The sequence below is a fragment of the Bacillus sp. DNRA2 genome (genome assembly GCF_012843265.1).
Classification (GTDB): Bacteria; Bacillota; Bacilli; order Bacillales; family Cytobacillaceae; genus Bacillus_BU.
In genome coordinates, this window is record NZ_JABAIT010000004.1 from 1 (window position 1) to 57,671 (window position 57,671).

The 57,671-nt window shown below is 40.1% G+C and carries 53 protein-coding genes, 2 rRNA genes and 1 riboswitch (1 of these 56 running past the window's edge); of the genes, 47 read left to right on the forward strand and 8 right to left on the reverse strand.

From position 1 onward, the window contains the following. Positions 1 to 100 (forward strand): 23S ribosomal RNA (locus HHO41_RS04900); the annotation flags it as partial. Positions 101 to 174: 74 nt separating this feature from the next. Further along, a 5S ribosomal RNA gene (gene rrf / locus HHO41_RS04905) occupies positions 175 to 291 on the forward strand. A gap of 430 nt (positions 292 to 721) precedes the next feature. On the opposite strand, the gene HHO41_RS04910 is transcribed toward rrf, so the two are convergent. Then, positions 722 to 1,732: a DUF1646 family protein gene (locus HHO41_RS04910; protein ID WP_169096077.1), complete on the reverse strand. Its 1,011-nt coding sequence runs from the start codon at positions 1,730 to 1,732 to the stop codon at positions 722 to 724. Positions 1,733 to 1,941: 209 nt separating this feature from the next. Between HHO41_RS04910 and HHO41_RS04915 the strand changes: the two genes are divergently transcribed. The 13 genes from HHO41_RS04915 (at position 1,942) to purD (ending at position 15,529) form a co-directional block, all read left to right on the forward strand. Then, positions 1,942 to 2,136: an NETI motif-containing protein gene (locus HHO41_RS04915; RefSeq protein ID WP_169096079.1), complete on the forward strand. Its 195-nt coding sequence runs from the start codon at positions 1,942 to 1,944 to the stop codon at positions 2,134 to 2,136. 86 nt (positions 2,137 to 2,222) lie between these two features. Beyond that, a riboswitch (purine riboswitch) is annotated at positions 2,223 to 2,324 on the forward strand. A gap of 270 nt (positions 2,325 to 2,594) precedes the next feature. Then, positions 2,595 to 3,083 carry a 5-(carboxyamino)imidazole ribonucleotide mutase gene (purE, locus tag HHO41_RS04920; RefSeq protein WP_169096080.1) on the forward strand — a complete coding sequence of 163 codons (489 nt, stop codon included), beginning with the start codon at positions 2,595 to 2,597 and terminating at the stop codon, positions 3,081 to 3,083. 1 nt (position 3,084) lies between these two features. Beyond that, entirely contained in the window at positions 3,085 to 4,221 is a 1,137-nt protein-coding gene (gene purK, locus HHO41_RS04925) for a 5-(carboxyamino)imidazole ribonucleotide synthase (RefSeq protein WP_211171044.1), read from the forward strand. Between the two features lie 3 nt (positions 4,222 to 4,224). Next, positions 4,225 to 5,523, forward strand: coding sequence for an adenylosuccinate lyase (gene purB / locus HHO41_RS04930; protein ID WP_169096084.1), 1,299 nt, complete (start codon positions 4,225 to 4,227; stop codon positions 5,521 to 5,523). A 208-nt stretch (positions 5,524 to 5,731) separates the two neighbouring features. Continuing rightward, complete coding sequence (gene purC / locus HHO41_RS04935) at positions 5,732 to 6,445, forward strand: phosphoribosylaminoimidazolesuccinocarboxamide synthase (protein ID WP_169096086.1); 714 nt, start codon at positions 5,732 to 5,734, stop codon at positions 6,443 to 6,445. Further along, positions 6,438 to 6,692: a phosphoribosylformylglycinamidine synthase subunit PurS gene (gene purS / locus HHO41_RS04940; protein ID WP_169096088.1), complete on the forward strand. Its 255-nt coding sequence runs from the start codon at positions 6,438 to 6,440 to the stop codon at positions 6,690 to 6,692. The genes purC and purS overlap by 8 nt, the downstream gene beginning before the upstream one ends. Beyond that, positions 6,689 to 7,372 carry a phosphoribosylformylglycinamidine synthase subunit PurQ gene (gene purQ / locus HHO41_RS04945; protein WP_169096090.1) on the forward strand — a complete coding sequence of 228 codons (684 nt, stop codon included), beginning with the start codon at positions 6,689 to 6,691 and terminating at the stop codon, positions 7,370 to 7,372. The genes purS and purQ overlap by 4 nt, the downstream gene beginning before the upstream one ends. Then, positions 7,356 to 9,575 carry a phosphoribosylformylglycinamidine synthase subunit PurL gene (gene purL / locus HHO41_RS04950; protein ID WP_169096092.1) on the forward strand — a complete coding sequence of 740 codons (2,220 nt, stop codon included), beginning with the start codon at positions 7,356 to 7,358 and terminating at the stop codon, positions 9,573 to 9,575. Before purQ ends, purL begins: the two co-directional genes overlap by 17 nt. Next, a complete protein-coding gene (gene purF, locus HHO41_RS04955) occupies positions 9,560 to 10,972 on the forward strand; it encodes an amidophosphoribosyltransferase (RefSeq protein WP_169096093.1) in 1,413 nt (470 codons plus the stop codon). Before purL ends, purF begins: the two co-directional genes overlap by 16 nt. Before the next feature lie 112 nt (positions 10,973 to 11,084). Continuing rightward, positions 11,085 to 12,110 (forward strand): phosphoribosylformylglycinamidine cyclo-ligase, encoded by a 1,026-nt coding sequence (gene purM / locus HHO41_RS04960; protein WP_169096095.1) that lies wholly within the window; start codon positions 11,085 to 11,087, stop codon positions 12,108 to 12,110. Positions 12,111 to 12,120: 10 nt separating this feature from the next. Further along, positions 12,121 to 12,711: a phosphoribosylglycinamide formyltransferase gene (gene purN / locus HHO41_RS04965; RefSeq protein WP_169096097.1), complete on the forward strand. Its 591-nt coding sequence runs from the start codon at positions 12,121 to 12,123 to the stop codon at positions 12,709 to 12,711. Beyond that, positions 12,704 to 14,242, forward strand: coding sequence for a bifunctional phosphoribosylaminoimidazolecarboxamide formyltransferase/IMP cyclohydrolase (gene purH / locus HHO41_RS04970; protein ID WP_169096099.1), 1,539 nt, complete (start codon positions 12,704 to 12,706; stop codon positions 14,240 to 14,242). Before purN ends, purH begins: the two co-directional genes overlap by 8 nt. Positions 14,243 to 14,257: 15 nt before the next feature. Further along, the gene (gene purD, locus HHO41_RS04975; protein WP_169096101.1) at positions 14,258 to 15,529 is read left to right on the forward strand and encodes a phosphoribosylamine--glycine ligase; all 1,272 of its coding nucleotides are present in this window, start codon (positions 14,258 to 14,260) and stop codon (positions 15,527 to 15,529) included. Here the strand turns inward: purD and HHO41_RS22700 are convergent. Together HHO41_RS22700 and HHO41_RS04980 are read right to left on the reverse strand one after the other, a co-directional pair. After that, entirely contained in the window at positions 15,513 to 15,638 is a 126-nt protein-coding gene (locus HHO41_RS22700; protein WP_348981219.1) for an EYxxD motif small membrane protein, read from the reverse strand. The two genes, purD and HHO41_RS22700, sit on opposite strands and share 17 nt — an antisense overlap. A gap of 62 nt (positions 15,639 to 15,700) precedes the next feature. Continuing rightward, on the reverse strand, positions 15,701 to 15,982 hold the full coding sequence (locus HHO41_RS04980) for a YgaP family membrane protein (protein ID WP_169096103.1): 282 nt from the start codon (positions 15,980 to 15,982) through the stop codon (positions 15,701 to 15,703). Between the two features lie 208 nt (positions 15,983 to 16,190). Between HHO41_RS04980 and HHO41_RS04985 the strand changes: the two genes are divergently transcribed. From HHO41_RS04985 to HHO41_RS05075, 19 genes are all read left to right on the forward strand, one after another. Further along, positions 16,191 to 17,930 carry an adenine deaminase C-terminal domain-containing protein gene (locus HHO41_RS04985; RefSeq protein ID WP_169096105.1) on the forward strand — a complete coding sequence of 580 codons (1,740 nt, stop codon included), beginning with the start codon at positions 16,191 to 16,193 and terminating at the stop codon, positions 17,928 to 17,930. 60 nt (positions 17,931 to 17,990) lie between these two features. Next, positions 17,991 to 19,022 carry a DUF3048 domain-containing protein gene (locus HHO41_RS04990; RefSeq protein WP_169096107.1) on the forward strand — a complete coding sequence of 344 codons (1,032 nt, stop codon included), beginning with the start codon at positions 17,991 to 17,993 and terminating at the stop codon, positions 19,020 to 19,022. Positions 19,023 to 19,058: 36 nt separating this feature from the next. Continuing rightward, positions 19,059 to 19,373: a YerC/YecD family TrpR-related protein gene (locus HHO41_RS04995; RefSeq protein ID WP_169096109.1), complete on the forward strand. Its 315-nt coding sequence runs from the start codon at positions 19,059 to 19,061 to the stop codon at positions 19,371 to 19,373. Positions 19,374 to 19,525: 152 nt separating this feature from the next. After that, positions 19,526 to 20,212, forward strand: a complete 687-nt coding sequence (pcrB, locus tag HHO41_RS05000) for a heptaprenylglyceryl phosphate synthase (protein WP_169096111.1) — start codon at positions 19,526 to 19,528, stop codon at positions 20,210 to 20,212. 126 nt (positions 20,213 to 20,338) lie between these two features. Further along, positions 20,339 to 22,561 (forward strand): DNA helicase PcrA, encoded by a 2,223-nt coding sequence (gene pcrA / locus HHO41_RS05005; protein ID WP_169096113.1) that lies wholly within the window; start codon positions 20,339 to 20,341, stop codon positions 22,559 to 22,561. 17 nt (positions 22,562 to 22,578) lie between these two features. Then, positions 22,579 to 24,585: an NAD-dependent DNA ligase LigA gene (gene ligA, locus HHO41_RS05010; protein ID WP_169096115.1), complete on the forward strand. Its 2,007-nt coding sequence runs from the start codon at positions 22,579 to 22,581 to the stop codon at positions 24,583 to 24,585. A gap of 13 nt (positions 24,586 to 24,598) precedes the next feature. Beyond that, entirely contained in the window at positions 24,599 to 25,771 is a 1,173-nt protein-coding gene (locus tag HHO41_RS05015) for a CamS family sex pheromone protein (RefSeq protein ID WP_169096117.1), read from the forward strand. 114 nt (positions 25,772 to 25,885) lie between these two features. Then, the gene (pruA, locus tag HHO41_RS05020; protein ID WP_169096119.1) at positions 25,886 to 27,433 is read left to right on the forward strand and encodes an L-glutamate gamma-semialdehyde dehydrogenase; all 1,548 of its coding nucleotides are present in this window, start codon (positions 25,886 to 25,888) and stop codon (positions 27,431 to 27,433) included. A 494-nt stretch (positions 27,434 to 27,927) separates the two neighbouring features. Further along, on the forward strand, positions 27,928 to 29,211 hold the full coding sequence (gene aceA, locus HHO41_RS05025) for an isocitrate lyase (protein ID WP_169096121.1): 1,284 nt from the start codon (positions 27,928 to 27,930) through the stop codon (positions 29,209 to 29,211). A 266-nt stretch (positions 29,212 to 29,477) separates the two neighbouring features. Then, positions 29,478 to 29,921, forward strand: coding sequence for a YueI family protein (locus HHO41_RS05030; protein WP_169096123.1), 444 nt, complete (start codon positions 29,478 to 29,480; stop codon positions 29,919 to 29,921). A gap of 185 nt (positions 29,922 to 30,106) precedes the next feature. Then, the gene (gene gatC, locus HHO41_RS05035) at positions 30,107 to 30,397 is read left to right on the forward strand and encodes an Asp-tRNA(Asn)/Glu-tRNA(Gln) amidotransferase subunit GatC (protein ID WP_169096125.1); all 291 of its coding nucleotides are present in this window, start codon (positions 30,107 to 30,109) and stop codon (positions 30,395 to 30,397) included. A 14-nt stretch (positions 30,398 to 30,411) separates the two neighbouring features. Then, positions 30,412 to 31,869 carry an Asp-tRNA(Asn)/Glu-tRNA(Gln) amidotransferase subunit GatA gene (gene gatA / locus HHO41_RS05040; RefSeq protein WP_169096127.1) on the forward strand — a complete coding sequence of 486 codons (1,458 nt, stop codon included), beginning with the start codon at positions 30,412 to 30,414 and terminating at the stop codon, positions 31,867 to 31,869. Positions 31,870 to 31,882: 13 nt separating this feature from the next. Then, the gene (gene gatB, locus HHO41_RS05045) at positions 31,883 to 33,310 is read left to right on the forward strand and encodes an Asp-tRNA(Asn)/Glu-tRNA(Gln) amidotransferase subunit GatB (RefSeq protein ID WP_169096128.1); all 1,428 of its coding nucleotides are present in this window, start codon (positions 31,883 to 31,885) and stop codon (positions 33,308 to 33,310) included. Between the two features lie 208 nt (positions 33,311 to 33,518). Further along, positions 33,519 to 34,460, forward strand: a complete 942-nt coding sequence (locus HHO41_RS05050) for a diacylglycerol kinase (RefSeq protein ID WP_169096130.1) — start codon at positions 33,519 to 33,521, stop codon at positions 34,458 to 34,460. 166 nt (positions 34,461 to 34,626) lie between these two features. Continuing rightward, positions 34,627 to 36,108, forward strand: coding sequence for a nicotinate phosphoribosyltransferase (locus HHO41_RS05055; protein ID WP_169096132.1), 1,482 nt, complete (start codon positions 34,627 to 34,629; stop codon positions 36,106 to 36,108). A gap of 18 nt (positions 36,109 to 36,126) precedes the next feature. After that, the gene (rlmD, locus tag HHO41_RS05060; protein ID WP_169096134.1) at positions 36,127 to 37,497 is read left to right on the forward strand and encodes a 23S rRNA (uracil(1939)-C(5))-methyltransferase RlmD; all 1,371 of its coding nucleotides are present in this window, start codon (positions 36,127 to 36,129) and stop codon (positions 37,495 to 37,497) included. A 209-nt stretch (positions 37,498 to 37,706) separates the two neighbouring features. Further along, positions 37,707 to 38,054: a PadR family transcriptional regulator gene (locus HHO41_RS05065; protein WP_169096136.1), complete on the forward strand. Its 348-nt coding sequence runs from the start codon at positions 37,707 to 37,709 to the stop codon at positions 38,052 to 38,054. After that, entirely contained in the window at positions 38,041 to 39,039 is a 999-nt protein-coding gene (locus tag HHO41_RS05070; RefSeq protein ID WP_169096454.1) for an HAAS signaling domain-containing protein, read from the forward strand. The genes HHO41_RS05065 and HHO41_RS05070 overlap by 14 nt, the downstream gene beginning before the upstream one ends. Positions 39,040 to 39,070: 31 nt before the next feature. Beyond that, positions 39,071 to 39,301 (forward strand): excisionase family DNA-binding protein, encoded by a 231-nt coding sequence (locus HHO41_RS05075; RefSeq protein WP_169096137.1) that lies wholly within the window; start codon positions 39,071 to 39,073, stop codon positions 39,299 to 39,301. A gap of 58 nt (positions 39,302 to 39,359) precedes the next feature. Here HHO41_RS05075 and trhA read toward each other — a convergent pair whose 3' ends face one another. Then, positions 39,360 to 40,007, reverse strand: a complete 648-nt coding sequence (trhA, locus tag HHO41_RS05080) for a PAQR family membrane homeostasis protein TrhA (protein WP_169096139.1) — start codon at positions 40,005 to 40,007, stop codon at positions 39,360 to 39,362. Positions 40,008 to 40,182: 175 nt separating this feature from the next. On the opposite strand from trhA, the gene HHO41_RS05085 reads away from it, so the two are divergent. Beyond that, on the forward strand, positions 40,183 to 40,731 hold the full coding sequence (locus tag HHO41_RS05085; protein ID WP_169096141.1) for a DUF1836 domain-containing protein: 549 nt from the start codon (positions 40,183 to 40,185) through the stop codon (positions 40,729 to 40,731). A 118-nt stretch (positions 40,732 to 40,849) separates the two neighbouring features. Here the strand turns inward: HHO41_RS05085 and HHO41_RS05090 are convergent, their stop codons facing one another. Then, positions 40,850 to 41,230, reverse strand: coding sequence for a YuzC family spore coat inner layer protein (locus HHO41_RS05090; protein ID WP_169096143.1), 381 nt, complete (start codon positions 41,228 to 41,230; stop codon positions 40,850 to 40,852). Positions 41,231 to 41,375: 145 nt separating this feature from the next. Here HHO41_RS05090 and HHO41_RS05095 point away from each other — a divergent pair, with 145 nt between their 5' ends. The 7 genes from HHO41_RS05095 to HHO41_RS05125 all read left to right on the forward strand — a co-directional run bounded on the left by HHO41_RS05095 (position 41,376) and on the right by HHO41_RS05125 (position 47,849). Beyond that, positions 41,376 to 41,906 (forward strand): acyl-CoA thioesterase, encoded by a 531-nt coding sequence (locus HHO41_RS05095; RefSeq protein WP_169096146.1) that lies wholly within the window; start codon positions 41,376 to 41,378, stop codon positions 41,904 to 41,906. 156 nt (positions 41,907 to 42,062) lie between these two features. After that, complete coding sequence (locus HHO41_RS05100; RefSeq protein WP_169096147.1) at positions 42,063 to 42,686, forward strand: YhbD family protein; 624 nt, start codon at positions 42,063 to 42,065, stop codon at positions 42,684 to 42,686. Between the two features lie 14 nt (positions 42,687 to 42,700). Next, positions 42,701 to 43,426, forward strand: coding sequence for a polymer-forming cytoskeletal protein (locus tag HHO41_RS05105; protein ID WP_169096149.1), 726 nt, complete (start codon positions 42,701 to 42,703; stop codon positions 43,424 to 43,426). 19 nt (positions 43,427 to 43,445) lie between these two features. Then, positions 43,446 to 44,156: a cytoplasmic protein gene (locus tag HHO41_RS05110; RefSeq protein WP_169096151.1), complete on the forward strand. Its 711-nt coding sequence runs from the start codon at positions 43,446 to 43,448 to the stop codon at positions 44,154 to 44,156. Positions 44,157 to 44,256: 100 nt separating this feature from the next. Beyond that, positions 44,257 to 45,819 (forward strand): MDR family MFS transporter, encoded by a 1,563-nt coding sequence (locus tag HHO41_RS05115; RefSeq protein ID WP_481747084.1) that lies wholly within the window; start codon positions 44,257 to 44,259, stop codon positions 45,817 to 45,819. Positions 45,820 to 45,994: 175 nt separating this feature from the next. Further along, positions 45,995 to 47,371 (forward strand): sulfurtransferase, encoded by a 1,377-nt coding sequence (locus HHO41_RS05120; RefSeq protein WP_169096155.1) that lies wholly within the window; start codon positions 45,995 to 45,997, stop codon positions 47,369 to 47,371. Positions 47,372 to 47,441: 70 nt separating this feature from the next. Continuing rightward, positions 47,442 to 47,849 (forward strand): hypothetical protein, encoded by a 408-nt coding sequence (locus HHO41_RS05125; protein WP_169096157.1) that lies wholly within the window; start codon positions 47,442 to 47,444, stop codon positions 47,847 to 47,849. Positions 47,850 to 47,892: 43 nt separating this feature from the next. On the opposite strand, the gene HHO41_RS05130 is transcribed toward HHO41_RS05125, so the two are convergent. Beyond that, complete coding sequence (locus HHO41_RS05130; RefSeq protein ID WP_169096160.1) at positions 47,893 to 50,058, reverse strand: MMPL family transporter; 2,166 nt, start codon at positions 50,056 to 50,058, stop codon at positions 47,893 to 47,895. A 293-nt stretch (positions 50,059 to 50,351) separates the two neighbouring features. Between HHO41_RS05130 and HHO41_RS05135 the strand changes: the two genes are divergently transcribed. Together HHO41_RS05135 and HHO41_RS05140 are read left to right on the forward strand one after the other, a co-directional pair. Then, positions 50,352 to 50,996, forward strand: coding sequence for a LytTR family DNA-binding domain-containing protein (locus HHO41_RS05135; RefSeq protein WP_169096162.1), 645 nt, complete (start codon positions 50,352 to 50,354; stop codon positions 50,994 to 50,996). A gap of 132 nt (positions 50,997 to 51,128) precedes the next feature. After that, positions 51,129 to 52,640, forward strand: a complete 1,512-nt coding sequence (locus HHO41_RS05140; RefSeq protein ID WP_169096164.1) for a succinate CoA transferase — start codon at positions 51,129 to 51,131, stop codon at positions 52,638 to 52,640. A gap of 57 nt (positions 52,641 to 52,697) precedes the next feature. Here the strand turns inward: HHO41_RS05140 and HHO41_RS05145 are convergent, their stop codons facing one another. After that, the gene (locus HHO41_RS05145; RefSeq protein ID WP_169096166.1) at positions 52,698 to 54,458 is read right to left on the reverse strand and encodes a PhoX family protein; all 1,761 of its coding nucleotides are present in this window, start codon (positions 54,456 to 54,458) and stop codon (positions 52,698 to 52,700) included. 296 nt (positions 54,459 to 54,754) lie between these two features. Between HHO41_RS05145 and HHO41_RS05150 the strand changes: the two genes are divergently transcribed. Continuing rightward, positions 54,755 to 55,030 carry a hypothetical protein gene (locus HHO41_RS05150; RefSeq protein ID WP_169096168.1) on the forward strand — a complete coding sequence of 92 codons (276 nt, stop codon included), beginning with the start codon at positions 54,755 to 54,757 and terminating at the stop codon, positions 55,028 to 55,030. Between the two features lie 232 nt (positions 55,031 to 55,262). Next, positions 55,263 to 56,201: a magnesium transporter CorA family protein gene (locus tag HHO41_RS05155; protein WP_169096170.1), complete on the forward strand. Its 939-nt coding sequence runs from the start codon at positions 55,263 to 55,265 to the stop codon at positions 56,199 to 56,201. Positions 56,202 to 56,281: 80 nt separating this feature from the next. On the opposite strand, the gene liaG is transcribed toward HHO41_RS05155, so the two are convergent. After that, positions 56,282 to 57,136 (reverse strand): LiaG family protein, encoded by an 855-nt coding sequence (liaG, locus tag HHO41_RS05160; protein ID WP_169096172.1) that lies wholly within the window; start codon positions 57,134 to 57,136, stop codon positions 56,282 to 56,284. Between the two features lie 390 nt (positions 57,137 to 57,526). Here liaG and HHO41_RS05165 point away from each other — a divergent pair, with 390 nt between their 5' ends. After that, positions 57,527 to 57,671 carry the 5' end (the start) of a hypothetical protein gene (locus HHO41_RS05165; protein WP_169096173.1) on the forward strand. It continues 482 nt past the right edge of the window, so the window shows 145 of its 627 coding nt (coding positions 1–145); its start codon is at positions 57,527 to 57,529; its stop codon lies off the right edge, out of view.

Genomic DNA, 57,671 nt, shown 5'->3' on the forward strand with positions numbered 1-57,671 from the left:
CTAGTAAGATCCCTGAAAGATGATCAGGTTGATAGGTCAGAGATGGAAGCGTGGCGACATGTGGAGTTGACTGATACTAATAGATCGAGGACTTAACCAATTAAGGTGATTAACGTTTTACCATTTCTTCTTCATTATCTAGTTTTGAGAGAACGAAGTTCTCTAACAAAATAGTCTGGTGGCGATAGCGAGAAGGTCACACCCGTTCCCATACCGAACACGGAAGTTAAGCTTCTCAGCGCCGATGGTAGTTGGGGGCTCTCCCCCTGTGAGAGTAGGACGCTGCCGGGCAAACGAAAAAAACAGCTGATGAGGCTGTTTTTTTGTTTTGTTTGTAATTGTATCGGACATATAGTTTGTTATTTTTATAAAAATGAGGCATTTACAATATTTGCGGACATTGAGTACGTTATTTTATAGAAAATCATGTATTTGATAGTCATTAGGCTGAAATAAGGCATCACATGTCCGAAAAAAAGAGAAATCACGATTTTTGATTCAAATAAGGGATTATATGTCCGCTCGAGTTCATAGAATAACAACTCAACAAAATAGGTAACTTAAAACGGCTGATAAATGGCCGTTTTTTTTTTAGCATGTGCAAAAAAGTAATCTGCAGTGAAAATAGAAAAAATCACCCTTTGGATTATTGCTCCAAAATAAATAAAAGAACCAAGGATACGACACCTTGGTTCTTCATGCGTACATTTCAGGAAATCGATTAAAAAACAAACAACACAACAAAATATACTAACATTGTAATTAATCCAACTGGTACTCCGAACTGGGCCCATTCTTTACTAGTGATGTTTAATTTGCTTGCTGAGATAATATTGGGGATATTACCAGGAATGAGCATACCACCGCTGATTAGAAGCCCTAGTAAAATGGCTTGAATCGTTTCTGAATCCATAGCTGGGCTAATTTCTGCAGCTGCAAGCGTAGCATTATCCAAAACAGCAGATATCATATTCATCCAATATAGTAGCATCGGATGAAGGCCTAAAACATATTCATTAATGAGTGGTTCGAATCCATGTCCTAAGAAGGTTAGTCCCATGACAAACAAATAGATTTTCACAGATCGAATCAGAATTTCTTGGTAGCTTTCTGTCTTTGAAGCAGATTCCAAGCCATGAGTACTCTTGTGCGGTTTGACAAAGATAATCGTCAGTAAACCGAATAGTAAAACAGCAGGAATTACTTCCCATCCTATTAAATCAATTAAATAGAAGAAACCTTCGTCAAGTTTGCTAACGGTGATTGTCGAGAGCGGTTCGCCAATTGGTGTAAGGGCAGCTCCGAGACCGATAGAAAAACAGGCTAGTATCGTAAAGCGAATTTCAGATTGCCGATCGAGCGGAAGAACATTAATAATAATGACTAGCACGATGGCTGCAATAATTGCGGTAATGATACTTGAAGCAAGTCCCAAAACGATTACCGTTAAGGCAAGGAAAATTTTTGGGGATAGAAGATTGCTTAATGTTAAGATTGATTTTTCTAATGGAGCCTGGGCCCATTTTGTTACCAGTCCGGCAATTAATACAGCAAGTGTAATATTTATAGGATCAATAAGAGCTTTTTGAATTAAATGTCCATTCATCATCCCACTAACTAATGCTGCAGCAATACCCATAATGAATAAAAAAATCTCTAAATTTTCCTCTACCTTTTTGACAGAGAAAGGTAATAATAAAACTAAAATTAAAATAATCACTAATCCAATCATTGTTCAATTCCTTTTTCTATAAGTTATTTAACATAAATAATATTATATATTACTTTAGATAATCGAAAAATCATTATTTTGAAAAAATATTGTCGATTTGGTCATTTTTCGTTTAGAATGAGTTCAATTGTGTTTTTAGTATGTGTACATGCTTTAAGTGTTATGTAAGTTATTGGAAATCGTAGTAATAAGAGAGGTAAATATTTCAAATGAGTACAAAGAAGCAGTTTGAGGTTCAAGAAAATGAAACGATTGCCGAGTGCTTAAAGCGGATTGCAGACGAGGGCTATACACCAACAAGAAGAATCGAGAAACCAATCTTTATAGAGGTAAAACAAGGAGATTTAGTCTCTTATGAGCCGGTCGGACGATATATTGTCTTTGAAGCGAAAAAGTCGAAGTAAAACACGAACATTAACAACTTGCCAACAGTAAATGTTCGATATATTTATTGACGAAAAACATCATTGTTGGTATGATAATTGTAACATTATATGTGTAGACATCCCCTCGTATAATAATGGGAATATGGCCCATGAGTTTCTACCCAATTACCGTAAACAATTGGACTATGAGGGAAAGTGGTGCCGTTTAAGAAGTGGAAGATGATCACTTCTTTTTGGGGTGGTATTAACTATATGCATCTTAAGCCCGGACAGACTGCTTTCTCTTATTTTTATCAAGGGAAACATTTCTGTTCAGGGCTTTTTTTGTGTGATGTGTAAATCCTAACGGCGTAGGGATTCGCCTTTGGGGATTCGCTGTTGAGTGATCCATGAGTAGACTTCATGATTGTGATATCTGTTTTATTTTTACAAAAGCAAAAGGGGAATTTTTTTAAAGAGTTTGGAGGAGGGATTTGGTGGAAGCGAAGGTTGGCGTGATTATGGGGAGTAAGTCGGACTGGGAGACGATGAAGCATGCCTGTCAGAGTTTGGAGCGCCTTGGGGTTCCTTATGAGAAGAAGGTTGTGTCGGCTCACCGTACACCTGATTTGATGTTCGAATATGCAGAGTCTGCGAGACAAAGAGGGATTCAGGTGATTATTGCTGGTGCTGGGGGTGCGGCGCATTTGCCTGGAATGGTAGCAGCAAAGACAACTTTACCGGTGATTGGGGTTCCGGTTCAATCCCGTGCGTTAAATGGACTTGATTCGTTGTTGTCAATTGTGCAGATGCCAGGGGGCGTCCCGGTTGCAACGGTGGCGATTGGCACGAGTGGGGCAACGAATGCAGGCTTGATGGCAGCGCAAATTTTAGCCATAAATGATACTGATTTGGCAGATAGACTTGAAACGGTAAGGCAGGAAGCAAAGCTTGCGGCGATTGAAAGCAGTGAGGAGCTTGTGTAATATGGTGATTTTACCGGGACAAACGATTGGTATTATTGGTGGCGGTCAGCTTGGTAGAATGATGGCAATCGCGGCAAAGGCACAAGGATTTCGGATTGCTGTGCTAGATCCAGATGAAGATTCGCCTTGCGGCCAGGTTGCTGACTTTAAAGTAGTTGGTAATTATGAGGATGTATCAGCGATTAAGCAGTTAGCTGAAATTAGTGACGTGATAACGTATGAGTTTGAAAACATTGATGCCGAGGCATTAAAAGCGATTAGTGACCGGGCATATGTCCCTCAGGGAACTGAGCTGTTGGAGATAACGAAGGATCGGATTGCGGAAAAGACGGCAATTCAGGCGGCTGGTATTGATGTTGCACCGTTTGCGGTGATTCAGACGAAAGCTGATATTTATGATAACATAGAGGTGCTTGGATACCCTGCTGTACTGAAAACGTCACGGGGCGGTTATGATGGCAAGGGGCAGTTAGTAATCAAGAGTGAAGAGGATATTAACGAAGCTGATTCATTGCTTGCCCACGGTCCATGTGTCCTTGAGAAATGGATGCCATTTATGAAGGAAGTTTCGGTGATTGTATCGCGAAATGTTCGCGGTGAGACAGCGGTTTTTCCAGTGGCGGAAAATATCCATGTTCGTAATATTTTACATCAAACCATTGTACCTGCAAGGATAGGTGAGCTTGCACGGGACAATGCTTTAAAAGCAGCGCTTCAACTTGTCGAATCGTTGGGAATGGTAGGAACTCTTGCTGTCGAAATGTTTGTGATGGCCGATGAGTCAATTTTTATTAATGAATTGGCCCCTAGACCACATAACTCTGGGCATTATTCAATTGATGCTTGTGAGACGTCACAGTTTGAGCAGCATATTCGGGCGATTTGTAATTGGCGCTTAGGTAGTACGGAGCTGTTGAAGCCTGCAGTAATGATTAATGTATTAGGGGAGCACCAAGCAGTATTATTAGAAAATATTTCAACATTGTCCAATTGGAAGATTCATCTTTATGGTAAGAAGTTGGCTAAAGTAGGACGGAAGATGGGGCACGTGACATTACTGCGTGATACCGTTGAAGAGGCCATTTTGGAAGCGGATGATAGTCAAATCTGGGACAGTGTCATATTGATCGGAGGATAAAACATGATTGATCGTTATACAAGACCTGAAATGGGTGCAATTTGGACAGAGGAAAATAAGTTTAAAGCATGGTTGGAAGTTGAAATTTTAGCTTGTGAAGCATGGGCTGAGCTTGGCGATATTCCAAAGGAAGATGTCAAAAAGCTTCGCGAAAATGCATCGTTTGATATTAACCGTATTAACGAAATCGAATTAGATACTCGCCACGATGTAGTTGCGTTTACACGTGCCGTTTCTGAAACATTAGGTGAAGAACGGAAATGGGTTCATTATGGTTTAACTTCAACTGATGTAGTTGATACAGCTCTTTCTTATTTAATCAGACAAGCAAATGAAATCCTATTAAAGGATATTGAAAACTTTATCGAGATTATTAAAAATAAAGCAATTGAACATAAATATACAGTTATGATGGGCCGTACTCACGGAGTTCATGCTGAGCCAACTACTTTTGGCTTAAAGCTTGCCCTTTGGTATGAGGAAATGAAGCGTAATTTAGAGCGTTTTAAAGCGGCAGCTGCAGGAATTCAATTTGGGAAGATTTCCGGAGCAGTAGGTACATATGCCAATATCGATCCATTTGTTGAGAAGTTTGTTTGTGAAAAATTAGGCTTGCAAGCAGCGCCAAATTCAACACAAACGTTGCAACGTGATCGTCATGCACACTATATGTCCACTTTAGCGTTGATCGCTACTTCTGTTGAAAAGTTTGCGACTGAGGTTCGTGGCTTACAAAAGAGTGAAACTCGCGAAGTTGAGGAATTTTTTGCAAAAGGTCAAAAGGGTTCTTCGGCTATGCCGCATAAGCGTAACCCAATTGGCTCTGAAAATATGACTGGTATGGCTCGTGTTATTCGCGGTTATATGATGACTGCTTTTGAAAATGTGGCATTATGGCATGAACGCGATATTTCCCACTCATCAGCAGAACGGGTCATTATCCCAGATGCGACAATCGCTTTAAATTATATGTTGAATCGCTTTGGAAATATTGTGAAGAATTTAACGGTATTCCCTGAAAATATGAAGCGCAACATGGATCGTACTCTTGGCCTCATTTATTCACAACGCGTATTACTAGCGTTAATTGATAAAGGCCTCGTCCGCGAAGAAGCTTATGATACTGTACAGCCTAATGCAATGAAGGCTTGGGAATTACAAGTTCCATTCCGCAGCTTAATTGAAGCTGATGAGAAAATTACAGCATATTTATCTCCTGAAGAAATTGCAGCTTGCTTTGATTACAGCTATCATCTGCAGCATGTAGACACAATTTTTGAACGAGTAGGTTTAGCAGAATAAGAGTTGTTTATCTAGCCACTTGGTTAGATTTTATAAAGATTAATAAAGGTAAAGGCACAACCTTTACCTTTTTAAAACCAGTCAAGACTGAACATTCAAAAAATCCCAATATTCGTAATTGAAACCAATTTGATGGTGAGCCGAAAGGAGAGAAGGGCTTGTTCCAATTGTCTAAGTAAAGCGGCAAAGGGAAGTCAGCCCGAAAAGGATGAAAGAGCTTCTATATGAAGGTAAAGCAAAGAGAATTTATTCAACGGAAGATGAAAATGTGGTGCTAGTTGAGTACAAGGACTCTGCAACAGCCTTTAATGGCGAAAAGAAGGCGGAAATTAGCGGTAAAGGCCGTTTGAATAATGCAATTACCAGCTTGCTTTTTGAAAAGCTTCATGAAAAAGGAATCGAAACTCATTTTATTAAACAGCTTTCGGAAACGGAGCAGCTTGTCAAAAAGGTAAGCATTGTGCCACTAGAGGTTGTAACTCGTAACGTGGCTGCAGGCAGCCTTGCGAAAAGATTGGGATTAGAAGAAGGTCAAGCATTATCCAAGCCATTAGTGGAATTCTACTATAAGGATGATAGCTTAGGTGATCCGCTTGTAACAGTTGATCATGTTCTAGAATTGAACATTGCGACAGTGGAAGAGCTGGAGATATTAAAGGAAAAAGCGCTAAACATTAATGCTGTTTTAGTAGGCTTTTTTGAGGGATTGGGCATTCGCCTAATTGATTTCAAACTTGAGTTTGGAAAAGATGCCTCAGGAAAGATAATGTTAGCGGATGAAATTTCACCTGATACTTGTCGTTTATGGGATGCTAAAACAAATGAAAAGCTCGATAAAGATGTATTCCGCCGCGATTTAGGAAATCTCACTGATGCTTATGAAAATATTTTGGCTAGATTAGGAGGCCCTCAGCATGGTTAAGGTAAAGGTTTATGTAACATTAAGAGAAAGCGTATTAGATCCTCAAGGTAAAGCTGTGAATCACGCATTACATTCATTAGGTTATAGCGAAATTAAGGATGTTCGTATCGGAAAGTTCATGGAACTATATGTTGATCCATCTGGTCGTGATGTTGAAGAGGTAGTTAAAGAAGCATGTGAAAAGCTTTTAGCTAATCCGGTAATTGAGGATTTCCGCTATGAAATAGAGGAGAGTGTCACTCAATGAAATTTGCGGTAATCGTTTTTCCTGGTTCGAACTGTGACGTTGACATGTATGCTGCGATTAAGGATGAACTGGGTTCCGATGTAGAGTATGTTTGGCATGCTGAGAAGGATTTAGATCGATTCGATGCGATTTTACTTCCAGGTGGCTTCTCGTATGGTGACTATTTACGATGCGGGGCAATTGCCCGATTCAGTAATATCATGGCTGAAATTAAAAAGGCTGCTGAAGCTGGAAAGCCAGTTTTAGGGGTTTGTAATGGATTCCAAATCTTATTGGAAGCAGGTCTTCTTCCAGGTGCGTTGCGCAGGAACGAGAGCTTAAAGTTTATTTGTCGCCCAGTAGATTTGAAGGTTGAAAATAATAACACATTATTCACAAATGAGTATGAAGCTGGCGAAGTGATTTCGATTCCGATTGCCCATGGTGAAGGAAATTACTACGTGGATGAGGCAACGCTTCAGCAATTGAAGGATAATAAGCAAATTGTATTTACTTATGTAGACAATCCAAATGGTAGTCTTGAAAATATCGCTGGTGTCATCAATGAGCGCGGAAATGTATTAGGAATGATGCCACATCCTGAAAGAGCGGTCGATGAGCTTCTTGGAGGCGCGGACGGTCTTAAACTTTTCAAATCGATCGTAAAACAATGGAGGGAATCATATGTCGTTAAAGCTTGAACCAACTCCCGAGCAAATTAAGTCTGAACGAATTTATGCAGAAATGGGCATGTCTGATGCTGAATTTGCTAATGTAGAAAAAATCCTCGGCCGTACGCCTAACTATACCGAAACCGGACTATTTTCGGTAATGTGGTCAGAGCATTGTAGCTATAAAACTTCAAAGCCAATTTTAAAGAGATTTCCAATAACCGGGGAGAAAGTACTGCAAGGCCCTGGTGAGGGAGCTGGAATTGTTGATATTGGCGACAACCAAGCAGTTGTTTTCAAAATCGAAAGTCATAACCACCCATCTGCAATTGAACCATATCAAGGTGCTGCTACTGGTGTAGGTGGTATTATCCGCGATGTATTCTCGATGGGTGCAAGACCGATTGCAATGCTTAACTCTTTGCGTTTCGGTGAGCTTTCTGATTCTGCACGCGTACGTTATTTGTTTAAAGAAGTTGTCGCAGGTATTGCTGGCTACGGGAACTGTATGGGAATTCCAACAGTTGGTGGAGAGGTACAATTTGACCCTTCTTATGATGGGAATCCATTAGTAAACGCAATGTGTGTCGGTTTAATTGACCATAAAGATATTAAGAAAGGTCAAGCACATGGAGTTGGAAACACCGTTATGTATGTTGGTGCGAAAACAGGCCGTGACGGAATCCATGGTGCAACGTTTGCGTCTGAGGAGTTACATGATGCTTCTAGTGAGGATCGTCCAGCAGTTCAAGTCGGTGACCCATTCATGGAAAAACTTCTTTTGGAAGCATGTTTAGAATTGATTCAATGTGATGCCCTTGTTGGGATTCAAGATATGGGTGCAGCTGGATTGACAAGCTCAAGTTCTGAGATGGCAAGTAAGGCTGGGTCAGGTATGGAATTAAATCTTGATTTTGTGCCGCAACGTGAAACAGGTATGACGCCATATGAAATGATGCTTTCTGAATCACAGGAAAGAATGCTGATTGTTGTCCAAAAAGGTCGCGAGCAGGAAATCGTTGATATCTTCTCAAAATATGATCTTGAAGCTGTTTCCGTCGGTGTGGTAACAGATGATAAAATGTACCGTTTGATTCATAAAGGTGAAGTTGTTGCAAATGTTCCTGTTGACGCTTTAGCTGAGGATGCTCCTGTTTATCAAATGCCATCAGCTGAACCGCAATACTTCCGTGATTTCCAAGCGATGGAAAATGAAGTTCCTGCGCTTGATAACTATGGTGAAACGTTATTGCAATTATTGCAACAACCTACGATTGCTTCTAAAGAGTGGATTTATGATCAATATGACTATATGGTGCGCACAAATACAGTTGTGGCTCCTGGTTCTGATGCAGCCGTTCTTCGCATTCGCGGGACAGAAAAGGCATTAGCGATGACAACTGACTGTAATTCACGTTATCTATATTTGGACCCTGAAACTGGTGGGAAAATTGCCGTTGCTGAGGCTGCTCGCAATATCGTTTGTTCTGGTGCAGAACCACTAGCAGTAACAGATAACTTAAACTTTGGTAATCCAGAAAAGCCTGAGATTTTCTGGCAAATCGAGAAATCGGCTGACGGTATTTCTGAAGCTTGTCGTGAGTTAAATACTCCGGTAATCGGTGGAAATGTCTCAATGTATAATGAAACGAACGGAAACGCCATTTATCCAACGCCTGTAATCGGTATGGTTGGGCTAATTTCTGACGTAAAACATATCACAGCACAAAACTTTAAAGCTGCTGGCGATTTAGTTTATCTTTTAGGGGAAACTAAAGATGAGTTCGGCGGAAGTGAGCTACAAAAAATGCTAAACGGAAAGATTTTCGGACAGTCGCCTAGCATTGATCTAGCTGTGGAAAAAGACTATCAGCAGAAAGTTTTAACAGCGATTCGTTCCGGTTTGGTTGAGTCTGCTCATGACTTAGCTGAAGGTGGTTTGGCTGTAGCGGTTGCTGAGAGTGCGATTGGTTCTAAGGGTCTTGGTGCAGAAATTAAGGTTACGGGTAATCCAGTGTCAGCATTATTCGCAGAATCACAGTCACGCTTTTTATTAACTGTTAAAAAGGAAAATCAACAGGAGTTCGAAAAATTAGTTGGTGCCACTCTAATTGGGGAAGTTACGGCCCAACCAGTTTTAACAATTGCAGTTGACGGTGAAAAACTTATTACTGAACAAGTTGAGAATTTAGAGAAGGCTTGGAAAGGAGCTATTCCATGCTTGCTGAGTTAAGAGGCTTGAATGAAGAGTGTGGTGTTTTCGGCGTTTGGGGACATAATGACGCTGCCAGCATTACTTATTACGGCCTGCATGCACTTCAGCACCGCGGACAAGAGGGTACGGGAATTGTAACAACTGATGGCGAAAAGCTAGAAATCGTCAAAGGTGAAGGTCTTGTCACGGAAGTGTTCAGTTCTGAGGTAATGTCAGAACTGAAGGGGAAAGCGGCAATTGGTCATGTTCGCTATGCGACTGCTGGTGGCAGTGGCTACGAAAATGTGCAACCTCTTCTATTTCATTCACAAACTGGAAGCATTGCGCTTGCTCATAACGGTAATCTTGTTAATGCTCGTTTAATTAAATCAATTCTTGAACAACAAGGAAGTATTTTCCAAACAAGCTCTGATACTGAAGTGTTGGCGCATTTAATTCGCCGTAGCGGTGAGCGCCATATGAAAGATCAAGTTAGAAGTGCGTTAAAACAGATTGAAGGGGCATTTGCTTACTTGATTTTAACGGAAAAGGAAATGATGGTCGCACTTGATCCTCATGGCTTGCGTCCACTTTCATTAGGTAAGCTTGGTGATGCCTATATCGTTGCTTCTGAAACTTGTGCATTTGACGTGGTTGGGGCTGAGTTCGTCCGTGATGTGTTACCTGGAGAATTATTAGTTATTAATGATGAAGGTATTACAACGGAATTCTTCGCAGAAAACAAACCAAGTGCGATTTGTGCGATGGAATATATTTATTTTTCCAGACCAGACAGCGATATTCACGGTATCAATGTGCATACCGCTCGTAAAAGGATGGGGAAAAGACTTGCAGCAGAAGCAAAAATTGAAGCGGATGTCGTGACGGGTGTTCCTGATTCCAGTATTTCCGCTGCGATTGGTTACGCCGAGGCAGCAGGAATTCCTTATGAGATGGGTCTGGTGAAAAACCGTTACGTAGGTCGGACTTTCATTCAGCCGTCGCAATCATTGCGGGAGCAGGGTGTGAAGATGAAGCTATCTGCTGTTCGTGGAGTTGTTGAAGGGAAACGGGTTATTATGGTTGACGACTCGATTGTGCGCGGAACAACGAGCCGAAGAATCGTAACGATGCTGAAGGATGCAGGTGCAACTGAAGTCCACGTCGTTATCAGTTCACCTCCAATAAAAAATCCTTGTTTCTACGGAATTGATACTTCAACAAAGGAGGAGCTCATCGCTTCTTCCAACTCTGTTGAGGAAATTCGTCAGTTGATTGGCGCCGATTCGTTAACGTTTATCAGCGTTGAAGGAATGCTTGAGGCAATTGGCAGAGTCGATAAGGATAAAAACTGTGGTCATTGCTTGGCCTGCTTTACCGGGGAATATCCAACAGAACTTTATCCTGATACGTTGCAATATTACTATCAAAAATAAGCGGCATTAATTTTAATGTCGCTTTTCTTTTCAAAGCGGAAGTGGCATATTCGGGGCTTGTGAACTGAACCCTGAGCCGCTTGTGCTAGACAACGAAAAAGGAGATTTGAAAATGGCAAATGCTTATAAAGAAGCCGGCGTTAATATCGAAGCGGGATATGAAGCGGTTGAAAGAATGAAGCGGCATGTTGCAAAGACTAATAGATTGGGAGTTATGGGCGGACTAGGCGGATTTGGCGCGATGTTTGATTTGTCTGCGTTAAATATGAAAGAGCCTGTGTTAGTGTCAGGTACAGACGGCGTTGGTACAAAACTGATGCTAGCCTTTCTGGCGGACCGACACGATACAATCGGAATTGATGCCGTGGCAATGTGTGTGAACGATATTGTTGTTCAAGGTGCAGAACCACTTTATTTCCTTGACTATATTGGCTGTGGACAGGCTGACCCTGCCAAAATTGAAATGATCGTAAAAGGTGTGGCAGATGGCTGTGAACAAGCAGGTTGTGCGTTGATCGGTGGAGAAACAGCAGAAATGCCTGGTATGTATGATGTTGAGGAGTATGACATTGCCGGATTTGCGGTTGGTGCTTGTGAAAAATCAAACCTGATTACTGGTAAAGATATTAAAGCCGGTGATGTACTGATTGGTTTGGCATCAAACGGTATTCATAGTAATGGCTACTCACTTGTGCGCAAGGTATTTTTAGAAAAAGCAAACTTAAGCTTGGATGCGAGTATTGAAGAGCTTGGCTGCACATTGGGTGAAGAATTATTAAAGCCGACTAGAATCTATGTGAAGTCTATTCTATCAGCTTTGAAAAAGTTTCCGATTAAAGGAATGGCACATGTTACCGGAGGCGGTTTCCATGAAAACATTCCAAGAACATTCCCAAGCGGTTTAGGTGCGGAAATTAAAGAAGGCAGTTGGAAGATTCCTGCTGTGTTCGCATTGTTAGAAAAGTACGGTGAAATTAAACACGAAGAAATGTTCAATATTTTTAATATGGGTATTGGCATGGTCGTGATTGTTGATAAAGAACAGGCAGATGCAGTGGTTGAGCATTTTAACGGTTGTGGGGAAACTGCAACGATTATTGGTGAAATGACCGAGAACGAAGGGATTTCGATTATTTAGGGGGATACGGATGAAAAACATTGCCGTCTTTGCATCCGGGAATGGAAGCAATTTTCAAGCAATTATTGATGCAGTTCAGGCTGGTACAATGACTGCATCGATAAAAATTCTCGTATGTGATAAACCGGATGCCTTCGCTGTTGAACGGGCCAAAGCGGCAGGTATTGATTACTTTGAGTTTCGTGCGAAAGATTTTACTGATAAACAAGCATATGAAACGGAAATCTTAGCAAAATTAGCAGAATACCAAATTGATTTGATTGTGTTGGCTGGATATATGAGATTGATTGGTTCGACATTATTATCAGCGTTTGAAGGACGAATCATCAATATTCATCCATCGCTATTACCGGCCTTTCCTGGCAAGGATGCAATGGGGCAAGCGCTTCGGGCTAAAGCTAAGGTAAGTGGGGTAACCGTACATTATGTTGATGCCGGAATGGATTCTGGTCCAATTATTGCACAAGAAACAGTTGATATTGACGAGAACGAAACGATTGAAACTTTACAAGAAAAGATACATAAAGTGGAGCACCAGCTGTACCCGGCCGTGATTCAAATGCTGGTTTCCAAAATGAGGGAGGAAGTAAAAAATGGCTAAAAAGCGTGCGCTTATTAGTGTTTCTGATAAGCAGGGTATTACTGAATTTGCAAAAGGTTTAAGTGAACTAGGCTACGAGTTAATTTCTACAGGCGGAACAAAAAAGGCGCTACAGGAAGCGGGCATCCCTGTAATTGGTGTTAATGATGTAACGGGCTTTCCGGAAATTTTAGAAGGTCGTGTTAAAACATTAAATCCGCTTATTCATGGTGGCCTGTTGGCGAAGTTTGACAATGAATCGCATCAACAACAAATGGAAGAGCATGGTATTAGTCCAATTGAGCTAGTAATTGTAAACCTTTATCCGTTCCAACAAACAATTGCAAAGCCTGATGTTACTGTTGCTGATGCCATTGAAAATATTGATATTGGTGGTCCGACAATGCTGCGCGCATCTGCGAAAAACCATCAATACGTATCAGTTATCGTTGATCCGGAGGATTATCCGCGTGTATTAACTGAGTTAAACTTAACTGGACAAGTACAACCAGCAACTCGTCGTAAATTAGCAGCAAAGGTATTCCGTCATACTGCTAGCTACGATGCGATGATTGCTGAATATATGACAGACTTAGCTGGAGAAGAAAATCCAGAAAAATTAACAGTCACTTATGAGTTAAAGCAATCGCTTCGTTATGGTGAAAATCCACACCAAGAAGCAGCTTTCTACCGTAAGCCACTTGGTTCTAAATTCTCTGTTGCCAATGCGGTTCAATTGCATGGTAAAGAGCTTTCTTACAACAATATTAACGATGCCAATGCTGCCCTTCAAATCGTTAAGGAATTTGCTGAGCCAGCTGCAGTAGCTGTAAAGCATATGAATCCTTGTGGTGTGGGTACAGGTGCGACTATTTTTGACGCATATACAAAGGCATATGAAGCAGACCCAGTTTCTATTTTTGGCGGAATTGTTGCGTTGAATCGTGAAGTTGATAAAGCGACTGCTGAAAAGTTATATGAAATTTTCTTAGAAATCATTATTGCTCCTTCCTTCTCAGAAGAGGCAATCCAAGTGTTAACTGGTAAGAAAAACCTTCGCTTGTTAACTCTTCCGTTTGGTGAAAAGCAAAAAGCAGAGCGTGTGTTAACGTCAGTTGAGGGCGGCTTGCTTGTTCAAGATCAAGACCGTTATTCGTTAGAGGATGCTAACATCACGATTCCAACAAAACGCCAACCAACTGAAGAAGAATGGGAAGCATTAAAGCTTGGCTGGAAAGTTGTTAAACATGTAAAATCGAATGCGATTGTCGTTGCTGATAAAGAGAAAACACTCGGAATTGGTGCCGGTCAAATGAATCGTGTAGGCTCAGCTAAAATTGCACTAGAGCAAGCTGGAGTTGCTGCCAAAGGTGCCGGACTTGCATCTGATGCGTTCTTCCCAATGGATGATACCGTTGAAGCTGCAGCTAAAGCTGGAATTACAGCAATTATTCAAACTGGCGGTTCAATCCGTGACCAAGATTCCATTAACAAAGCTGATGAATACGGAATCGCCATGGTATTCACAGGCGTACGTCACTTTAAACATTAAGAGGAGGCAGAAAACATGAACGTGTTAGTCATCGGCCGTGGTGGCAGAGAACATGCGATTTGCAGAAAAATGAAAGAAAGCACATTAGTTGAAAAAGTGTTTGTTGCTCCTGGTAATGATGGAATGACGGACGTTGCTGAACTCATCGCAATTGATGAAAGCAATCAAGCTGAGCTAGTGAAATTCGCACAAGAAAACGAAGTAGGCTTAACCTTTGTTGGTCCTGAAAATCCACTTCTTGAAGGTGTCGTTGATAAATTCATAGAAGCTGGCTTAAAAGTCTTTGGACCGAAACAAGTAGCAGCTTTAATTGAGGGCAGTAAATCATTTGCAAAAGATTTAATGCATAAATACAATATCCCAACTGCTGAGTATGCAGTGTTCAGCGAATATGAAGCAGCGAAGCAATATGTAGAAAAACTTGGTGCTCCAATCGTTATTAAAGCAGATGGTCTTGCTGCAGGAAAAGGTGTCGTCGTGGCGATGACAATGGATGAAGCACTAGCGGCTTTAAAGGACATGCTTTTGGACGAAAAATTTGGTGACGCTTCGGCAACAGTTGTCGTAGAAGAGTTTTTAGCCGGTGAAGAATTTTCATTGATGGCTTTAGTAAACGGCGATATCGTTGTACCGCTAGAAATTGCACAAGATCATAAGCGCGCTTATGATGGCGACCAAGGACCAAATACTGGTGGAATGGGAGCTTACTCTCCAGTTCCACAAATCAGCGCTGATGCTGTGCAAACGGCGATTGAAACCATTTTGCATCCAACTGCACAGGCAATGATTGAAGAAGGGCGCAGCTTTACTGGGATTTTATATGCGGGCTTAATTTTAACAGATAAAGGTCCAAAGGTGATCGAGTTTAACGCTCGCTTCGGTGATCCGGAGACACAAGTAATCTTGCCAAGATTAAAATCAGACTTAGTTGAAGTACTGTTAACACTATTGGATGGAAAAACTCCAGTACTTGAGTGGGATGACAATTATTGTATTGGCGTTGTAGTTGCTTCAGAAGGTTATCCTGGAGACTATACAAAAGGATCGGTTCTAGCAGGTTTAGCTGACATGAGCGATGAAGTGTATTTGTTCCACGCTGGTACGAAGCTAGATGGGGAAGGTCGTTTTGTTACAAATGGTGGACGAGTTCTTCTTGCAGGTGCAAAGGGTAAGGATTTAAAACTCGCCCAACAAAATGTTTATAAAGAATTGGACAAGCTAACTCGCGAAGGTGTCTTTTACCGCAAAGATATTGGCGCAAGAGCAATTGCTAGCGCTCTTTATTAGGTTTCCTACCATAAACGTAGTATAAGGCGATTATACTGCCGATTAGGGTGATAAGGACAAAGGACATATCGGTGATATATTCATAAATCATGCGAGCTCTCCTTCTCATAAGGCTGCCAAAACCAGTAATGGTTTGGCAGCCTTTTTTATTGTTTAGGCTTTCGTGTTTGTTTAAGTTGGATTGTATGGAAGGATAGATTCCGTATCAATGTCACTTGTTTGCTCGTTTTTATTGTTAGCTTGTATCTCACCCCAATTTTCAAATAGGGCGGTCAGTGGGCAAAATCGAACGATTCCTTCTGCAATCTTCATAGCAGCGAGAATCGCTACAACTAAATAGGAGTCCCGCCATGGCCGTTTGACTAGCTTTGCAGTTGTCCAAGATAAAAAGGTAAAACCAAGCGTAATTCTGATTAATGCGTTTAGGATACCAATGTTTGGTTTTATCGTCATATGTTTGTCACATCCTTTGTTGAAATTTAACAATTAATTTCCACGTTCTTTAGTGCGTTAAATTGCGAAATATGTTAGTATAATAACAATGAAAGGGTTTTCATTTGTTCTAGCTCCGGCGGCTGGGAGCTATCGTCACAAGCTCCCGAAGAGGCCGCTTGCGCTTTCATTGTTGAAATATCCCATTCTTTAGGGAGGGAACGGCACTATGGAACAACGGTATCGTTGGAAAAATAAGCAACTACGTGAGCACGTTTCCGTACTAGATGGAAAATGCGCACCGACTATATTATTGAAAAACGCAACATACCTTAATCAGGTTTTTAAGAAGTGGATGAAAGCAAACATTTGGATCTATGAGGATCGAATTGTTTACGTTGGTGAAAAATTACCTGAACTGCTTACACAGTGTGAAATTGTTGATTGCACTGGGATAAAGCTTGTTCCAGGTTATATCGAGCCTCATGCTCATCCTTTCTTGTTATATAATCCCCTGTCGTTAGCAGAATATGCTTGCCAGTTTGGGACAACAACGTTAATCAACGACAATTTAATGTTGGTCGTTAATTTAAACAATAAGGATGCAATTTCATTTGTTAAAGAAATGAAAGATATCCCCGCTTCCATGTTTTGGTGGTGCCGCTTTGATGCTCAAACCGAAATTTTGAATGAAAATCGGGTCTATTCTCAGGCTAATATTAAAACTTGGCTTGAACAAGATTGCGTATTACAGGGCGGAGAGTTAACCGGATGGCCGAAGCTGCTGGATGGCGATGATTTGCTTTTGCATTGGATTCAGGAAACAAAACGCGGCCGGAAAAAAATTGAAGGTCATTTTCCAGGGGCATCAGAAAAAACATTGGCGAAGATGATGCTCTTAGGGGCAGATTGCGATCATGAGGCAATGACTGGTGAAGAAGTACACAACAGACTAATGCAGGGCTATATGGTTTCATTACGCCATTCATCGATTCGCCCCGACTTACCAAAATTATTAACGGAAATCCATGAGCGTGGCATTGATTTTTATGATCGCTTCATTTTTACAACAGATGGAGCTTCTGCAAGCTTTTATGAAAAGGGAATTATTGATGAAATGATTCGGATCGCGATTAGCCATGGTGTTCCGATTATTGAAGCTTATAATATGGCAACAGTAAATGTAGCGCGTTATTACGGGATTGACCATTTACTAGGGAATATCGCCACTGGTAGAATTGCGAATATAAATTTCTTGATTGATGAGAAAAATCCTACTCCAGTTTCTGTTTTAGCTAAGGGACAATGGCTTAAGCGAGATGGAAAAGAAATCAAATCCAACTACTCAATTAATTGGGAGAAGCATGGACTGAAGCCGCTCGAAATTGATTGGGAACTGTCATGGGATGATATGCAATTTTCAATGCCGTTCGGTATCAAAATGGAAAACTCTGTTATCACAAAACCTTATTCGATTTTTATCGATTGTTCAGCTGATGAATTGTCACCAGATCATGATGAATGCTTTTTTATGTTGATTGATCGAAAAGGGAAATGGCGAATAAATACGCTCATCAAAGGTTTTGCCAATCGGCTTTCTGGGTTAGTTAGTTCGTTTTCAAATACTGGAGATATTATCCTGATTGGGAAAAACAAGCAGGATATGTTCACCGCATTTAAGCGGATGAAGGAAATTGGCGGCGGAATTGTTTGCTGCGAAAAAGGTGTTATTACACAGGAAATTCCTTTGCAGTTAATGGGGATCATGTCTGATAAAAAGGTCGAAGAGTTGATTGTTGAGGAAAATAAGCTGTTTAGTTATTTAAGGGAATCTGGTTATCAATTTGAGGATCCTATCTATTCTATGCTGTTTTTATCGGCGACGCATTTACCATATATAAGAGTGACCCAGCAGGGTATGTTCGATGTAATGAATAAAATGGTACTCTTTCCAACTATAATGCGTTAAAATATAAAAGTGATAAAGTATTAATTGGGATGGGATCATAATCGGATTGAGGTGACTAAGTTGCTAAAGAGAGTTCTCGCTTTGGCAGTGGCTTTTCTCCTTTTGTTAACAGGATGCAGCCAAACCAAAGATACCGTAACAGAGCATAAAGGCAAGGAAATCCAGTCTAATCAGAAGGAAACGGTGACGATTGCTAATCATTATCCGTTAACGGGTATAGCTACAAAGGAAGATATTGGTGGAAGGGCAGTAGCGGTTATGATTAATAATCATCCCGAAGCCAGGCCACAATCAGGTTTAGATCAGGCAGATATTGTATATGAGCTGTTGGCAGAAGGAAATGTGACGAGATTTTTAGCAATATTTCAAAGTGAAAAGCCAGAGCGAATTGGACCTGTCCGAAGTGCTCGCGAATACTATATTAAATTGGCCAAGGCATATGACAGCTTATATATTGCCCATGGCTATAGTATTGACGCAAAAGAATTACTCGATAGCGGTTATATCGATCATTTAAATGGAATGCAGTATGATGGAACGTTGTTTAAGCGTTCGTCAGACCGAGTCCCTCCACATAACTCATATATTTCTTATGAGAAAATTATCGAAGGGGCAAATAAAGAAGGTTATTCAATGGAAAAACCGCCAGAACCATTAACCTTTTTATCAAAGGATGAAGTTGAGAAGCTCGAGGGTCAACCTGCTAACAAAGTAACCGTTGCTTACTATAATAATGCTACGTTTACAGCGACATATGAATATGATCAAACGATTGGAAAATATAAACGTTCTTCACTTGGCGCCGAAACCGTCAATTTTGATAACGGTAATCCGGTGTTGTTAGACAATATCCTTATAATTGAAACACCACATCAAACGTATGATAATGTGGGGCGTCGAAAAATTGATTTAACCTCAGGCGGTAAAGCCTATTTGCTACAAAAAGGAATCATCAGGGACGTTGAATGGAAAAGCGATAATGGCCGGATAGTACCTGCAGTTAATGGGTCAGTAATCGGGTTGGTTCCTGGTAAAACATGGATTAATGTTATTCCATCAAGCCCTGGACTTGCGGGTTCTGTGAAATTTTAAGTAAATGAATCAGAATGATAAAAGGAGTATTGGAAGATGCAAATTGATAAATTAAGAGGAAAAGAGCTTGATCAATTGTTTAAGGCGATTCTTGCTCTTGAAAATATTGAAGAGTGCTATCGTTTCTTTGATGATTTATGTACAGTAAATGAAATTCAATCCTTGGCTCAGCGATTAGAAGTTGCGAGAATGCTGCGCGAGGGTAATACCTATCATAAGATTGAAACGGAAACAGGTGCGAGTACTGCGACGATTTCCCGTGTTAAACGTTGTTTGAATTATGGGAATGAAGCGTATGAAATGGCGTTAGATCGCGTTAAAGAGCCGGAAACAGAAAAGAGCGAGGACTAATATATGGAGGATACCAAGGAGTCAAATCTTTGGTATTTTTTTGTGCATTTTTTTATTTTCATTACAGGCTTTTCAATTTGGATTTTATTTTTTAATACACATGAACAAATGATATAATGGTGAAATGGAAACTAGAATGGGGGCTATACAGAATGTATGATGTGCGCGAGTGGCGTCATGTATTTAAACTCGATCCAGATAAAGAGGTTGCTGATGAGGAGTTAGAGAAAATCTGTGAATCCGGAACAGACGCAATTATTATAGGCGGCACTGATGGGGTAACGCTTGACAAGGTGCTGGATTTATTGGTTCGCGTTCGTCGCTATCAAGTACCATGCTGTTTGGAGGTTTCAAATATTGAAGCTATAACGCCTGGATTTGATTTGTATTTTATCCCAACGGTTTTAAACAGCCGAGAGGCAAAATGGATAACTGGTCTTCATCACCGTGCCCTAAAGGAATTCGGTGAATTAATGAATTGGGATGAAATTTTAGTTGAAGGTTATTGTATTTTAAATGATCAATGTAAAGCTGCTGAGGTTACAAATGCTAATACAGAGCTTGAATTAGAAGACGTCATTGCTTATGCGAGCTTAGCGGATAAAATGTTTCATTTGCCAATCTTTTATATGGAATATAGCGGAACTTACGGTAATCCAAAGTGGCTTAAGGAAGTGAAGTCACATTTGGAACAGGCGACCTTTTTCTATGGAGGCGGAATTACAACGGCTGAACAGGCAAAGGAAATGGCCGAGTTTGCTGATGTGGTGGTAGTGGGGAATAGTGTCTATAAGGATTTAAGACAAGCACTCGCAACCGTAACAGCAGTTAAAGGTTAATCAAACGTTTGATTGAATACGAAAAAACGGGTCACACCTGGATTAGAACCATTTTAATCAATCGATTGATTAAAAGATTTTGGATTCTGATAAACTTACTAAAACTAGTTATGAGTGGTGAAATAGATGCAATATCTGACTGAACGACTGTTAAATGGAATGAACCCTGAACAGGGAAAGGCTGTAAAAGCAACGGACGGTCCGCTGTTAATTATGGCCGGGGCAGGTAGTGGAAAGACTAGGGTGTTAACGCATCGGATAGCTTATTTAATCGTCGAGAAAAGGATAAATCCCTATAATATCTTGGCGATTACGTTTACGAATAAAGCTGCAAAAGAAATGAAGGAGCGGATTGGAAACTTAATGGGTGGGGTTGCCGAAGAGGTATGGATTTCAACCTTTCACTCCATGTGCGTGAGAATTTTACGCCGTGATATTGATCGAATTGGCTATAATCGCAATTTCACAATCCTTGATACAGGTGACCAACAATCAGTCATTAAGACCATATTAAAAGAAAAAAATCTTGATCCGAAAAAGTACGACCCGCGTGCCTTATTAGGTTCGATTAGCTCGGCAAAGAATGAATTGATCGACCCGGAAGTGTATAGCAAAAATGCCGGGGGCTACTTTGAACAAGTTGTCGCAGACGTGTACAAGGAATACCAAAAACGGCTGTTGAAAAATAGTTCATTAGACTTCGACGATTTAATTATGAAGACAATCCAATTATTCCAGCGTGTTCCGGAAGTGTTGGAGTTTTATCAGCGCAAGTTTCAATATATTCATGTTGATGAGTACCAGGATACGAACAGAGCACAATATATGCTCGTAAAGCTGCTTGCAGCAAGATTTAAAAACCTTTGTGTTGTCGGAGACTCTGACCAATCGATTTATCGTTGGCGCGGTGCGGATATCGCCAATATTTTATCATTTGAAAAAGACTATCCGAATGCTCAGGTAATTATGCTCGAGCAAAATTACCGCTCAACACAAAGAATCCTGCTAGCTGCGAATGAAGTGATCAAAAACAACTTAAACAGAAAGCCAAAGAATCTGTGGACTGAAAATGCGGAGGGTAATAAAATTTCATATTTACGTGCTGATAGCGAACAGGGTGAGGGACAATTTGTTGCCGGGAAAATTAAAGAGCTTGTCGATAGTGGGAAGTATAAACGTTCCGATATTGCGATTTTATATCGTACCAATGCCCAGTCGCGTGTAATCGAGGAAGTTTTATTAAAATCGAACATTGATTACTCGATTGTCGGCGGAATAAAGTTCTACGAACGAAAAGAAATTAAGGATATTATTTCTTATTTAAAGCTCGTGGCAAATCCGGATGATGAAATCTCGTTTGCTCGTGTTATTAATGTTCCGAAGCGTGGAATCGGTTCAAGCTCTTTAGATAAAATAGCTAATTTTGCGCAAATGCATGACATTTCGATGTTTGCTGCGCTCGAATCGGTGGAGCTGATTGGTTTAAGCCCAAAGGTTACGAAAGCTGCAGCAGAATTTCGTGATTTGATTAAAGGCTACTCGCAAATGCAGGAATTTTTATCAGTAACAGAGCTAGTTGAAGCGATATTAGATAAATCAGGTTACCGTGAGATGCTTAAGGCTGAGAAGTCATTAGAAGCACAAAGCCGTCTTGAAAACTTGGACGAGTTATTATCTGTAACAAAGAATTTTGAAGAAGAAAATGAAGATAAAAGCTTAGTTGCCTTTTTAACCGACCTTGCCTTAGTTGCGGACATTGATAGTCTTGATGATGATGGTCAAAAAAAGACTGATACGGTTGTGTTAATGACGCTGCATTCGGCAAAAGGCTTGGAATTTCCGATTGTATTTTTGCTGGGCTTGGAGGAAGGCGTGTTCCCGCATAGCCGTTCATTATTTGAAGAAGCGGAAATGGAGGAGGAGCGCCGACTTGCGTATGTTGGAATTACACGTGCTGAAGAGCAGTTGTTTATTACAAATGCGCAGATGCGAACTTTATTCGGTAGAACCAACATGAATCCACCGTCGCGATTTATAAAGGAAATTCCCAATGATTTAATTGAAGGAATGGAACCTGTCAAAAAGAGTACGTCTTCCTTCCAGCCATACTCAAAACAGCCGCAGCAACAGCGTAAACCTGTGATGCGTCCAGTCGTAACAGCAACAACTTCTGGTGGTGACGACTTCGCCTGGCGTGTTGGCGATAAAGCCGCTCATGGCAAATGGGGAACTGGTACGGTTGTTAGTGTCAAGGGACAAGGCGAAGGGTTGGAATTGGACATTGCATTTCCAAAGCCTGTTGGGATTAAACGATTGCTTGCCAAATTTGCACCGATTACAAAAGCATAAAAGAAAGGGTTGCGTGTATGGACCTTCAATCAGAAAAAAATCGAGTTAGCGAGTTGCATACTTTATTAAATCAATATAATTATGAGTACTATGTACTGGATGACCCGAGTGTTCCTGATGCTGAGTATGACCGTTTAATGAAGGAATTAATTGAGCTTGAAGAGAAATTTCCCGAGCTTAAGACGATTGATTCTCCTTCGCAGCGTGTCGGTGGCGGGGTTCTGGAGGGATTCGAAAAGGTTCAGCATACTACGCCAATGCTTAGTCTTGGTAATGCTTTTAATGCTGAGGATTTACGTGATTTTGACCGACGAATTCGCCAGATTGTCGGGAATGATTTTTCATATGTATGTGAGCTGAAAATTGACGGTTTAGCCGTTTCGTTACGTTATCAGGATGGGGTGTTTATCCAGGGGGCAACCCGTGGTGATGGTTCGATTGGTGAGGATATTAGCGCCAATTTGAAAACAATCGGTTCGATTCCGCTGCGATTAAAGGAGCCGGCTAGCCTCGAGGTTCGTGGCGAAGCATATATGCCAAAGCGGTCCTTTGACGCGTTAAATAAGGTGAAGGCTGAAAAGGGTGAAGAAGCATTTGCCAATCCAAGAAATGCGGCCGCTGGTTCTTTACGACAGCTGGATCCGAAAATTGCTGCCTCCCGAAATTTGGATGTATTTTTGTATGGTATTGCCGGAGTCGAGCGTGAGGATGTTCAGTCCCATAGTGAAGGTTTAAATTGGTTGGACAGCTTAGGGTTTAAAACGAATAAGGAACGGACGAAATGCTCAGATATTGATCGCGTGATTGAGTTTGTGGAAAGCTGGGTTGAAAAACGACCAGGCTTACCATACGAAATTGATGGAATCGTGATTAAGGTCGATTCACTCAAGCAGCAGGAGCGCTTAGGCACTACGGCAAAAAGTCCACGCTGGGCAATTGCCTACAAGTTTCCGGCTGAAGAAGTTGTTACAACCTTAAAGGAAATTGAACTTAGTGTGGGACGAACTGGTGTGATCACACCAACAGCAATTTTGGAGCCGGTAAAAGTCGCGGGAACGACAGTAAGTCGCGCATCATTGCATAATGAGGATTTAATCCGCGAAAAAGACATTCGCTTAGGTGATCAGGTTGTTGTTAAAAAAGCTGGAGATATCATACCTGAGGTTGTCAATGTTTTAGTTGAACGTCGTACTGGCGAAGAAATCGAATTCAAAATGCCGACCCATTGTCCTGAATGTGAAAGCGAACTGGTTCGTTTTGAAGATGAAGTAGCTCTGCGTTGTATTAATCCAAAATGTCCGGCTCAAATTCGTGAAGGACTGATTCATTTTGTGTCTCGAGGTGCGATGAATATCGAGGGCTTAGGTGAAAAGGTGATTAGTCAATTATTTGCAGAAAAGCTGATCGTCGATGTTGCTGATATTTATAAATTACAGCGCGAGCAATTAATTGGTCTAGAGCGAATGGGTGAAAAATCAATTCAGAAGTTGCTCAATGCGATTGAGACTTCAAAGGATAATTCATTAGAAAAGCTTTTATTCGGACTTGGAATTCGCCATGTTGGTGCCAAAGCAGCAAAAACCTTAGCTCAAGCTTTTGAAACAATGGATCGTTTAGCGATGGCTACGATTGAGGAACTGAGAGCAATTAATGAAATCGGCGAAAAAATGGCAGATTCGGTTGTGACTTATTTTAGTAAGGAAGAAGTTCGAGAGCTGCTGCAAGAGTTAAAGGCAGCAGCTGTAAATATGGAGTATAAAGGTCCGAAGCCCGTTTCGGTCGAAGATTCTAATTCTTATTTTGCCGGAAAAACGATTGTACTGACTGGGAAATTGGAGCAGTTAAGTCGAAATGAGGCAAAGGAAAAAATTGAAGCCCTTGGTGGTAATGTAGCTGGTAGTGTCAGTAAGAAGACTGACCTAGTAATTGCCGGTGAGGATGCTGGCTCAAAGCTAACAAAAGCACAAGAATTGGATATTGAAATATGGGACGAGGAGAGAATGATTCAAGAATTAACTAAGTAAGAGAGGGAAACCGATGAAAAGACTAGTAATGATTGCTTTGTCTCTGCTGCTTTTGTTGACTGCTTGCGCTCCTAATTTTAAAAAGGAAGATGAAGTAGTCCAAAATAATAAGAGTGACTCTAAAGAGAAAGCAATTATTCCAAAGTATCAAATTTCAGATCAGTATTACCGGACGATTTTACCATTCAAACCAGGGGAAGCACGCGGCTTAGTCGTTAATAACTTAAATACTCGCTATGATATCAATGAGTTTGAGACTGGATTAATGCGCGTGGCGTTGAAAAACTTTAGTCCGGATAAGTATTTTTTCCAGGAAGGTCAGTATTTGAAAAAGAAGACAGTCGGATTATGGTTAAATCGTCAGTTTACACCAGAGCAACTTGCGGCTGAAGGACTGAAGGAAGATGAGAATATCGGGTTAAATCCGTTAGATGATGGGGTTGGCGATTTAAAGACTCGTAATGAGAAAAGTCCGATATATCTTGCCCATATATTAGAGCACGATTATTTAACGAAGGATGATAATGGGAATGTCCATCTCGATGGTGTTGTTATTGGCCTTGCATTAAATTCAGTGTACTATTATACAACTGTCCAGTATGGTGATGTGTTTGAACGGAAAATTCCTCATGATGAGCTAGAGCGCAAAGGAAAGGAAATTGCGGCTGAGGTTGCTAAGCGAATCCGCGGTGTTGAGGGGCTTGGAGATGTACCAGTTACAATTGCCTTGTTCGAACAAGCTGATAAATCATCTGTTGTACCTGGAAATTTCTTTGCCTATGCAAATATGTCAGAAGGCAGCAATTCGCTTGGTGGCTGGGAAGCTGTTGATGAGAAGTACTATTTATTCCCATCAGAGTCGGCAACAAAGGATCATCGTGCTGATGTTACGTTCTTCCAAAACTTTAAGCAGGATGTTGAAGAATATTTCCCTAATTTTAATGGTGTAATCGGCAAAGCATTTTATATTGGAAGTCAACTAAATGAAGTATCAATCAGTATACCGATTCAATTTTATGGAAAAGCAGAAGGGGTCGGCTTTACACAGTATGTAACAGGTTTAGTAATGGAGCATTTCCCTGATTATGTGACGGTACAGGTTTCGATCACCTCGGTTAATGGACCAGAGGCTTTAATTATCCGTAAAGCGGACCAGAACGAACCAATTGTTCATATTTATCAATAGTAATACTTGAATTCGGAATTGCATAAACATGGAAGGTGAGCGAATTGGCTTGCCTTCTTTTTATATTGGGATAATGATAAAATAAGGGGGAAATCAGCGATAGGAGGCGGTAAAATGGTACAACCTTACAAACACGAGCCTTTCACAGATTTTACTGATGAGAAAAACCGAAATGAATATCTTCAGGGATTGCAAACAGTCGAAAGCTATCTAGGACGGGATTACGACTTAATTATCGGTGGTGTGAGAATTTCAACAGAAGCGAAAATCGTATCTTACAATCCTGCAAATAAACAGGAGATTATTGGTACGGTATCAAAGGCAAATCGTGACCATGCAGAACAGGCAATGCAGGCAGCGGTTTTAGCATTTAAAACATGGCGAAAATCAAAGCCAGAAATGCGGGCTGATGTATTGTTTAAAGCTGCGACCATTTTACGGCGTCGTAAAGCTGAATTTTCAGCGTTATTGACGAAAGAAGCTGGAAAGCCTTGGCGAGAAGCGGATGCTGATACCGCGGAAGCCATTGATTTTCTTGAATATTATGGACGACAAATGCTGCGGATAAAAGATGGTGCCCCGGTACAGAGTCGTCCGAATGAATTTAACCGTTATGACTATATTCCTTTGGGGGTAGGAATCATTATTTCACCATGGAACTTCCCGCTTGCGATTATGGCTGGAACGACAGTTGCGGCAATCGTAGCAGGTAACACAGTGCTGTTGAAGCCGGCTTCTGCTACCCCAATTGTCGCAGCTAAATTTGTTGAGGTGATGGAAGAAGCGGGACTACCTCCTGGGGTGTTGAACTTTGTTCCAGGCAGCGGGGCAGAGATAGGTGATTATTTAGTCGAACATAAGGATACTCGCTTTATTAGCTTTACTGGCTCCCGTGATGTCGGATTGCGTATTTATGAACGTGCCTCGAAAGTTACGGATGGGCAAATTTGGCTGAAACGGGTTATTGCTGAAATGGGCGGTAAAGATACGATTGTCGTCGATAGTGAGGCGGATTTGGAATTGGCAGCGCAGTCGATAGTAGCAAGTAGCTTTGGCTTCGCCGGGCAAAAGTGTTCAGCCTGTTCCAGGGTTATTGTTGTGGAAGCTGTATATGACCAGGTTTTAAAACGTGTAGTTGAATTGACAAAGCAATTGGCGGTTGGTGATCCGGTTGAGGAGACAACCTTTATGGGACCGGTTATTGATGAGAATGCTTATAACAAAATTATCGAATATATTGAAATAGGGAAGCAGGAAGGTAAGTTAGTTGCAGGTGGGACAGTGGACCTTTCAAAAGGCTATTTTGTTCAACCAACTGTTTTTGCTGATCTTGACCCACAGGCAAGATTGATGCAAGAGGAAATCTTTGGGCCAGTAGTTGGTTTCTCAAAGGCAGGGACGTTTGAAGAAGCAATTGAATTGGGTAATCATACTGAATACGGCTTAACTGGAGCGGTGATTACAAAAAATCGTGAGCATCTCGAACGGGCTCGAGAGGATTTCTATGTCGGTAATCTGTACTTTAACAGAGGATGTACCGGGGCAATCGTTGGTTATCAACCATTTGGTGGATTTAACATGTCTGGTACGGATTCAAAAGCTGGTGGCCCAGATTATTTATTGCTCCATATGCAAGCAAAAACCACTTCAGAAATGTTTTAATTGGAAATTTTTCTTGAGATTTTTAGATTAATAATATGGATCCAATCTCTTGTAGGGATTGGATTTTTTGTATTTAGTCAAAATAATTCTGTCTCATGTAGATAATATTCTGCTCGGTAAAATATGTCGAAAAATTAAGAAAATTTGTCGAAAATAAATTCAGAAAAATCTAACAAAATAGGTTCCATTTTCAAAAATCCTGTTATATAATACAAACAGATCAAAGATTTACTGTGTTATAACATTTACAATAATGTCTACAGAAGTATTGATAAATAAGTGTTTTTACCAGTAGACAGCCAGTGATCTGTATTATTTGGGAGAGAATTGAGCGGATGCTCAGCTAATACCATAGTGTATTACAGCTTTCGACAAACTCACTCTGACCAAGTCTTGTTAGATTTCATATTATTCGCATATGAAATCTTAAGATTAATAACTAACTAGGATTTACTAAACAAAGGGGTATTTCAAAAAAAGGGAGGAAGTATTTCATGACAAACGAAAGAGTAAAGCAACTTCAAGAAAGCTGGGAATTAGACGCACGCTGGAAAGGGATTACACGTCCTTATTCTGCAGAGGAAGTAATTAAACTACGCGGTTCAATCGACATCGAGTACACTTTAGCTCGTCGCGGTTCTGAAAAGCTTTGGAAACTTGTAAACGAAGAAGATTTTGTTAACGCACTTGGTGCATTAACTGGTAACCAAGCGGTTCAACAAGTTAAAGCTGGTCTTAAAGCAATCTACCTAAGCGGATGGCAAGTCGCTGCTGATGCTAACCTTGCTGGTCAAATGTACCCTGACCAAAGCTTATACCCTGCTAACAGTGTTCCTGCTGTTGTTAAACGTATTAACCAAGCATTACAACGTGCTGACCAAATCACTCATGGCGAAGGCGACAACTCAATCGATTGGTTCGCTCCAATCGTTGCTGATGCTGAAGCTGGCTTCGGTGGTCAATTAAACGTATTTGAACTAATGAAAGGCATGATCGAAGCTGGTGCGTCTGGCGTTCACTTCGAAGACCAACTTTCTTCTGAGAAAAAATGTGGTCACTTAGGCGGTAAAGTATTACTTCCAACTCAAACTGCAGTTAAAAACTTAATCGCTGCTCGTCTTGCAGCTGACGTAATGGGAACTCCAACTGTATTAATCGCTCGTACTGATGCTAACGCTGCTGACCTTATCACTAGCGATGTTGACCCATACGATGCACCATTTATCGAAGGCGAACGTACTCCAGAAGGTTTCCACCGAGTTAAAGCTGGTATCGACCAAGCAATCGCTCGTGGTTTAGCTTACGCTCCATATGCTGATATGATCTGGTGCGAAACTTCTGAACCAAACCTTGAAGAAGCTCGTCAATTTGCTGAAGCAATCCATGCGAAATTCCCTGGCAAATTACTTGCTTACAACTGCTCTCCATCATTCAACTGGAAAGCTAAGCTTGATGACGAAACAATTGCTAAATTCCAAGTTGAACTTGGCAAAATGGGTTACAAATTCCAATTCGTTACACTTGCAGGTTTCCATGCATTAAACCACAGCATGTTCAATCTTGCTCTTGGTTACAAAGATCGTGGTATGGCTGCATACTCTGAGCTTCAACAAGCTGAGTTCACATCTGAAAAAGATGGTTACACAGCTACTCGTCACCAACGTGAAGTAGGAACTGGCTACTTCGATAGCGTTTCTATGATCGTATCTGGTGGTACTTCTTCAACTACAGCTCTTAAAGGCTCAACTGAAGAAGAGCAATTCCAAGCATCTAAGTAATTTGCTTAATGCTTAATTGTTAATCTAGTTTTTACCTTGTGATTTTTACTCCTATATTTCTCCTATATTGCCTTCTCTTCTGTTGTCGAAGAGAAGGATTTTTTTGTTTGTGGGACTTTAACGTATTAGAGCGATGGGGGACAGTCCCCCATCGCTCTAATGCGTTAAAGGGGTGGGGGACTGTCCCCCACTACACTAAAGTGTTATTTTTCACGTTTTTTGGAATGCTACATACATAGTAGTAAGTTGAGGGGAGGGTATTCGAGTTGGAACGTTCAAAGGTTGATGAGTATTTGCAGCACGGGATACATGGTGCGATGGAAACAAAGTCGAGCGAACGCTTGAAATTTTTAACCTCGTTACGGGAACGTGTAATCGTTGCTCTAACGGAGGAACAGGTGAAGGAGAAGGATGTATTTCCGCAAGTTGTAGCCTTAATGAAGGAAAACGCCTCCGCACATTTATTTTTAAACGGTCATTTAGATTATCAATATTTGAGTAAGTACATCAAAATTGCCAGTGCCGCCAATTTGGAATTTACGATTGTTACCAACAAAGATTATTATTCCGAGTTAGGATTAGTGTTAGCGGCCAATACTGCCATTAATAAAGAAGATATTTACATCGATAGTAAAATGGCCATTAATTATGAACTTGCCGAAGAAAATGATAAAGGGCTCTTTTCAGGAATCAAAAACCTATTTAAATAAGGAACAATCCTAAATAGACACTTCCCAAATAGGCAAGTGTCTATTTTTATTGACGTTTTTCGTGGTAAAATAGGCAATGGATTAATCTGGACAGACGCCGAAACATTGTTGCTTTAATGCGAAAAAGTTTGATATTATCTTATTATTGTGAAACTGTTCGAATAAATTTGGAGGTGACTAACAAAATGACAAGAATTTCAGAGGAACAAGTAAAGCATGTCGCCCACTTAGCGCGATTAGCGATCACTGAAGAAGAGGCGGTAAAATTTACGAAGCAGCTTGATGCGATTATCACATTTGCTGAACAATTAAACGAACTCGATACGGAAAATGTGGAGCCAACTTCCCACGTTTTAGAACTAAAAAATGTATTGCGTGAAGATATCCCACAACCAGGACTTCCACGAGAAGAAGTACTGAAAAACGCACCACAGACCCAAGATGGACAAATTAAGGTGCCGGCTATTATCGAGTAAGGAGGGGAAGAAAAATGAGTTTATTTGATCAATCAATAGCAGATTTACATCAATTACTACATAAAAAAGAACTATCTGTTTCTGATTTAGTGGATCAATCTTTCAAACGAATCAATGAAGTGGAAGATAAAGTCCAAGCTTTTTTAACATTAAATGAAGAAAACGCTCGGGAGATTGCCAAAGCTTTAGATAGCAAGCTTGGTACGGACGAAGCTAAGGGCTTGTTATTTGGAATGCCAATCGGTATTAAGGATAACATTGTAACCAAAAATCTACGCACAACTTGTGCTAGTAAAATTTTAGAGAATTTTGACCCAATCTATGATGCAACCGTTATGCAAAAATTGCATGCTGCTGAAACCGTTACGATTGGAAAATTGAACATGGATGAGTTTGCGATGGGGTCTTCAACAGAGAACTCTGGTTATCAAAAAACAAAAAATCCGTGGAATTTGGAAACTGTTCCTGGTGGATCTTCAGGTGGTTCAGCTGCATCTGTTGCAGCAGGTGAAGTATTATTTTCACTGGGCTCTGATACAGGCGGCTCGATTCGTCAGCCGGCAGCATACTGTGGAGTTGTTGGATTAAAACCAACATACGGCCGCGTATCTCGGTTTGGCTTAGTTGCATTTGCATCATCATTAGACCAAATCGGACCGGTTACGAGAACGGTTGAGGATAATGCGTATTTATTACAGGCCATTTCCGGTCATGATGCAATGGATTCTACATCAGCTAATCTATCTGTGCCAAACTTTGTTGGAGCATTAACAGGTGATGTGAAAGGTCTAAAAATTGCTGTGCCTAAGGAATATCTTGGTGAGGGTGTACAAGATGAGGTCCGTGAATCAGTATTAGCAGCATTAAAAGTGCTTGAAAAGCTTGGTGCAACTTGGGAAGAAGTATCGCTACCGCACTCAAAATATGCGTTAGCCACTTATTATTTATTATCTTCTTCTGAGGCTTCGGCTAACCTTTCACGTTTTGACGGCGTCCGTTACGGTTATCGTACGCAAAATGCTGATAATTTAATTGATATGTATAAGAAAACTCGGGCTGAAGGATTTGGCGACGAGGTTAAGCGTCGGATTATGCTTGGAACTTTCGCATTAAGCTCTGGTTACTATGATGCCTATTATAAAAAAGCTCAAAAAGTTCGGACGTTAATTAAGCAAGATTTTGAAAAAGTCTTTGAAAAATATGATGTCATTGTTGGACCAACTACGCCAACTCCTTCCTTTAAATTGGGTGAAAAGACGTCAGATCCATTAACGATGTATGCGAACGATATTTTAACCATCCCTGTTAACCTTGCAGGAGTACCAGGAATCTCTGTTCCTTGCGGCTTTTCAAATGGTCTGCCATTAGGGTTGCAAATTATCGGAAAGCATTATGATGAAGCAACAGTATACCGCGTCGCACATGCTTATGAACAAGCGACTGATTTTCATAAACAAAAACCTGAACTGTAAGGGGTGAGAAGCAATGGAATTTGAAACAGTGATAGGACTTGAAGTCCACGTAGAATTAAAAACAGATTCAAAAATCTTTTCTGCTAGTCCGAACCATTTCGGTGCAGAGCCGAATATGAATACAAGTGTGATTGATCTAGGCTATCCAGGCGTATTACCGGTCTTAAATCGCAAGGTTGTTGACTACGGCATGAAGGCCTGCATGGCGCTTAATTGCCAAATCGCTACTGAAACAAAATTTGACCGTAAAAACTACTTCTATCCAGATAATCCAAAAGCTTATCAAATTTCCCAATTTGATAAGCCAATTGGAGAGCATGGCTATATTGACATTGAAGTGGACGGCTATAAGAAACGCATCGGGATTACCCGTATTCACCTTGAAGAAGATGCCGGCAAGTTAAACCATGGCAAGGGATATTCACTTTGTGATTATAATCGCCAAGGTACGCCGTTAATCGAAATCGTATCTGAGCCAGATATCCGCACTCCAAATGAGGCATATGCTTATTTGGAAAAATTAAAATCAATCATTCAATATACTGGTGTTTCTGATTGTAAAATGGAAGAAGGATCATTGCGTTGTGATGCCAATATTTCGATTCGTCCTTTTGGCCAAGAAGAGTTCGGTACGAAAACTGAGCTGAAAAACTTGAACTCGTTCAACTTCGTGCGCAAAGGTCTAGAGTACGAAGAAATTCGTCAACGTGAAGTTGTTTCCGCTGGCGGTGTTATTGAACAAGAAACACGCCGTTTCGACGAAGCAACTGGAGCAACTTTGTTAATGCGTGTAAAAGAAGGATCTGACGATTATCGTTATTTCCCAGAGCCTGACCTACCAGATATTTATATCGATGAGGAATGGAAGGCGCGCATTCGCGCAGAAATTCCTGAGCTTCCAGATGCACGGTTTAAGCGCTATACAGAAGAATTGGGATTGCCGGAATATGATGCTCAAGTATTGACTGTAACAAAGGAAATGTCAGATTTCTTTGATGCTACAGTTGCGGCTGGAGCGGATGCCAAGCAAGCGTCGAACTGGATCATGGGTGAGGTTTCTGCCTACTTAAAGGCTGAAGCAAAGGAACTTCATGAAGTCGCTTTAACGCCAGATGGCTTAGCTGGTTTAATCAAGTTGATTGTTGATGGTACCATCTCTTCAAAAATCGCAAAAACAGTATTTAAAGAATTAATAGAAAACGGTGGCAATGCAGAGGAAATCGTTAAAGCAAAAGGACTTGTGCAAATTTCTGATGAGGGTGCCCTGTTAAAAATTATCGGCGAAGTATTGGATAACAATCCGCAATCAATTGCTGATTTTAAAGATGGTAAACAAAAAGCAGTTGGCTTCCTTGTTGGTCAAATCATGAAAGCAACAAAAGGACAAGCCAATCCACAATTGGTTAACAAGCTATTGGTGGAAGAGATTAATAAGCGCTAAGAGAAAATAGCTGGTGGATGCTGAGGTCCATCAGCTATTTTCATAGAAATTGTTTATTTGGTTAATGTGACAGGGGTTGCAGCAAAATAACTCTAGTTGCATTTTTATCTATATAGTACTTGACGAAATGGCATGAAGAGATTATGTTAATTGATGGTAAAGTGTCAGATGATATATTAATGAAACTATTTGTTATAGGATGATGGATATGAAACGAGCTAGGATTATTTATAATCCTACTTCTGGGCGTGAAATCTTTAAAAAACATTTGCCAGAAGTATTACAAAGACTTGAAATTGCCGGCTATGAAACCTCCTGTCATGCGACAACTGGTGCTGGCGATGCTACGTTTGCGGCAAGAGTTGCAGTAGAACGTCGCTATGATTTAGTTATTGCCGCAGGTGGAGATGGAACGATCAATGAAGTAGTCAATGGTTTGGCGGAGCAATCGTATCGGCCAAAACTTGGTATTATACCGGTTGGAACAACGAATGATTTTGCCCGAGCCCTCCATATATCTCGTGATATTTTAGCAGCAACAGATATTATTGTGAAGGGTGATACGATCCCTGTTGATATCGGAAGAATGAATGATCGTTATTTTATCAACATTGCCGGTGGGGGTAGAATAACGGAATTAACTTATGAGGTTCCTAGCAGACTGAAGACAATGCTTGGGCAACTTGCTTACTACTTAAAAGGGATGGAAATGCTGCCATCAATCAAAGCTTCAGAAGTAAGCATTGAGTATGACGGAAAGATGTTTGAAGGAGAAGTTATGCTGTTCCTTGTCGGATTGACCAATTCGGTTGGGGGATTTGAAAAGCTCTCTCCAGACTCATCGATTAATGACGGGTTATTCACGTTAATTATCATGAAAAAGGCGAATTTGGCTGATTTCATTAGAATTGCATCACTAGCAGTCCGCGGTGAACACGTTAATGATCCGCATGTAATCTATACGAAGGCAAATCGGATTAAGGTACAATCCAATGAAATTGTTCAGTTAAACCTGGACGGAGAATTTGGTGGCTTATTACCTGCTGAATTTGAAAATTTATATCGTCATTTAGAAGTATTCGTGCCTCTTGAAGAAATTCGTCCCGAGGATCGTCCTGATCGCTGGGAAAGTCCGGTCCAAAATGGCTAAAAGGAGTTCGCTCTAATTATTGGAGCGAACTTTCTTTTATTTTTATTTTTTCAAGAAAAAAATGTAATATTGAAGGGATAACTAAAATATAGACGAAATCGATACTTTTTTACCTAATGGGACATACTGTTGGAAAAAGTTGAGATGATCAGGGGGAAAATGTGTTATGAAACGCAATTATCAAGATGACAGCTTTACTCTCCATACTGATTTGTATCAAATAAATATGGTTGAAACTTATTGGCGTGATGGAGTGCACAATCGCAAGGCGGTCTTTGATTTATATTTTCGCAAGCTCCCTTTCGGAAATGGATATGCGGTGTTTGCCGGTCTAGAACGGGCAATAAAATACATAGAGGATTTTGGGTTTACCGAAACGGATTTGACTTACTTGCGGGAGGAGTGTGGCTATCAACCAGACTTTCTCGATTATTTAAAAGAGCTCCGCTTTACAGGGAAGATTCGAGCGATGCGCGAAGGAGAGTTGGTATTTGGCAATGAACCCATTCTTCGAGTGGAGGCGCCTTTAGCTGAAGCACAACTTTTAGAAACAGCGCTGTTAAATATTATTAACTATCAAACCCTAATTGCCACGAAAGCATCACGGATAAAACAGGTGATTGGTGAGGGTGTCGCACTTGAATTCGGAACGAGACGAGCTCAGGAAATGGACGCCGCTATTTGGGGCACACGTGCTACTTATTTAGCAGGGTTTGATGCAACGAGCAATGTTCGTGCCGGAAAGCTGTTTGGGATCCCAGTGGCAGGAACGCATGCTCATTCGATGGTTCAAGCGTATCGGGATGAGTACATTGCCTTTCACAAATATGCAGTGACCCATAAGGAATGTGTTTTCTTAGTTGATACATATGATACATTACGACTTGGTGTTCCGAATGCGATAAAAGTAGCGAAGGAGCTTGGCGATTCAATCCATTTTGCTGCGATTCGAATCGATAGTGGTGACTTGGCATTTTTATCAAAAAAAGCTCGGAAGCAGTTGGATGATGCGGGCTTTACTGATACGAAAATTTTTGCTTCAAGCGATTTGGATGAATATACGATTATGAGTTTAAACGCTCAAGGTGCAAAAATTGATAGCTGGGGAGTTGGAACAAAGCTGATTACGGCTTTTGATCAAGCAGCCCTTGGTGCGGTTTATAAAATTGTTGCAATTGAGGACGACCAGGGTATCATGCAAGATACGATTAAAGTCTCCTCTAATCCGGAGAAAGTGACAACACCAGGGATTAAGAAGGTTTACCGGATTATTAACAATATCAATCATCATGCTGAAGGGGATTATATCACGCTCGAGTCAGAGGGGAATCCTCAGGATCAACCGCGGTTAAAAATGTTCCATCCAACCCATACGTATATTAGTAAGTTTGTCACGAATTTTACCGCAAAGGATTTGCATGAGGATATTTATGTGAATGGTAAGCTTGTTTATGATATTCCATATCTAGAGGATGCGCGCACTTATTTGCAGAAGAATCTGGAGATGCTCTGGGATGAATATAAGCGGACGATGAATCCAGAGGAATATCCTGTTGATTTAAGTCAAGAATGTTGGAATAATAAAATGCGAAATATTGAAGAGGTTCGTGAAAAAGTGAGAGCGATGGCGGAGTCGGACTCACTTTAAATTGGAAGGAAGAAAAGCATGAGTAAAACGATACCGGTACAAAAGAATGAATCTGTTGTGGTTGAATTTGAGGATTTAACCCATGAAGGCGCTGGCGTAGCTAAGGTTGACGGCTATCCATTGTTTGTTGCGGGGGGCCTCCCGGGTGAAAAAGCATTAGTGAAGGTAACGAAGGTCGGTAAAGGGTTCGGATTCGGTCGCTTGATGGAGCTTTACGAGAAAAGTCCTTACCGCGTCGAAGCGCCTTGTGCCATCTATAAAGAATGCGGCGGCTGTCAGCTTCAGCATCTTAGCTATGAGGGGCAGTTGCTGGCGAAGGGGAAACAGGTTCGCGAGGTGTTGCTGCGAATTGGCAAGCTTCGTGATGTTGTGGTTCACCCTGTATTGGGAATGGAGGAACCCTGGAATTATCGCAATAAATCACAGGTGCCAATCGGTGAGTACGAGGGCGGACTGATTGGTGGATTTTATCAGCGCCGGACTCATCAGATTATTAATATGGAGACATGTTTAATTCAGCAAGAGAAGAATGATGAGGTTGTCCGAGTGGTGAAGGAGATTTGTAGCCGTCACGGAATTCGCGCCTATGATGAGGTCGCACATAAAGGTATGCTGCGCCATATTATGGTCCGTTACGGTTTGGTAACGGGTGAAGTGATGGTCGTGTTGGTGACAAAAACGCGTGATTTGCCAAATCGGAATAAGCTAGTCGAAGCTATCGCAGAGCAGGTTGATGGTTTGACATCTTTGGTGCTGAATGTAAATTCGAATAAAACCAATGTGATTATGGGTGAGGAAACGGTTGTGCTATGGGGTCAGGAGGTCATCCATGATTATATTGGCGAGATAAAATTTGCAATTTCTGCGCGGTCTTTTTATCAGGTCAACCCTGAGCAAACAAAGGTTTTATATGATAAAGCGCTAGAATATGCTGGTTTGAGCGGTGCTGAAACAGTCATCGATGCTTATTGTGGAATCGGGACAATATCGTTATTTTTAGCCAAGCAGGCCCGTAAGGTTTATGGTGTTGAAATCGTTCCTGAAGCGATTGAGGATGCTAAGCGGAACGCTCAGTTAAATGGAATTGAGAATGCTGAATTCGCAGTTGGAGCAGCTGAAAAGGTGATTCCTGATTGGTATAAACAAGGGATAAGTGCCGATGTGCTCGTTGTTGATCCGCCGCGAAAGGGCTGTGACGCGGCGCTGTTAGAGACGATTATCGCGATGAAGCTGAAGCGGGTTGTTTATGTGTCCTGTAATCCAGCGACGCTCGCTCGTGATTTGCGGATATTAGAGGACGGTGGCTACAAGACGCTTGAAGTGCAGCCAGTTGATATGTTCCCGCAGACGATGCACTGTGAGGCAGTTGCGAAGCTTGATTTAGTTTGAAATCCGAAGATATGAAAATAGTAAAAAAATCCCTTATCTCTTTATGACAGGAGATAGGGATTTTTTTATTTTGTCAAAGGGAAATAGAAAAATAATATGTTTTGATTGGATTTGGTTACAACAATAGTGTATGATACATAGTATAAAGCGTATAGTGTATTATACACAGTATTGTATCGGAAACATTATTAGGAATTCGAGGTGGGTGAATGAGTACATTACTCGATTCATTAATTACAGAGCTTAGGAGAGGAACACTAACGTTAGCCGTTTTAAGTCAATTGCGTACACCACAGTATGGGTATTCGTTGGTTCAGCTATTGGAAGATTCAGGAGTTTCGATGGAACAAAGTACTTTATATCCCTTACTGCGACGTCTAGAGAAACAAGAATTAGTAACGAGCAGTTGGGATACGTCTGAAAGTAGACCGAGAAAGTATTATGTTCTGAGTGATTACGGAGTGGAGATCTTTTTAAAGTTAAAAGCTGAATGGCTAAAAAATTCAAAAGAACTTTATGGTTTATTAAAAGGGGAGGACGATGATGGATTTAATTGAGATATATATCCAAGAAGTTACCAGAAGGTTACCTGAAAAAAATCGTGAGGACATTGCCCTTGAATTAAGATCTACTATCGAAGATATGCTTTCAGATGATTTCACTGAAGAAGACGTGAAAAAGGTGCTGGAGAAATTAGGGAATCCAGCATCATTAGCAAGTGGATACCTAGACCGACCGATGCATTTAATTGGTCCTCGTTACTTCGACTTATATGTATCGTTGTTGAAATTGATTTTACCCATTGCCGGTGTCATCGCGGCAATTTCAATGATTGCGAGCCATTTGTTTAGCTATAATGGAGAAGAAGCAATATTAAGCATTATCATTAAGGTCTTTTCTGAAGGAATAGGGATATTAATTGAAGTAGGTATACAGGTTGCTTTCTGGTTAACGTTTACCTTTGCGATTATCGAACGCTGTGATAAAGGAAAGGATTCGGAGCCATTAACCATGAATTATACGAAGTGGACTCCTGATGATTTAAAAAATGTAACGTATATTCCTAAGAAAAGGTTAATTCCAAAAGGTGAAGTGTATTTCAGCTTAATTTGGACTGCAATTTGGGCAACGGTTTATTTTAATGCTAATCAGCTTTTGGGTATATATGTAAACGAGGGCAATGGACTTGAATTTGTAACTCCCGCATTAAATCAAGAGGTTTTACTCTCCTATTGGCCGTTTGTCGTTTTGGTAATAGGATTGGAAATTGTTTTAGCTTTGTTCAAGCTAATTAAAGGGCAGTGGTCCTTGAACTTAGCTATTTTTAACACGATATATGAGATTATAGCAACGGTTATTACTATTGTCGTTATCATCAATCCAAATTTGTTCCAACCTGATTTTACGTCATATATGGCAGATTTATTTTCGATTACCGTAGAACAATTTACAAATAGGGTCATTAGTGGTGTAATACTCATGTTTGTATTATTTGGTGGAATTAACGCTTTTGATGGTTTTCGTAAGGCGAGACGAAGATAGCAATTATAAGAGATAGGTAGGATGGATTAATATGTACTTAACAATAGCAGAAACTGCAGAATATTTAGATGTGCCAGAAGACAAGGTGAAGAAGCTAATTCAACAGAAAAAGATTCGGACGTTATTTGATGGTGAACAGTATTTAATTTATAAAGAGCAATTTAATACTCATTTTAAACAATTAGAGAAGTACAAACATTTAGTTGAAGAAATATTGAGTGAACCGATTCCGGAGGATTTGGATATTAAGGATGAGGATTAAGTGGGTTGGATGACTCAATTTTTTACGAAGAAAAAGGAGCCGAGGTTGGGCTCCTTTTTTAAATAACATATAAGTAGATTGACAGAAAATGGGCAAGGCTTCCGAGCATGATGAAGATATGAAATATCTCGTGGAAACCCATATATTTGGATTGCAGAAATTTAGGTTTTGTCGCATAAATCACGCCGCCGATTGTGTACATCAGTCCGCCGATGACTAATAAAATTAGTCCTGTTGAGTCTATGCTTCCGGCAAGCGGCGAAATAACGAAGATCACCATCCAGCCCATAATAAGGTAGAGTGCTGTTGACAACCAGCGCGGACAGTGAAACCAGACCATTTTGAAAATAACGCCAGAAACGGCTGCACTCGCTATAATCCCAAACAATACCCAGCCAGTCACGCCATTTAGTGAGATTAAACAAAATGGCGTATAGGTGCCGGCGATAAGGATAAAAATCATCGAGTGATCTAAGCGTCTGAGGAAGGCAATCACCTTATCTCTTGCAATAACCATATGGTAAGTTGCTGAGGCTGCGTAAAGTAAAATCATACTAATTCCAAAAATCGTGACAGCAGTAATCGCTAATGGAGAACCAGTCTTCAATGAGGCTTTAATAACTAAAGCCAGAAGGGCAATAAATGATAGAATTGCACCAGATAGATGAGTGAGCCCATTGATTGGTTCACGAATATAAGTTTGCATAGCACTTCCTCCTTATTTGTGTAAAGTGAGTATATTATGGTTTGTTGTGTTATATGTTATGTAGTATTCATAACTACTTATTATAATATTATGATTATGCTACGTAGTCAATGTTTAGTTTGTACAAAAAATAAGCTATAATGTATATGAAACTATGTGATTCGAGGTAAAAACCATGGACAACCTTAATAAACTCGTGGAAAAAATGGGGCTTGGACAGAATATTGAAATTGATGATATTCCAAATATTGATTTGTATATGGATCAGGTCATTCAGCTTTTTGAGAGTAAATTTGAAAGTACAAAGCGAGATAAGGATGATAAAATCTTAACGAAAACGATGATTAATAATTATGCAAAAGGTAAATTATTTTTTCCGATTAAAAATAAAAAATATTCCAAGGAACATCTTATCTTGATAAGTTTAATCTATCAATTAAAGGGTTCACTTTCAATTAGCGATATTAAAACGACGCTTGATGGAATCAATGAGCAGGCTGTATCTGGAGAGATGGACCTTGAGGTTTTTTACCGGAGTTATAGCAGTCTATATAAGTTGGCAGTCGAGGACTTTAAAGAAGCATTACCAAAAAGATTGGATGAAGTGAAGGAAGAAGTGGCTGGTAGCGATGAACTACTCGAAAAAACACTCCTTATCGCCTCATTGGTGAACATCAGCAATCTGTATCGCCGCGCCGCCGAAAAACTAGTTGATGAACTTTAACGCATTAAAGCGGCGGGGGACAGTCCCCCGCTGCGGTGATGCTTTAATGGGATGCGGTGTTAAATTGCAGATTTGGGGTAGGGGTAAGGTTTAGGTTCTAGTTGCTAGTTGTTAGTTGTTAGTTGCCCCACTTCATTGATACGGTGAGGTTACAGCAACTTCCAAAGCTACCCGGGGCAGCGGGGAGTGCGAGGATGAATTTTATTCCAGATGGTGTATAATGTGTCGTCACCGGAACTTTTAGACCAATTGATTTTATTAATTGATCAACCTCTGCCTGTTTTCCTTGTTGTGCCGCGTTCATCATTTTCGTTTCAAATGAAGTTTCAGCTAATTTATTCAAGAGGATGCTCCCTTGCTCCATTAATAATCGAAAGTGTTTTACCGAACTTGAGAAGACCTTTGTATCAACAGGTGGATAAGTACGATATATAGGGTATGGTGTATAGAAACCATAATAATTTGGAATTGATGGATGATATTGCGGGTATCCATACATGGTTATAACTCCTTTCAAAGCGCAGCTATTATACATTATGAGGATTTTCAAATGTTGGTTCCGGTGGTTCTTAGTTGCTACAGATGCCATTGCTTGTTAGAGTAGTATTTAAATATATTTTTTGAATATAGAAGGAGAGAGGAAAATGGGAGAAATTAAGAAGAAATTTTGCAAGGAATCACTAGTGATTAAAACAAGTAGGGTGTTTCCAATTGATACGAATAACCATAATACACTTTATGGTGGTAAATTAATGTTCTATATTGATGACGTGGCATCCATTTCTGCTGCAAGACATTCACGGGCGGATACTGTTACCGCTTCAACAGACTCTGTCGACTTTTTAATGCCGATTCGCACTCAGGATTCTGTTTGTTTAACATCTTATGTTACATCAGTAGGGACATCCTCAATGGAGGTATTCGTTAAGGTCGTTGCTGAAGATTTGAAAACCGGTGAACGTCGCCTTGCTGCAACATCATTTTTAACTTTTGTTGCCCTTGACCAAGACGGAAAGCCGATGCGAGTACCAGAAGTTGTGCCGCAATCTGAAGAAGAAATTATGCTGTTTAATACAGCTCATCAGCGGATTGAATTACGGAAAGAGCGCCGTAATCAAAGTAAGGCTTTCGCAAGCAAGCTAACTGTCAAAAGACTACACGATCAAATGAAATAAACCTGAAGCACTGAGGCTACCAACCCTCGGTGCTTTTTTACTGCAAAGCAGCGGGGGACAGTCCCCCGCTACGGTGATGTGAGGAAGAGGGATTATTTCGACTTTACAGCGTAACAGTGTTATGTTACACTCGAAATAACGAAAGGAGCTATTAAAATGAGTGATGAGCTAATTTCTAAAAAGGATTTATTAGATGTAACAGGGATTTCTTATGGCCAATTGTATCGGTGGAAGCGAAAAAATTTAATTCCAGAGGATTGGTTTGTTAGGAAATCCACATTTACCGGTCAAGAAACATTCTTTCCAAAAGAGAAGATTTTAGAACGAATCGATAAAATTCAAGGTATGAAGGATAATTTATCACTAGACGAACTAGCAGAGATGTTCTCGCCATCTGTTACAGATTTCATCATGTCTAAGGATTTATTAATGGAACGTAACATTGTTTCAGATAGGGTGGTGAGATTTTACGAGGAAAAGGCCGGCATCATGCAAGACTATCCTTTTCAAAAAATCCTACATCTATTCATCCTTGAAAATCTGCTTCAATCAGGTGACATCAATCTCGATGAAGGGATGATGCTAATTCAGCTTTTTAATGAGTATGTTCCTCCAAGCGAAAGTGTTGATAGAAAACTAATCATGATTCGCAAATTCGGAATTTCCTCATGTTTGATTGCAGCAACAGATAGTATTGTTCAATTTGAAAAAGGAACGAAAGTGATTGCGGAAATTTCGATTAATGAATGTATAGAAGAATTGAAAACAAAGCTTGTATAAAGGGGCTTGAGAGCATGAACGAGCAAAAACAAAAACATGGCGACTTAATTATCAATGGTGTTGGTGCGTCAAATGGCGGCACCTTTGATCAAGTATTCATTAGTGGAAAAGGGACCGTCAACACGACGGTAAACTGTACTTATTTTAAATGCAGCGGTACGGGAACTATTCATGGCGATATCAATAGTCAAAAAACGAAAATAAGTGGAAGTGCCAAAATAAACGGGAATATAACAGGTGATGATTTTGTAATTGAAGGCCGTGCTTCGATTCGCGGGAATGCAAAGGTTGACAAACTCACGATAAAAGGAAAAGGCTCCATTGATGGAGATCTGAAAGCTGAAGACATTCGAGCCCAAGGCAGTATTGCTATTGGCGGTGATTGTGAGTCAGAAACCTTTAAGGCTGAAGGGCAATTTAGCATAGGTGGCTTATTGACTGCTGAAAAAATTGAAATTGTCACAGCAAGTAGTTGCAAAGCAAAGGAAATTGGCGGCGGAACCATTCGCGTTAAGCAAAAAACAAACTTTATTAGAGATCTCTTTAAACCAGTCTTTCCGATTAATCTCGAAACAGACTTAATCGAAGGTGATCAGGTCGAGTTGGAAAATACAAAGGCAAAAATCGTTCGAGGTAATCATATAATCATTGGAGAAAACTGTGAAATTGATTACTTGGAATACAAAGGTTCATTTCGAATTGAAAAAAATGGGTATGTAAAAGAGACCGTTCAATTATAAATGAAATGGGGTAGCGTGCATGAGTGAAAATCACAACCTAATCATCAATGGCTCTGGAAGCTATGGTGGAGGTTTTTTCGATAAAGTCGTGATAAGAGGAGATGGTACAGTCACCTCCGATTTTGAATGTGAGGAGTTTAAGGTGTTTGGCAGCAGTGATATTTTAAAAAATGGTACCGCTAAGAAATTTGCCATTTTTGGAGAGACAGATATCCATGAAAATTTACATGCAGATGAAGTTAAAATACTTGGCAACGCGACTGTTGCTGGCTCTGCTGTTTGTAAAAGATTAAAGTTGATGGGTGCACTTGAAGTTGGTAATACTTTGTCAGGAGAGGAAGCCCATATTAAAGGTAGTCTTAGTGTCAAAGGTGATGCTGAATTTGAAAGGTTTGTATCCAACGGAGCATTCGAGATTTCTGGGCTTCTGAATGCGGGAATAATCGAGATCAATCCAAGATTTGCAACAAGTTCCGCTGAGGAAATTGGTGGCGATAGAATTATTGTGAAAAGAAAAACATCGTTGTTCACACTTTTTGCAGGCGAGGGCAGCTTAGAAGCTAAAATAATCGAAGGTGATGAAATTTATCTTGAGAATACAAAGGCGGAGGTTGTTCGCGGGAAAAGCGTAACAATTGGCGCTGGCTGTGAAATTGGTAGAGTTGAATACGAGGATTATTTTCATGCTGAAAAGAAAGCAGTTGTAAAAGAACAAGTGAAGGTGGATTAATGGATAATAAAGTGATGGATTCGCTTTGTTGATCATTTTAACAGAGGATGAGGGTAACTGGTTACCATAGCTGTGAATTTAGTAAAGGGAGATGGGGATAGTGACATCAGAAAACCGCAATATTGGTTGGGTTGTTGCAGCATTGATGCTTGGAATTTTAATGGCATCGATGGATAACACGATTGTTGTCACAGCAATGGGAACAATTGTTGGTGAGCTTGGCGGTTTGGATAGCTTTGTATGGGTGGTTTCAGCTTATATGGTGGCGGAGATGGCTGGGATGCCAATATTCGGAAAGCTATCAGATATGTATGGCCGCAAGCGCTTCTTTATTTTTGGATTGATTGTGTTTATGGTTGGCTCAGCCCTGTGCGGGACAGCCGATAGTATTATGGAGTTAAGTATTTATCGGGCGCTCCAAGGTATTGGTGGCGGTGCCCTCGTACCAATTGCCTTTACCATCGTTTTTGATATTTTTCCAATTGAAAAAAGAGGAAAGATGGGTGGATTATTTGGAGCGGTTTTCGGCCTATCAAGCATCTTTGGACCGCTACTTGGTGCATTTATTACTGACCATTTAAACTGGCAATGGAACTTTTATATTAACTTGCCTTTAGGTGTGTTAGCGCTGATTTTCATTGTGATGTTCTATAAAGAGTCACCCGTTCATCAAAGGCAAAGAATCGATTGGTGGGGTGCGACTCTGCTCATTGGGGCAGTGGTTTGCCTTATGTTTGCACTAGAATTGGGCGGTAATAAATACGATTGGGATTCTCTGGTTATCATTGGGCTATTTACTGGGTTTGTTGCCTTTTTAGGTTTATTTTTATTCGCGGAAACAAAAGCGGCCGACCCAATCATTTCCTTTAAAATGTTCTCCAACCGTTTATTTGCCGGTAGTGTGTTAGTTGCATTGTTTTATGGAGCAGCCTTTATGGCAGCGACTGTGTATATTCCGATTTTTGTTCAAGGGGTGTACGGAGGGAGCGCAACAAATTCCGGCATGATATTATTACCGATGATGCTGGGGTCGGTAGTTACGGCGCAGGTAGGCGGTTTTTTAGCGACGAAAACGAGCTATCGAAATGTGATGTTTTTGTCAGGGGTAATTTTAATTGCCGGTTTATTATTGTTAGGTACGGTCAGTCCTAATACGAGCAGGTGGTTGTTAACCATCTATATGGTTACAATTGGCTTTGGAGTAGGCTTCTCGTTTTCAGTTTTGGGGATGTCGGCGATACATCATTTTGATATCACCCAACGGGGGTCGGCGTCGTCAACGAGCAACTTTATCCGTTCGGTCGGGATGACAGTAGGAATCACCATTTTTGGGATGATTCAAAAGAATGATTTTTCACGTGAACTCGAGAGTGCATTTAAAGGTTTGGGTGGTTCGCTGCCTGTAAGTGGAAGCGGAAATGCAAATGCGAATTCAATATTATCTGAATCAGCTCGAAGCCAAATACCGGCAGAGATATTAGAAAAAATTATCGGGTCTTTGTCCAACTCCATTGTTCATACGTTTATGTGGGCGTTAGTTCCAGCGGCATTGGCGTTTTTGTTTATCTTCCTAATGGGAAATGAACGATTGATAGTCCGCAAACAAGAAAAGCGAGGAACATTGGAAAAAGTAGAGCAAGAACCAGCAGAACAAAGGCTTTAACACAATAACGCGATGGGGGACAGTCCCCCATCGCGTTATTGTGTTAAAGTGTTACTATTTGTTTTGTCGATAGGTTCAAGGTGATTCTATCGATAATATGAATTTATATTAGTATAATATTTAACTATAATTAACTGGTGTAAAATTGGAAAATAATATTTTAAGGAGAGACAACATGAGAAAAATTCAAAAATGGCCATTCCTATTACTTATCATCTTCTGTTTCGTTTCATTATTAGCTGCATGTTCAAATAATGAATCGTCTAAGGATACAAAAACAGACAATAAAAAGAATGGGACAGATGTGAAATCAATTAGTACTGAGGATGTAAAATCCAATTTGAATAATGAGGACTGGATTATCGTCGATACTAGATCCAATGATGCTTATAATGGCTGGCCAATTGATGGAGTTAAAAGAGGCGGCCATATTGATGGTGCAGTAGATTTTTCAGCAGATTGGCTAAAAGTGAAAGACAAACAACTGGATAATAAACTTCAACAGGAATTGAAGGATAAAGATATTACAAAAGATAAACATATTGTAGTTTATGATGCGAATGGAAAAGATTCCAAAGAAGTTGCGGAGTATTTATCCAAATCAGGTTTTAAAAATGTATACCAGTATGATGTAAAAGAATGGGCAGCTAAAAACGAATTGCCAATGGAAAGTTATCCGAATTACGAAATGCTCGTTCCTGTTTCATGGGTAAATGATACAATCAAAAAAGATAATGATGGTAAACCGTATAAAATTTTCGAAGCAAGCTGGGGCGATGAAGCACAAGATTATAAAAAAGGCCATATTCCTGGAGCAGTTCATATCAATACAGATGAAGTTGAAGAAGGTCCCGTATGGAATCGTTTGAAAGATGCAGAGCTTGAAAAATTTGCATTAAAAAATGGGATAACAACTGACACTACTGTTATTTTATACGGCAGCGATTCAATGCCTGCTTTCCGTGTTGCGGTAATCTTAAAGTATATGGGTGTTGAGGATGTAAGAGTTGTAAATGGTGGTTATACTGCATGGGCTAATGCAGGATTTGATATTGAAAAGAAAGAAAATAATAAAGAAGCTGTTGCGTCATTTGGGGTAAAGGTCCCTGCAAACCCAGATTATATCATTGATTTAGCTGAAGCAAAGGAAATCGCTGATGATCATAACAAAGTGAGCACGCTTGTTGACATTAGAAGCTGGGATGAATTCACTGGTAAAACATCAGGTTATGATTATATCGAGCCAAAAGGTCGTCCAGCAGGTTCTGTTTGGGGACATGCCGGAAGTGATAATAGCAATCTTGAAGATTTTAGAAATCTTGATAATACAATGCGAAATGGTTATGAAATCCAAAAAATGTGGGAAAAGGATGGAATTAACCTTGAGAACAAGCTAGCTTTCTATTGTGGAACAGGCTGGAGAGCAGCTGAGGTATTGTTCTATGCTGATGTATTAGGAATGAAAAATGTTTGTTTATATGATGGTGGTTGGAATGAATGGAGTATGGATCCAGCCAATCCTGTTGAGACAGGGGAACCTACTACTAAATAAGTAATTAATAACTGAGGGAGAGACAATATTACTGTATTGTCTTTTTCCTTGTTCTGCAGGTGATTTGTTAATGTTCAAAAATAAGATAGGATTTGCCTTAAAAGTAGTATTTTCGATCGTTCAGATATTGGCAATTGTAGCAGCAGTTGTGTTAGAGGGATATTCTTCAAAAAGAATGGGCGTAGCGCGTTATTTAATTTATAAAAAGCAAATGTTCGAGGACACGCTTTTTACACCAACATTAATGAATGTATTTCTTTTCATTTTTTTATTAGGTGGAATTATCTGCTTAATCTTCTTCATTGTGAATATGAAACTAAAACACAAATTGACGGCCATTCATCTATTTTGGGCTATGATAGCCAATTTCGCAGGGTTAATCTTTATTCTAGTCCAGTTTAATTTGAGTGCCTATTACTTCTTTATAATAGCTATTATGATAATCATTGCGATTCAATATATCAAAATGTTGTTTTAATGCAGTAAAGCGATGGGGGACTGTCCCCCATCGCTTTACTGTGTTAATGTAGGCTAGTTTGTTTTTGTTTTAGGCCGAAGAGCCACCAGTTCCAGTCGCCGAATAGCTTCATCAATGACGGCACAAGGATCATCCGAATGATGGTGGCGTCAATGAATATCGCAAGGGCTATTCCGACTCCAAGCTGTTTTACCGGAACGACTCCGGTAAAGGCAAAGGCACCTGTCACAACAATCATAATCGCTGCTGCAGAAGTGATGATTTTACTGGTAGAGATTAATCCATTTAAGGTTGCGTAATGATTGTCCTTCGTATCCACATAGATTTCATGAATCCGCGAAATCAAGAATACCTCGTAATCCATCGACAGACCGAATACTAAGCTAAAGACAAACACTGGCAGCATAAGGGTGATGCTAGTTGGGTCAAGACCAAGGTGACCCTCCTGAAAAATCCAAACAACAATTCCGAAGGTTGCGCTAAGGCTCAGGACATTCATAATAATCGCCTTGATAGGGATTAGCAATGATCGGAATGCTAACATCAATATTAAGAATGTCGAAATGAAAATTAAGGCTAATCCTTTTGGCATTTGCTTCAGAATTTCATCAAATATTTCTTGTTCGAATTTAATGCTTCCACCAAAAGTCGCTTTCAAATCGAGATCCTTCTTCAACCATTCCCTAACCCAATCCCGTTTTTCAGAGGTAGAAAGTTTTTCTTTCAAAAAGACATGAAGCAGCATTTTGTTATCAGCGCTATATTGAGCTGCTAACGGTACTAGGGGACTGTTAGGTTGGGATAATGCCATCGATAATTGGGTTGAATCGGTAATTCCAGATAGAGAGAAGATTGATTCAACTGATTCGACATCCTTATTTTTCTCGAGTTTATGAATGGTTGCTTGCACTTTTTCAAGGTTATCAATCGAAAGAGCGGTTTCGGATTTTTTATCATTTTCTAGTACAAGGACAACGGTATTGTCGCTGCTTTGTTTTTTATCAATAAATTTGTCTTGATACGTATCGTAAGCAGCACGTGATTCATATGTAGTTGGCAGTGCATTGATTCCAGGAACAGTAACATCCATATCCTTAACCGGTATTAGTGCGGTAATCAATACTATCAACGCTAGGGTAGCCATCAGGACCGGTCGCTTCATCACAAGGTGGGCGAGTTTACTCCAGATGCCTTCACCACCACTGTTTGTTTTTAAGATAGTAAGAGAATGAATTCGTTTGCCCAGCAATGCAAGGATGGCTGGTAAAAACGTAATCGCTGATAGTGCGGCAATTAACACCACAGTCATACCGCCAATTGCTACGTTTCTAAAAATATCAATTTCAATAAACATTAAACCGAGTAAGCCAATAAACACACATGATGCTGAAAACAGTATCGACCGTCCAGCCGTTGCGACAGTTGTTATGACGGCTTTCTCGACAGATGAGTGGGCGATTTCTTCCTTAAACCGATTGATAAACAATAAGGCGAAATCAATGCTTAAAGCTAGGCCAATCATCGGTATGATATTTAATATGAAAATGGTTAAATCAAAGGCATAGCTGAAAAAATAAACAATGCCCATTGTGGTGGCAATTGAAATGACACCTACAATAATTGGAAGGCTGGCGGCGACCAAGCTCCCAAAGGCCAGGACAAGGACTACTAATGCAATTGGTAAGCCAATCATTTCGGCTTTGGCTAAATCCGCTTGGCTGGCATGATTTAAATCTTTAACAATCACCGGTTCACCGGTAAGCGACACCTTGATATTTTTTTTGCTTTTTAACTGATCTTTGAGCTTGTCAATCGTAGCGGTTAAGTCTTCAGAGTCTTTTTCAAAAGTGAGAATTCCATAGGCATAATTTCCTTTGATCATATCCTTTTGTTGTAATGGAGATATGACCTTTTCAACTGCTGGAGCATCCGCTGCTTTGTTTAAGGACTCATTAATAAACTGTTTCCATGTAGCATCGTCTACAGATTTTTGTTTCTCAAATAAAACAATGATGACGGATTTTGGTTGCTTGAAGTCATCGTCAAGTATTTGCCGAGTGTGTTCATACTCACCATCAAAATCAAACCCATTTCCGCTTAAAACGGTGGGTAGTTTCAATGCAAAAAAACCTAATACAGCCAAAATGGCAATCCAAATAACGATCACTGTCTTTTTGTAGCGGGACATGAACAGTCCTAATGTATACATCTAGTTAAGCCTCCCTCCCATAAAACAATATCCATATCCATTATGACGGTTTTCAAGCAAATTGTTAAATAAAAACAAACATTAACGCACTAAAGCGATGGGGGACAGTCCCCCATCGCTTTAGTGGGGTAAAGGGGTTTGCGTGGGTGTGTTTATTTGGTGGTTATAATGGTGAAGTTTGCCCAAATTGCCTGCAAGTCATGAGTGTTTAGAATGGAAAGTTATGTCGAAAATGTGTAGAATTAAAATGTATGTATTGTGTTACTATTCTAATTATTTGAAAGGTGTTGCAGATGGAGAATTTAACGGCAGCTGGACTTATTGAAGTGATCGGTGAATTATTTTCGGATGAAACCTCGATTGCCGTTTCGAACACCAAAGAATATGTTTATTATCGCTCAAGCAAACGGATTGATTTAAAAATAACTAAGGGTGACTTAGTTAAAGAAGGAACCCTAACACATAAAGCCTTAACTACTCGGCAAAAAGTATCGGAATTTATTAATCGCGAGGTGTTTGGTGTTCCATATTATGGAATGGCGGTACCGTTTTTTCATGATGGCAAGTTAGAAGGCTGTGTAACAGCAATCTTCCCAGCACTTAATGATGGTAAATCCTTCGTAACGGCTCGTGTTCAAGATGGATGGGTGCCCATTCCATTTGCCAATGTGGTGTATTTAGAGGCTAAGGATCGGAAGACTCACGTATTTACCGACTCTATTTCTGGTACACATAAGTACTCATTGCAAGAATTCGAATATTTCCTACCAAAGGAATCTTTTATTCGTTGTCATCGTTCGTTTATAGTGAATGTAAATCATATTACAGATATTTTTCCTGATACTCATTCGACCTTCATTTTGAAGATGAAAAATGGAGATCGTATTCCTGTGAGCCAGTCTTATTCGAGTTATTTTAGAAAATTGCTATTTTTCTAAATAATCATTTCTGTTTTGTGTCGAAATATAACTGTTTTGTCACAAAAATGTCTAATTTCGTCCAAATTTGGCTAACTGTTGTACAACATCCTGTAGAATATGTCTAAAGATGTATAATAGGGGGATGGTAGCGTGGAGAACAAATTAAGCCGAATTAAAGATGTCCGTTTACATGATAAAATTGTTTCTGTAGAAGAAGCAGCTTCATGGATCAAGGACGGAATGACACTTGGATTAAGTGGATTTACTAAATCAGGTGATGCGAAGGCTGTTCCTTATGCATTAGTAAAACGCGCAGAAACTGAAGAATTTAAAGTAAATGTTTATACTGGGGCATCTCTAGGTGATACAGATACAAAAATGGCCGAGGCTGGAATTATTAACAAGCGTTTACCGTTCCAAGCTGATGGTGTAATGAGAAAATCAATTAACAAAGGTGACATGCTTTATGTGGATAATCACTTATCGCAAACACCAGAATGGATTAGACAAGGTGCTATCGATGCTATCGATTACGCAATTTTGGATGCGGTTGCAATAACTGAAGACGGTATGATTATTCCTTCTACTTCAGTGGGTAATAACCTAGTTTTTGCTAATCACGCTAAGAAAGTAATCGTTGAAATTAACATGGCTCATCCTGAGTCTTTAATCGGAGTTCATGACTGCTATGCGCCAGCTAAGCAAGGCGAGCGTGGTCCGATTCCAATCACTAAAGTAGATGATCGTATTGGAACACTTGGAATTAAAGTTGAACCAGAAAGAATCGCTGGTATCGTAATTTGCGATATTCCGGATTCTCCGTCAGCAATCGTTCCACCGGATGAAGAAACTGTGACAATGGCTAATCACCTTCTTGATTTCCTTCGTGAAGAAATCAAAGCAGGTCGCCTAACAGAAAAATTAGCTCCACTACAATCTGGAGTAGGTTCAATTGCAAACGCTGTATTCCATGGTTTCTTAGATTCAGAGTTTACTGATTTAGAAGTTTATTCTGAAGTTCTTCAGGATTCAGTATTTGACTTGTTAGATGCTGGAAAGATTAAATTTGCATCTGGCTGTTCATTTACTTTATCTGAAGCTAGAAACAAAACATTATTCACTGATTTCGAAAAATATCGCGATCAAATCATTTTAAGACCACAAGAAATCTCTAACCATCCGGAGCTTATCCGTCGTATGGGTCTGATTTCAATCAATACAGCTCTTGAAATTGATATGTACGGAAACGTAAACTCAACTCACGTTATGGGTACGAACTTAATGAACGGTATCGGCGGATCTGGAGACTTTGCACGTAATGCGCGTCTTGGTATCTTCGTTACAAAATCAATCGCTAAAGGCGGTAAAATCTCAAGTATCGTTCCGTTTGTATCTCACGTTGACCATACTGAACATGATGTTGATGTTATCGTTACTGAGCAAGGCTTTGCAGATTTACGTGGTAAGGCTCCAAGAGAACGTGTAGAACTTATCATTGAAAACTGTGTACACCCATCATACCGTGAACAATTAAGAGCATACTATGCTGAAGCGCTTGAAAGAGGCGGTCAAACTCCACACGTTTTGGAAAAGGCATTCTCTTGGCATACAAACTTCAAAGAAACAGGAACTATGCTACAAGCTGTTGCTGAATTAGTATAAAATTAAGATAGAGTAACGGTGACTGTCCTACTATCAAGCAGGGCAGTCACTGTTTTTTTACTTTCTATCAATGACTGGTAATCCGTCGATGTAGCCCACGTTACCGGGATTTTGTGAACTAAGCATTAAGTAACTGTGGCCGTTCAGGTTGTTAACCATTTGTAGACCAGTTGCCTCTCCGCCATCAGGAACAGATGCAATCCGAGATAGTTTATTTGTATCGATATTGTAAGCCCAAGCAAAGTTGTTTGTATGCATATCGCTATCTTCCGAAATAAATAGTGTTCTCATATCTTCGGAAAAGACGATGTTGTCAGGGTTTGCAATTTTATCGACATTGGCTTTATTACCTGCTCCGTCTTTAGTGGAAAGATCCTCACCAACCAGTAATCCTTTCATAGTTGACGCAACGTAATCACTGTTAATAGCTTCCCCACCGCGTGCTTTCTGGTCTTTAGAAAGATTCATCTCATATACTCCGCCAGCGTTTATTTTAGAAACGTGAATATCATCAACAGGGTCGTTTTGGTTTGAGACCATTCCACCGGTAATATAAGACATTGCCACATAAACCTTATTGTCCTTTTTATTTAGTTCAACAGCTTCCATTTTATTAAACTCTGATGTTGCACCCATCAACGCACCGTAGCGTCTAGATTCAAGGAAAGCAGCGGCCTTTTCCATACCTGGCCTTACCTTTAACCATTCCGTTTTGCCACCGTTAGAATTTGTTTTGATTTTAGTAAATCCATTTGCAGCAGCGTTAGCATCGTCCGTTGTCGTTTCAAAAATATCACTGAATGTTATCGTTGAAGCCAGTTCTTTTATTTCGCTATCTGTGGCATGTCCGAGCTTAATCCACTCTAAGTTTGCTGTGCCGCCATTCTGGTCACTCGTTTGGTTCCATTTTGCTGCATAAAGTGTTCCTGCTGAAAGATCTTTCTCACGGTCTGCTACATACATGAATGACATCGTATAACCGCCGTCATCCCCGTAGTAAACTGTTCGGTTATCAGGCATTACGACAACTCGTTCAAACGATAAACGGCCCATGCTATAGTGTTTAACTGCAGTAGCTTTACCGTTTGCTGAAACTGTTACTTCTGGAAGATGTCCATAGAGATATGGATTTCCGATGATGGAGTTATCTTTGTAGAAATTACGGGCAAATTTTGTAACAGCGGAGCCCTCGGGATTTTGCTCATGTGCTTTTGCGTCTGGTTCGTATTCTTCACTACCAAGATGGGTGTTCCATGGGGATAATGAACCGGCACATGGTGTCCAAATGCCACCATCATTTGAAAAATCAACCGGTTTGGTATCTGTTACTTTTAGCTCACCAGTTTTTTTGTCTTGTTCGACCGTGTTTAACACTAAAGCTTTAGGTAAATCTCCAATTGTGCTTGGAACACTTTCATAATGAGTGAGCATATACAATTTTCCGCTTTTGCCATTTACACTTAGCAGGCTATTGCTGTCAGGCGCTTTTGAAACGAAAGGTTTCCCAGTAGCTGGGTCAAGGATTTCGTTCCCGTTTGCATCATAGGTTGCTCCCAGTGTTTTTCCGTTAATGACATTACCAGGCTGATATAATGTTTTATACTCAAGCGGGACTTGTTTTTGCGAGCCATCATCATATGTAATTACTGCACTTGCGTTACTATACATTTTAGACAGCTCTTCTTCAGTTTTTGGGGCATCCATTCCAATGAAATCAATCTTTTCAATCGACATTGGCTTTTGTGCAAGAACATTTGTTGCAGTGGGTACTAAAATGGCAAGACTTAATAGGGGGGCGATGATCCTTTGTTTTTTCATTTTGAAACCTCCAAACATAAATTACGAACAAATTAATCATACGAGAGGTTTGTTAAACGGAAGTGTGAATAATGTAAAAATTCGTAAAAATTTTCTTGAAAAATTAGTCAGATAACATACCTAAGAATCCAACTACATGAATAAAATTTTAGTAACAAACCTATACTGCCCCAACGCCTTTAACGCTTTAATGTACTGGGGGACAGTCCCCCGCTACGTTAAAGCGTTAAAATCGGCTTGGCTTTTTAGTTGGGTTGGTCTATAATTCAATTGATAGTATCTTCGGGGGGTTAAAAATGGAAGTTGACCTGGAATTGCAGGCGAAGGATTTGTTTAAGGAAGTAATCTGGGACGGGAATGTTGAGCAAATTGCGATATGGTTAGATGGCGACTGGTCCGTTACTTCGACTGTACATTTTGATGAGAGAAATAAAGCTGACGAACCTGTAATGGTGCTAAATTTACGAGACGTCTTTGCTAAAATTGATTTTTCTTTCGACACCATCGAGGAACTGATTAACAAAATTGAAAATATCTTAAATGGGCATGGGCCAATTGATGTGAAACTGTAATAATTATTTATTGCAGTTTTTCTTATTTAGGGTTTAAGATAGATTGTGGGTTTAAAAGAGATTTGTGAAGGAGTTGATATTGTTGAGTAGTAAAGGTTCTCCTGATCCCGAACCGAGCAGTCCAAAGGAGGAAGTCGGATATATACTTTTTATTAACAGGAGTGATAATGTCAATAATATCGACTCTTTAAAAGGTATGCTTACTTCCTCTCGATAATGAGGAGGTGTGAGTATGATTGAATTTTTCTATGCAAATGGAGAAAGAAATATTGAAAAAATCGGTGATATCACTAAAGGCTGTTGGATTAATATGATAGCACCGAACCAAGAAGAAATTAATTATGTTGCAAATAAGCTCGACATTCCGGTTGATTTTTTTAAAGATGCGCTGGATGATGAGGAAAGGTCGCGGATTGATCGGGAGGACAATAATGTACTAATCATCGTTGACTTTCCGTACATTACTAGTGATGACGCGGGTTTACCAATTTACGAGACAATTCCAATCGGTATGATTATTACTGACGAGTGCTTTATGACCGTTTCGTTAAAAGAGACTCCCATACTGAGCGATTTTTATAATAATAAAATTAAAGGTTTTTATACAAATAAGAAAACAAGATTTGCACTGCAAATATTATTTTCGATTTCTACTTATTACTTAAGATACTTAAAACAAATCAACAAGAAGACTGATGATATTGAAAGAGGCCTACACCTTTCAATGAAAAACAAGGAACTTTACGCTTTGTTAGCTTTGGAAAAATCCTTGGTTTATTTCACGACATCACTTAAGTCTAATAAGATTGTTTTGGAAAAATTACTGCGGTTGAATCATTTAAAGATGTATGAAGAGGATAAAGAATTACTAGAGGATGTCATTATCGAAACGCAGCAGGCGATCGAAATGGCTGAGATTTATAGTACAATCCTAAGTGGAATGATGAATTCCTTTGCATCGGTTATCTCGAATAACCTTAACATGGTCATGAAATTTTTAACTTCGATTACGATTATCCTTGCTTTACCAACAATGGTCTCAAGCTTTTTCGGGATGAACGTCGATTTACCATTTCAAAATAAACCGTATGCCTTTGAACTTATCCTATTGTTTGTTGCATTTATTTCAAGTCTTACAACCTTTATATTCTGGAGAAAAAAATTCTTCTAATCCTTTAACACAGCACAGTGCTGGGGGACTGTCCCCCAGCACTGTAATGCGTTAAAGGCTTTTTTTGCCTTCCACTTATCTTAATGGACCCGAATGTTTCCGCTTGAGACGGTTAGGTCGATGTTATGTTTGCCACTGCCATGTTTTCCGCTCAAGGAGCGAGTGTTGCTGCTTTCACTTGTGAGTGGGAAATTGCAGGAAATATTACCGCTGCTTGATTTTCCGTTCAACTTAAAGCTAGCGTTTTCCGGAAGATCCAAATCAACTGTTCCGGAGCTAACTTCTACATTAACGTCATCCACAAGCTTAGCCATTTCAATTGATAACTTACCAGAAGAAAGCTCAGCGTTTAATTGTCCTGTGTAGTCTTCGATGTTAAGACTACCTGAACTGATTTCGAAATCACCTGTTTTCGTGGTTAACGATTGAATGTTCACGTTTCCAGATGAACCGTCATGTTTGAAATGTTTAACTTCCAGATTGCTTAGTTTCATATTGCCGGAGCCAAGGTCGACCGCAAGATTTGCTAATGTCATTGGATCGCGTTTTGATTGGCCTGAAAAATCTAGATTACCAGAACCAAGGTCGATGGCAATGCTTTCCTGGTAATTCTTAGGTATATAGATTTTTAACTTATCTTGACCGAATGAAAAAAAGTTAAACCATTTCTGCTTTGCCGTAACAATAATCTTATCACCGTTACGATCAACACGAACGGTACCTCGACCAGTCAATTCGGCCTTAAGGTCATCTCGCTCCTCGGGAATAATAGTCGTACTTAAACTTGAGACATTAATTTCAATTAAATCTGTTTGTTCCGTCACTGCGGCTTTTTGCTCGCTCCTCCCAAACGGCAACCAGTCAAACTCAACCCAATTCGTAAAAACCCAATATAGTCCAATTAAAATTAAAAAGATAACGAGGATTTTTTTCATTGCGACCCCATCCTTTCTTTTAAAAATATCTGCATCATTTGAAATCCTTACTTACAGCATATATTTCATACAAATAAATCTCAATTGAACTATCGCTTTATATTAAGCTAAGACTTAAGACGTAAAACACCTAGGACTCCATTTTTTTCGGCATTTTTCGGCAGAATCCCCCTATTTTAGAAAATACGGCAACATTAATAGACTAGGCTTTATTCGGTTTGTGAAGCGATATATATAAGATAGATTGCAAGATTTGTCGACAAAGAAGGGTTTACAAAGTCGTAAGAAGTGACAATAATTTAAATTGTGTAAATATTTAGAAAAAATTAACCGAACGATGATTAATATTTGTATAGCTAGCACAGAAAATATGAAAATGGAGGAGCCAAAATGCCGAATCAGACAAATTTGGATGATCAGCTTGCGAATAATTGGACAAGCCGTAATTTTTCCGAAAATGGTCAGCAAACCAGCTTAGAGCTCGTCTGGAAAAATGCTTTAGAACAGCTAGAGTCTTGGGCAGAACAGTCAGACT

Coding starts and splice junctions, on each gene's coding strand:
- HHO41_RS04910 (WP_169096077.1), bottom strand. CDS start 1,732: ATGATTGGATTAGTGATTATTTTAATTTTAGTTTTATTATTACCTTTC.
- HHO41_RS04915 (WP_169096079.1), top strand. CDS start 1,942: ATGAGTACAAAGAAGCAGTTTGAGGTTCAAGAAAATGAAACGATTGCC.
- purK (WP_211171044.1), top strand. CDS start 3,085: ATGGTGATTTTACCGGGACAAACGATTGGTATTATTGGTGGCGGTCAG.
- purB (WP_169096084.1), top strand. CDS start 4,225: ATGATTGATCGTTATACAAGACCTGAAATGGGTGCAATTTGGACAGAG.
- purC (WP_169096086.1), top strand. CDS start 5,732: ATGAAAGAGCTTCTATATGAAGGTAAAGCAAAGAGAATTTATTCAACG.
- purS (WP_169096088.1), top strand. CDS start 6,438: ATGGTTAAGGTAAAGGTTTATGTAACATTAAGAGAAAGCGTATTAGAT.
- purQ (WP_169096090.1), top strand. CDS start 6,689: ATGAAATTTGCGGTAATCGTTTTTCCTGGTTCGAACTGTGACGTTGAC.
- purL (WP_169096092.1), top strand. CDS start 7,356: ATGTCGTTAAAGCTTGAACCAACTCCCGAGCAAATTAAGTCTGAACGA.
- purF (WP_169096093.1), top strand. CDS start 9,560: ATGCTTGCTGAGTTAAGAGGCTTGAATGAAGAGTGTGGTGTTTTCGGC.
- purM (WP_169096095.1), top strand. CDS start 11,085: ATGGCAAATGCTTATAAAGAAGCCGGCGTTAATATCGAAGCGGGATAT.
- purN (WP_169096097.1), top strand. CDS start 12,121: ATGAAAAACATTGCCGTCTTTGCATCCGGGAATGGAAGCAATTTTCAA.
- purH (WP_169096099.1), top strand. CDS start 12,704: ATGGCTAAAAAGCGTGCGCTTATTAGTGTTTCTGATAAGCAGGGTATT.
- purD (WP_169096101.1), top strand. CDS start 14,258: ATGAACGTGTTAGTCATCGGCCGTGGTGGCAGAGAACATGCGATTTGC.
- HHO41_RS22700 (WP_348981219.1), bottom strand. CDS start 15,638: ATGAGAAGGAGAGCTCGCATGATTTATGAATATATCACCGATATGTCC.
- HHO41_RS04980 (WP_169096103.1), bottom strand. CDS start 15,982: ATGACGATAAAACCAAACATTGGTATCCTAAACGCATTAATCAGAATT.
- HHO41_RS04985 (WP_169096105.1), top strand. CDS start 16,191: ATGGAACAACGGTATCGTTGGAAAAATAAGCAACTACGTGAGCACGTT.
- HHO41_RS04995 (WP_169096109.1), top strand. CDS start 19,059: ATGCAAATTGATAAATTAAGAGGAAAAGAGCTTGATCAATTGTTTAAG.
- pcrB (WP_169096111.1), top strand. CDS start 19,526: ATGTATGATGTGCGCGAGTGGCGTCATGTATTTAAACTCGATCCAGAT.
- pcrA (WP_169096113.1), top strand. CDS start 20,339: ATGCAATATCTGACTGAACGACTGTTAAATGGAATGAACCCTGAACAG.
- ligA (WP_169096115.1), top strand. CDS start 22,579: ATGGACCTTCAATCAGAAAAAAATCGAGTTAGCGAGTTGCATACTTTA.
- HHO41_RS05015 (WP_169096117.1), top strand. CDS start 24,599: ATGAAAAGACTAGTAATGATTGCTTTGTCTCTGCTGCTTTTGTTGACT.
- pruA (WP_169096119.1), top strand. CDS start 25,886: ATGGTACAACCTTACAAACACGAGCCTTTCACAGATTTTACTGATGAG.
- aceA (WP_169096121.1), top strand. CDS start 27,928: ATGACAAACGAAAGAGTAAAGCAACTTCAAGAAAGCTGGGAATTAGAC.
- gatC (WP_169096125.1), top strand. CDS start 30,107: ATGACAAGAATTTCAGAGGAACAAGTAAAGCATGTCGCCCACTTAGCG.
- gatA (WP_169096127.1), top strand. CDS start 30,412: ATGAGTTTATTTGATCAATCAATAGCAGATTTACATCAATTACTACAT.
- gatB (WP_169096128.1), top strand. CDS start 31,883: ATGGAATTTGAAACAGTGATAGGACTTGAAGTCCACGTAGAATTAAAA.
- HHO41_RS05050 (WP_169096130.1), top strand. CDS start 33,519: ATGAAACGAGCTAGGATTATTTATAATCCTACTTCTGGGCGTGAAATC.
- HHO41_RS05055 (WP_169096132.1), top strand. CDS start 34,627: ATGAAACGCAATTATCAAGATGACAGCTTTACTCTCCATACTGATTTG.
- rlmD (WP_169096134.1), top strand. CDS start 36,127: ATGAGTAAAACGATACCGGTACAAAAGAATGAATCTGTTGTGGTTGAA.
- HHO41_RS05065 (WP_169096136.1), top strand. CDS start 37,707: ATGAGTACATTACTCGATTCATTAATTACAGAGCTTAGGAGAGGAACA.
- HHO41_RS05070 (WP_169096454.1), top strand. CDS start 38,041: ATGGATTTAATTGAGATATATATCCAAGAAGTTACCAGAAGGTTACCT.
- HHO41_RS05075 (WP_169096137.1), top strand. CDS start 39,071: ATGTACTTAACAATAGCAGAAACTGCAGAATATTTAGATGTGCCAGAA.
- trhA (WP_169096139.1), bottom strand. CDS start 40,007: ATGCAAACTTATATTCGTGAACCAATCAATGGGCTCACTCATCTATCT.
- HHO41_RS05085 (WP_169096141.1), top strand. CDS start 40,183: ATGGACAACCTTAATAAACTCGTGGAAAAAATGGGGCTTGGACAGAAT.
- HHO41_RS05090 (WP_169096143.1), bottom strand. CDS start 41,230: ATGTATGGATACCCGCAATATCATCCATCAATTCCAAATTATTATGGT.
- HHO41_RS05095 (WP_169096146.1), top strand. CDS start 41,376: ATGGGAGAAATTAAGAAGAAATTTTGCAAGGAATCACTAGTGATTAAA.
- HHO41_RS05100 (WP_169096147.1), top strand. CDS start 42,063: ATGAGTGATGAGCTAATTTCTAAAAAGGATTTATTAGATGTAACAGGG.
- HHO41_RS05105 (WP_169096149.1), top strand. CDS start 42,701: ATGAACGAGCAAAAACAAAAACATGGCGACTTAATTATCAATGGTGTT.
- HHO41_RS05110 (WP_169096151.1), top strand. CDS start 43,446: ATGAGTGAAAATCACAACCTAATCATCAATGGCTCTGGAAGCTATGGT.
- HHO41_RS05120 (WP_169096155.1), top strand. CDS start 45,995: ATGAGAAAAATTCAAAAATGGCCATTCCTATTACTTATCATCTTCTGT.
- HHO41_RS05125 (WP_169096157.1), top strand. CDS start 47,442: ATGTTCAAAAATAAGATAGGATTTGCCTTAAAAGTAGTATTTTCGATC.
- HHO41_RS05130 (WP_169096160.1), bottom strand. CDS start 50,058: ATGTATACATTAGGACTGTTCATGTCCCGCTACAAAAAGACAGTGATC.
- HHO41_RS05135 (WP_169096162.1), top strand. CDS start 50,352: ATGGAGAATTTAACGGCAGCTGGACTTATTGAAGTGATCGGTGAATTA.
- HHO41_RS05145 (WP_169096166.1), bottom strand. CDS start 54,458: ATGAAAAAACAAAGGATCATCGCCCCCCTATTAAGTCTTGCCATTTTA.
- HHO41_RS05150 (WP_169096168.1), top strand. CDS start 54,755: ATGGAAGTTGACCTGGAATTGCAGGCGAAGGATTTGTTTAAGGAAGTA.
- HHO41_RS05155 (WP_169096170.1), top strand. CDS start 55,263: ATGATTGAATTTTTCTATGCAAATGGAGAAAGAAATATTGAAAAAATC.
- liaG (WP_169096172.1), bottom strand. CDS start 57,136: ATGAAAAAAATCCTCGTTATCTTTTTAATTTTAATTGGACTATATTGG.